This window comes from Microvirga rosea (assembly GCF_020595095.1).
GTDB lineage: Bacteria > Pseudomonadota > Alphaproteobacteria > Rhizobiales > Beijerinckiaceae > Microvirga > Microvirga rosea.
Map to the genome: position 1 here is coordinate 110302 of NZ_JAJDOP010000002.1, position 55876 is coordinate 166177.

Annotated in this window: 55 protein-coding genes and 1 tRNA gene (1 of these 56 cut by a window edge); 21 read left to right on the plus strand and 35 right to left on the minus strand. The window is 62.2% G+C overall.

Annotated elements, in window-relative coordinates; all coding sequences use genetic code 11:
- Positions 1–157 precede the first annotated feature (157 nt).
- From hppD to LJD17_RS04830, 3 genes are all read right to left on the minus strand, one after another.
- Positions 158–1273 (minus strand): 4-hydroxyphenylpyruvate dioxygenase, encoded by a 1116-nt coding sequence (gene hppD, locus LJD17_RS04820; RefSeq protein WP_227383027.1) that lies wholly within the window; start codon positions 1271–1273, stop codon positions 158–160.
- 81 nt (positions 1274–1354) lie between these two features.
- On the minus strand, positions 1355–1981 hold the full coding sequence (maiA, locus tag LJD17_RS04825) for a maleylacetoacetate isomerase (protein WP_227383028.1): 627 nt from the start codon (positions 1979–1981) through the stop codon (positions 1355–1357).
- A complete protein-coding gene (locus LJD17_RS04830; RefSeq protein WP_227383029.1) occupies positions 1978–2478 on the minus strand; it encodes a MarR family winged helix-turn-helix transcriptional regulator in 501 nt (166 codons plus the stop codon). The genes maiA and LJD17_RS04830 overlap by 4 nt, the downstream gene beginning before the upstream one ends.
- Before the next feature lie 115 nt (positions 2479–2593).
- Here LJD17_RS04830 and hmgA point away from each other — a divergent pair, with 115 nt between their 5' ends.
- Positions 2594–3961 carry a homogentisate 1,2-dioxygenase gene (gene hmgA, locus LJD17_RS04835; RefSeq protein ID WP_227383030.1) on the plus strand — a complete coding sequence of 456 codons (1368 nt, stop codon included), beginning with the start codon at positions 2594–2596 and terminating at the stop codon, positions 3959–3961.
- 5 nt (positions 3962–3966) lie between these two features.
- Here hmgA and LJD17_RS04840 read toward each other — a convergent pair whose 3' ends face one another.
- Both LJD17_RS04840 and LJD17_RS04845 read right to left on the minus strand, forming a co-directional pair.
- On the minus strand, positions 3967–4932 hold the full coding sequence (locus LJD17_RS04840) for an endonuclease/exonuclease/phosphatase family protein (protein WP_227383031.1): 966 nt from the start codon (positions 4930–4932) through the stop codon (positions 3967–3969).
- A 36-nt stretch (positions 4933–4968) separates the two neighbouring features.
- A complete protein-coding gene (locus tag LJD17_RS04845) occupies positions 4969–6057 on the minus strand; it encodes a TRAP transporter substrate-binding protein (protein WP_227383647.1) in 1089 nt (362 codons plus the stop codon).
- A 79-nt stretch (positions 6058–6136) separates the two neighbouring features.
- Between LJD17_RS04845 and LJD17_RS04850 the strand changes: the two genes are divergently transcribed.
- The 3 genes from LJD17_RS04850 (at position 6137) to LJD17_RS04860 (ending at position 8396) form a co-directional block, all read left to right on the plus strand.
- Complete coding sequence (locus LJD17_RS04850) at positions 6137–7156, plus strand: fumarylacetoacetate hydrolase family protein (protein WP_227383032.1); 1020 nt, start codon at positions 6137–6139, stop codon at positions 7154–7156.
- A complete protein-coding gene (locus LJD17_RS04855; protein WP_227383033.1) occupies positions 7153–7521 on the plus strand; it encodes a VOC family protein in 369 nt (122 codons plus the stop codon). Before LJD17_RS04850 ends, LJD17_RS04855 begins: the two co-directional genes overlap by 4 nt.
- 92 nt (positions 7522–7613) lie before the next feature.
- Positions 7614–8396: a tellurite resistance TerB family protein gene (locus LJD17_RS04860; protein WP_227383034.1), complete on the plus strand. Its 783-nt coding sequence runs from the start codon at positions 7614–7616 to the stop codon at positions 8394–8396.
- Positions 8397–8423: 27 nt separating this feature from the next.
- Here the strand turns inward: LJD17_RS04860 and LJD17_RS04865 are convergent, their stop codons facing one another.
- The gene (locus tag LJD17_RS04865; RefSeq protein WP_227383035.1) at positions 8424–10232 is read right to left on the minus strand and encodes an ABC-F family ATP-binding cassette domain-containing protein; all 1809 of its coding nucleotides are present in this window, start codon (positions 10230–10232) and stop codon (positions 8424–8426) included.
- A gap of 118 nt (positions 10233–10350) precedes the next feature.
- On the opposite strand from LJD17_RS04865, the gene LJD17_RS04870 reads away from it, so the two are divergent.
- Positions 10351–12390, plus strand: coding sequence for a sensor histidine kinase (locus LJD17_RS04870; protein WP_227383036.1), 2040 nt, complete (start codon positions 10351–10353; stop codon positions 12388–12390).
- Here LJD17_RS04870 and LJD17_RS04875 read toward each other — a convergent pair whose 3' ends face one another.
- Positions 12391–13818, minus strand: coding sequence for a coniferyl aldehyde dehydrogenase (locus LJD17_RS04875; RefSeq protein ID WP_227383037.1), 1428 nt, complete (start codon positions 13816–13818; stop codon positions 12391–12393).
- Between the two features lie 176 nt (positions 13819–13994).
- Between LJD17_RS04875 and LJD17_RS04880 the strand changes: the two genes are divergently transcribed.
- The 6 genes from LJD17_RS04880 to LJD17_RS04905 all read left to right on the plus strand — a co-directional run bounded on the left by LJD17_RS04880 (position 13995) and on the right by LJD17_RS04905 (position 21368).
- Entirely contained in the window at positions 13995–15608 is a 1614-nt protein-coding gene (locus LJD17_RS04880; RefSeq protein WP_227383038.1) for an ABC transporter ATP-binding protein, read from the plus strand.
- 13 nt (positions 15609–15621) lie between these two features.
- Positions 15622–17094: an aldehyde dehydrogenase family protein gene (locus LJD17_RS04885; protein ID WP_406600762.1), complete on the plus strand. Its 1473-nt coding sequence runs from the start codon at positions 15622–15624 to the stop codon at positions 17092–17094.
- Between the two features lie 30 nt (positions 17095–17124).
- A complete protein-coding gene (locus LJD17_RS04890) occupies positions 17125–17874 on the plus strand; it encodes an SDR family oxidoreductase (protein WP_227383039.1) in 750 nt (249 codons plus the stop codon).
- Positions 17875–18004: 130 nt separating this feature from the next.
- Positions 18005–19486, plus strand: a complete 1482-nt coding sequence (locus LJD17_RS04895; RefSeq protein ID WP_227383040.1) for an ABC transporter substrate-binding protein — start codon at positions 18005–18007, stop codon at positions 19484–19486.
- 95 nt (positions 19487–19581) lie between these two features.
- The gene (locus LJD17_RS04900; protein ID WP_227383041.1) at positions 19582–20529 is read left to right on the plus strand and encodes an ABC transporter permease; all 948 of its coding nucleotides are present in this window, start codon (positions 19582–19584) and stop codon (positions 20527–20529) included.
- Positions 20526–21368 carry an ABC transporter permease gene (locus LJD17_RS04905; protein ID WP_227383042.1) on the plus strand — a complete coding sequence of 281 codons (843 nt, stop codon included), beginning with the start codon at positions 20526–20528 and terminating at the stop codon, positions 21366–21368. Before LJD17_RS04900 ends, LJD17_RS04905 begins: the two co-directional genes overlap by 4 nt.
- A gap of 10 nt (positions 21369–21378) precedes the next feature.
- On the opposite strand, the gene LJD17_RS04910 is transcribed toward LJD17_RS04905, so the two are convergent.
- The gene (locus LJD17_RS04910) at positions 21379–22389 is read right to left on the minus strand and encodes an LLM class flavin-dependent oxidoreductase (RefSeq protein WP_227383043.1); all 1011 of its coding nucleotides are present in this window, start codon (positions 22387–22389) and stop codon (positions 21379–21381) included.
- 248 nt (positions 22390–22637) lie between these two features.
- On the opposite strand from LJD17_RS04910, the gene LJD17_RS04915 reads away from it, so the two are divergent.
- Positions 22638–23405 (plus strand): prolipoprotein diacylglyceryl transferase, encoded by a 768-nt coding sequence (locus LJD17_RS04915; RefSeq protein ID WP_227383044.1) that lies wholly within the window; start codon positions 22638–22640, stop codon positions 23403–23405.
- A 45-nt stretch (positions 23406–23450) separates the two neighbouring features.
- On the opposite strand, the gene LJD17_RS04920 is transcribed toward LJD17_RS04915, so the two are convergent.
- Both LJD17_RS04920 and LJD17_RS04925 read right to left on the minus strand, forming a co-directional pair.
- Positions 23451–24800, minus strand: coding sequence for an amidase (locus LJD17_RS04920; RefSeq protein WP_264478290.1), 1350 nt, complete (start codon positions 24798–24800; stop codon positions 23451–23453).
- Positions 24801–24988: 188 nt separating this feature from the next.
- The gene (locus tag LJD17_RS04925; RefSeq protein WP_227383046.1) at positions 24989–25648 is read right to left on the minus strand and encodes a TetR/AcrR family transcriptional regulator; all 660 of its coding nucleotides are present in this window, start codon (positions 25646–25648) and stop codon (positions 24989–24991) included.
- A 79-nt stretch (positions 25649–25727) separates the two neighbouring features.
- Here LJD17_RS04925 and LJD17_RS04930 point away from each other — a divergent pair, with 79 nt between their 5' ends.
- Entirely contained in the window at positions 25728–26363 is a 636-nt protein-coding gene (locus tag LJD17_RS04930; protein WP_227383047.1) for a glutathione S-transferase N-terminal domain-containing protein, read from the plus strand.
- Positions 26364–26404: 41 nt separating this feature from the next.
- On the opposite strand, the gene pobA is transcribed toward LJD17_RS04930, so the two are convergent.
- Positions 26405–27574 (minus strand): 4-hydroxybenzoate 3-monooxygenase, encoded by a 1170-nt coding sequence (pobA, locus tag LJD17_RS04935; protein WP_227383048.1) that lies wholly within the window; start codon positions 27572–27574, stop codon positions 26405–26407.
- A gap of 134 nt (positions 27575–27708) precedes the next feature.
- On the opposite strand from pobA, the gene LJD17_RS04940 reads away from it, so the two are divergent.
- Both LJD17_RS04940 and LJD17_RS04945 read left to right on the plus strand, forming a co-directional pair.
- Positions 27709–28590 carry a helix-turn-helix domain-containing protein gene (locus LJD17_RS04940; RefSeq protein ID WP_227383049.1) on the plus strand — a complete coding sequence of 294 codons (882 nt, stop codon included), beginning with the start codon at positions 27709–27711 and terminating at the stop codon, positions 28588–28590.
- A gap of 42 nt (positions 28591–28632) precedes the next feature.
- The gene (locus LJD17_RS04945; protein ID WP_227383050.1) at positions 28633–28797 is read left to right on the plus strand and encodes a hypothetical protein; all 165 of its coding nucleotides are present in this window, start codon (positions 28633–28635) and stop codon (positions 28795–28797) included.
- Between the two features lie 4 nt (positions 28798–28801).
- Here LJD17_RS04945 and LJD17_RS04950 read toward each other — a convergent pair whose 3' ends face one another.
- The 13 genes from LJD17_RS04950 to LJD17_RS05010 form a co-directional block, all read right to left on the minus strand.
- The gene (locus LJD17_RS04950) at positions 28802–29863 is read right to left on the minus strand and encodes a 3-carboxy-cis,cis-muconate cycloisomerase (RefSeq protein WP_227383051.1); all 1062 of its coding nucleotides are present in this window, start codon (positions 29861–29863) and stop codon (positions 28802–28804) included.
- Between the two features lie 9 nt (positions 29864–29872).
- Entirely contained in the window at positions 29873–31078 is a 1206-nt protein-coding gene (gene pcaF / locus LJD17_RS04955) for a 3-oxoadipyl-CoA thiolase (protein ID WP_227383052.1), read from the minus strand.
- 3 nt (positions 31079–31081) lie between these two features.
- Entirely contained in the window at positions 31082–31867 is a 786-nt protein-coding gene (locus LJD17_RS04960; RefSeq protein ID WP_227383053.1) for a CoA-transferase subunit beta, read from the minus strand.
- Between the two features lie 4 nt (positions 31868–31871).
- Positions 31872–32717: a CoA transferase subunit A gene (locus LJD17_RS04965; protein WP_227383054.1), complete on the minus strand. Its 846-nt coding sequence runs from the start codon at positions 32715–32717 to the stop codon at positions 31872–31874.
- Between the two features lie 19 nt (positions 32718–32736).
- Entirely contained in the window at positions 32737–33363 is a 627-nt protein-coding gene (gene pcaG / locus LJD17_RS04970; protein WP_227383055.1) for a protocatechuate 3,4-dioxygenase subunit alpha, read from the minus strand.
- The gene (gene pcaH, locus LJD17_RS04975) at positions 33363–34088 is read right to left on the minus strand and encodes a protocatechuate 3,4-dioxygenase subunit beta (RefSeq protein WP_264478273.1); all 726 of its coding nucleotides are present in this window, start codon (positions 34086–34088) and stop codon (positions 33363–33365) included. Before pcaH ends, pcaG begins: the two co-directional genes overlap by 1 nt.
- A gap of 54 nt (positions 34089–34142) precedes the next feature.
- A complete protein-coding gene (pcaC, locus tag LJD17_RS04980; protein WP_264478291.1) occupies positions 34143–34499 on the minus strand; it encodes a 4-carboxymuconolactone decarboxylase in 357 nt (118 codons plus the stop codon).
- Between the two features lie 22 nt (positions 34500–34521).
- Positions 34522–35316, minus strand: a complete 795-nt coding sequence (gene pcaD / locus LJD17_RS04985) for a 3-oxoadipate enol-lactonase (protein WP_227383058.1) — start codon at positions 35314–35316, stop codon at positions 34522–34524.
- A gap of 8 nt (positions 35317–35324) precedes the next feature.
- Positions 35325–36041: an ABC transporter ATP-binding protein gene (locus tag LJD17_RS04990; RefSeq protein ID WP_227383059.1), complete on the minus strand. Its 717-nt coding sequence runs from the start codon at positions 36039–36041 to the stop codon at positions 35325–35327.
- Positions 36022–36786 carry an ABC transporter ATP-binding protein gene (locus LJD17_RS04995; RefSeq protein ID WP_227383060.1) on the minus strand — a complete coding sequence of 255 codons (765 nt, stop codon included), beginning with the start codon at positions 36784–36786 and terminating at the stop codon, positions 36022–36024. The genes LJD17_RS04990 and LJD17_RS04995 overlap by 20 nt, the downstream gene beginning before the upstream one ends.
- The gene (locus tag LJD17_RS05000) at positions 36783–37796 is read right to left on the minus strand and encodes a branched-chain amino acid ABC transporter permease (protein ID WP_406600763.1); all 1014 of its coding nucleotides are present in this window, start codon (positions 37794–37796) and stop codon (positions 36783–36785) included. The genes LJD17_RS04995 and LJD17_RS05000 overlap by 4 nt, the downstream gene beginning before the upstream one ends.
- Before the next feature lies 1 nt (position 37797).
- Positions 37798–38661, minus strand: a complete 864-nt coding sequence (locus LJD17_RS05005; RefSeq protein WP_227383061.1) for a branched-chain amino acid ABC transporter permease — start codon at positions 38659–38661, stop codon at positions 37798–37800.
- A gap of 79 nt (positions 38662–38740) precedes the next feature.
- Positions 38741–39919: an ABC transporter substrate-binding protein gene (locus LJD17_RS05010; protein WP_227383062.1), complete on the minus strand. Its 1179-nt coding sequence runs from the start codon at positions 39917–39919 to the stop codon at positions 38741–38743.
- 193 nt (positions 39920–40112) lie between these two features.
- Here LJD17_RS05010 and LJD17_RS05015 point away from each other — a divergent pair, with 193 nt between their 5' ends.
- Positions 40113–40880 carry an IclR family transcriptional regulator domain-containing protein gene (locus LJD17_RS05015; RefSeq protein ID WP_227383063.1) on the plus strand — a complete coding sequence of 256 codons (768 nt, stop codon included), beginning with the start codon at positions 40113–40115 and terminating at the stop codon, positions 40878–40880.
- 70 nt (positions 40881–40950) lie between these two features.
- On the opposite strand, the gene LJD17_RS05020 is transcribed toward LJD17_RS05015, so the two are convergent.
- The 5 genes from LJD17_RS05020 to LJD17_RS05040 all read right to left on the minus strand — a co-directional run bounded on the left by LJD17_RS05020 (position 40951) and on the right by LJD17_RS05040 (position 46363).
- On the minus strand, positions 40951–41703 hold the full coding sequence (locus LJD17_RS05020) for a glycerophosphodiester phosphodiesterase family protein (protein WP_227383064.1): 753 nt from the start codon (positions 41701–41703) through the stop codon (positions 40951–40953).
- An 11-nt stretch (positions 41704–41714) separates the two neighbouring features.
- Positions 41715–42635 (minus strand): ABC transporter permease subunit, encoded by a 921-nt coding sequence (locus LJD17_RS05025; protein ID WP_227383065.1) that lies wholly within the window; start codon positions 42633–42635, stop codon positions 41715–41717.
- Positions 42636–42637: 2 nt separating this feature from the next.
- Positions 42638–43549 carry an ABC transporter permease subunit gene (locus tag LJD17_RS05030; RefSeq protein WP_406600764.1) on the minus strand — a complete coding sequence of 304 codons (912 nt, stop codon included), beginning with the start codon at positions 43547–43549 and terminating at the stop codon, positions 42638–42640.
- Positions 43550–43622: 73 nt separating this feature from the next.
- The gene (locus tag LJD17_RS05035; protein ID WP_227383066.1) at positions 43623–44945 is read right to left on the minus strand and encodes an extracellular solute-binding protein; all 1323 of its coding nucleotides are present in this window, start codon (positions 44943–44945) and stop codon (positions 43623–43625) included.
- Positions 44946–44980: 35 nt separating this feature from the next.
- A complete protein-coding gene (locus tag LJD17_RS05040; protein ID WP_227383067.1) occupies positions 44981–46363 on the minus strand; it encodes a sn-glycerol-1-phosphate dehydrogenase in 1383 nt (460 codons plus the stop codon).
- Between the two features lie 195 nt (positions 46364–46558).
- On the opposite strand from LJD17_RS05040, the gene LJD17_RS05045 reads away from it, so the two are divergent.
- Complete coding sequence (locus tag LJD17_RS05045) at positions 46559–47515, plus strand: sugar-binding transcriptional regulator (RefSeq protein ID WP_227383068.1); 957 nt, start codon at positions 46559–46561, stop codon at positions 47513–47515.
- Positions 47516–47536: 21 nt separating this feature from the next.
- On the opposite strand, the gene LJD17_RS05050 is transcribed toward LJD17_RS05045, so the two are convergent.
- Positions 47537–48037 (minus strand): invasion associated locus B family protein, encoded by a 501-nt coding sequence (locus LJD17_RS05050; RefSeq protein WP_227383069.1) that lies wholly within the window; start codon positions 48035–48037, stop codon positions 47537–47539.
- A 193-nt stretch (positions 48038–48230) separates the two neighbouring features.
- Here LJD17_RS05050 and LJD17_RS05055 point away from each other — a divergent pair, with 193 nt between their 5' ends.
- From LJD17_RS05055 to LJD17_RS05065, 3 genes are all read left to right on the plus strand, one after another.
- Positions 48231–48647 (plus strand): hypothetical protein, encoded by a 417-nt coding sequence (locus LJD17_RS05055; RefSeq protein ID WP_227383070.1) that lies wholly within the window; start codon positions 48231–48233, stop codon positions 48645–48647.
- A gap of 123 nt (positions 48648–48770) precedes the next feature.
- Positions 48771–49742 (plus strand): ABC transporter ATP-binding protein, encoded by a 972-nt coding sequence (locus tag LJD17_RS05060; RefSeq protein WP_227383071.1) that lies wholly within the window; start codon positions 48771–48773, stop codon positions 49740–49742.
- Positions 49739–50500, plus strand: a complete 762-nt coding sequence (locus LJD17_RS05065) for an ABC transporter permease (RefSeq protein ID WP_227383072.1) — start codon at positions 49739–49741, stop codon at positions 50498–50500. Before LJD17_RS05060 ends, LJD17_RS05065 begins: the two co-directional genes overlap by 4 nt.
- A gap of 102 nt (positions 50501–50602) precedes the next feature.
- On the opposite strand, the gene LJD17_RS05070 is transcribed toward LJD17_RS05065, so the two are convergent.
- From LJD17_RS05070 to LJD17_RS05080, 3 genes are all read right to left on the minus strand, one after another.
- Complete coding sequence (locus LJD17_RS05070; protein ID WP_227383073.1) at positions 50603–50995, minus strand: GFA family protein; 393 nt, start codon at positions 50993–50995, stop codon at positions 50603–50605.
- Between the two features lie 370 nt (positions 50996–51365).
- Positions 51366–53228, minus strand: coding sequence for a hypothetical protein (locus LJD17_RS05075; protein WP_227383074.1), 1863 nt, complete (start codon positions 53226–53228; stop codon positions 51366–51368).
- 713 nt (positions 53229–53941) lie between these two features.
- Positions 53942–54032, minus strand: a tRNA-Ser gene (locus LJD17_RS05080).
- A 226-nt stretch (positions 54033–54258) separates the two neighbouring features.
- On the opposite strand from LJD17_RS05080, the gene LJD17_RS05085 reads away from it, so the two are divergent.
- A complete protein-coding gene (locus tag LJD17_RS05085; protein WP_227383075.1) occupies positions 54259–54519 on the plus strand; it encodes a hypothetical protein in 261 nt (86 codons plus the stop codon).
- Here LJD17_RS05085 and LJD17_RS05090 read toward each other — a convergent pair.
- Together LJD17_RS05090 and gstA are read right to left on the minus strand one after the other, a co-directional pair.
- Complete coding sequence (locus LJD17_RS05090) at positions 54516–55307, minus strand: glycosyltransferase family 2 protein (protein WP_227383076.1); 792 nt, start codon at positions 55305–55307, stop codon at positions 54516–54518. The two genes, LJD17_RS05085 and LJD17_RS05090, sit on opposite strands and share 4 nt — an antisense overlap.
- A gap of 97 nt (positions 55308–55404) precedes the next feature.
- A protein-coding gene (gstA, locus tag LJD17_RS05095) for a glutathione transferase GstA (protein WP_227383077.1) crosses the window boundary here: on the minus strand, positions 55405–55876 show its 3' portion. Its footprint extends 140 nt past the window's final position; the window shows 472 of its 612 coding nt (coding positions 141–612); its start codon lies off the right edge, out of view; it ends in the stop codon at positions 55405–55407.

Consider the following 55876-nt stretch of genomic DNA (forward strand, 5'->3'; position numbering starts at 1 on the left):
CCTCGGCGCTGAGAATCCGGGTCGTCGGGGTCAAGTTGGAAGCTGCCCAGCCTGTGGATGAAACGCTTCCGCACCGCCGGGCCAGGATGCCCTTCGAACGAGAAAAAGGCCGGGACATGCCGGCCTTTTTCGAATCGATTCCGTCTCGAAGGGGCGTTCAAGCGACCTTCGGCTTGAGAACCCCGCGGCGGATCTGATCCTCCTCGATCGACTCGAAGAGCGCCTTGAAGTTGCCCTCGCCGAATCCGTCGTCGCCCTTGCGCTGAATGAACTCGAAGAAAATCGGCCCGATGGCGGTTTTACCGAAGCGCTGAAGCAGGACCTTCGTGAAGCCCCCTTCGACCACCCCTTCACCGTCGATCAGGATGCCGTTCTTCTTCAGGCGCTCGATCGGCTCCTCGTGGCTGGGCAGTCGCTTGTCGATGCGGGAATAATAGATTTCGTTCGGGGCCGGCATGAAATCGACGCCCTGCTCCAGGAGCTTTTCGATGGACTCATAGAGGTCATGGGAGCCCAGGGCGACGTGCTGGATGCCCTCGCCCTTGTATTCCTGCAGATATTCCTCGATCTGCCCGCTCTCTCCGGCATCCTCGTTGATGGGGATGCGGATCTTCCCGTCCGGGCTCGTCATGGCGCGGGAATGGAGGCCGGTCAGCTTTCCTTCGATGTCGAAGTAGCGAATCTGCCGGAAGTTGAAGAGCTTCTCATAGAACCCGGCCCACTCGCTCAGGCGGCCGCGATAAACGTTATGAGTCAGGTGGTCGAGGTAATAAAGGCCGACGCCTTGCGGCTTCGGGTCCTTCTCGCCGATCCATTCGAAATCGACATCGTAGATGGAGCCCTTCGCCCCGTACCGATCCACCAGATAGATCTGCAGCCCTCCGATTCCCTCGATGGCGGGAATCTCGAGTTCGTTCGGGCCGGCCTGTGTCTGGACCGGCTTTGCCCCGAGGGAGAGAGCCCGGTCATAGGCATATTTCGCATCGACGACCCGGAAGGCCATCGCCGGGGCGCTGGGTCCGTGCTGGCTGGCGAAGCGCTCGGCGAAGGAGCCCGGTTGGGCATTGACGATGAAGTTGATGTCGCCCTGCCGATAAAGCACCACTTTCTTCGAGCGGTGCTTCGCCACGAGGGAGAATCCCATCATTTTGAAGAGGCGGTCGAGCTCTTCCGGATTCGGATGGCAGAACTCGACGAACTCGAAGCCGTCCGTCCCCATCGGGTTATCGGCCGAAATGGCCGGGGGCGGGGCATCATGCGGAAACGGACCCATAGCTTTCCTCCTTCAATGGCCCGGCCGATGGCCGAGCCGGCAGTTGCAACGACGCCGCGCCTTGAGACGAGGCGCAGAGTTTCAGGCCGCGTCCGGCTGGTTAGCCGGCGCGGCTTCTCGAAAGGCGGCGTGGCGAGCGCAGGCCTCGTCCACGGCCCGGATCTTCGGGTAGTCGTCGAGCGCAATATTGAAGCGCCGCGCATTGAAGACCTGGGGCACGAGATAAAGATCCGCCAAGGTGATCCGGGTGCCGAACGCATAGGGTCCAGGCTCGATCAGCTTCTCGACGGCCTCGAATCCTTCGCTGACCCAATGGCGATACCAATCGTCGGCGGCGGCCTGGTCATGGCCAAGGCGGTTCTTGAGGTAGGCCAGGGTCCCGGAATTGTTGAGCGGGTGAATATCGCAGGCAATGATGCTCGAAACGGCTCGGACCCGCGCGCGCTGCATGGCCCCGACCGGCAGAAGTGGCGGCTCGGGGTAAACCTCGTCGAGATATTCCAGCAGGGCGGTCGATTGTGTCAGCACCGTCTCGCCCAGATCGAGCGCGGGAACACGACCTTGGGGGTTGATCCGCCGGTAATCCTCCGCCTTCTGCTCCCCTTTCAGAAGGTTAATGGGCACCGCTTCGTAGCGGACGCCTTTCAAGTTGAGGGCGATTCGAACCCGATAGGCCGCCGAGGAGCGAAAATAGGTGTAGAGCTTCACGCCTCGACCTCCCCTTCCGGCGCAAGGGCTCGGGCGCGTGTGGTCAGCCGGTCGATCAGGGCGGCGAGAAGGGCCTGCTCCTGGGGGGTGAGCACGGACATGACCTTGCTCTCGAACCCGAGGGCCTCCGGAACAAGCGACTCATAGATCCGCCGCCCCTCCTCCGTCAGGGCCAGCAGCTCCTCCCGCCGGTCGTCCTTGTTGGGCTGCCGTCGAATCAGCCCGCGCTGTTCGAGGGCCGATACGGCCCGGGACACGGTCGATTTATGCATGACTCCGTGCGCCGCGATGTCCCTCGCCGTACCGACATCGTACTGGCCGAGGGTCGCGACGACCCGCCAGGCGGGGATCGAGAGCCCGAAGCGGTCCGCATAGATCTGGGCCAGCGCAGTCGACGTAAGGCTCGCCAGGACGTTGAGGCGGTAAGGCAAAAACCTCTCAAGGACGAGCTGGGGCTCGAACGATTCCTTGGTGGCGATGGATCCCGATGCCGTCATTGACACAATCCGTTGCTCATGCAACCAATAGGCCATAATAGTTGCAATGGCAACCACCTTTCTGGATTTCCGGAACGCCGAGGCTTGTCCGGCGGCACCCCTGGAGGAAAGAGCGATGAACGTTCAGAACGTCTCCGGTTTCCACTCTCCCGATCAGCGCCGCAGCGCCATCGTCCCGGGCTATATGTCCGGCTTCGGGAACTCCTTCGAGACCGAGGCTCTCGAAGGGGCCCTCCCGGTCGGGCGCAACTCCCCGCAGAAAATCAACTACGGTCTTTATGCGGAGCAGTTGTCTGGCTCGCCGTTCACGGCCCCGCAAGCGACCAATCAGCGTTCCTGGCTTTATCGCATCCGCCCGTCCGTGAAGCATTCCGGCCGCTACGTGAAAGTGGACAAGGGCCTGATGCGCACCGCTCCCGCAGCCCGCGAGGAAAGCGATCTTCCTCTCGGGCAACTGCGCTGGGATCCGCTGCCGCTTCCGACGCACGACGCGACATTCATCACCGGCCTTGCGACCATTACGACTGCGGGCGATTCCGACACGCAGGTCGGCATGGCGGCCCACGTGCTTCTCGTCACCCGGTCCATGGAGAACGAGTATTTCTTCAATGCGGACGGCGAGTACCTGATCGTCGCGCAGGAGAACCTGCTGCGCTTCCGGACCGAATTCGGGATCATCGACATCGAGCCCGGCGAGATCGCCGTGATTCCACGCGGCGTCATCTTCAGGATGGAACTGCCTTCAGGCCCGGCCCGCGCCTATGTGTGCGAGAATTACGGTGGCGCCTTCACCCTGCCCGATCGCGGGCCGATCGGCGCCAACTGCCTCGCCAACCCGCGCGACTTCCTCACCCCTGTGGCCGCCTACGAGGACAAGGAAGAGCCGTCCTTCCTTTACGTAAAATGGGGCGGCGAGCTGTATCGCACCGAGATCGGCCAGTCGCCCCTCGATGTGGTGGCGTGGCATGGCAACTACGCGCCGTACAAATACGATCTGAGACATTTCTCGCCGGTCGGCGCCATCATGTTCGACCACCCGGACCCGTCGATCTTCACGGTTCTGACGGCTCCGTCCGAAACACCCGGCACGGCGAACGTCGATTTCGTGATCTTCCCGGAACGCTGGGCCGTGGCGGAGAACACGTTCCGGCCGCCCTGGTACCATCGGAACCTGATGTCGGAATTCATGGGCCTCGTCTACGGCGTGTACGACGCAAAACCCGAGGGCTTCGTGCCGGGCGGCATGTCCCTGCACAACCAGATGCTTCCCCATGGTCCCGATACGACCGCGTTCGAACATGCCAGCAACGTGGAGCTGAAACCCGTCAAACTCGAAGGCACCCTGGCATTCATGTTCGAGACCCGCTTCCCGCAGCGCGTGACGAAATTCGCGGCGGACTCGGCAGCCTTGCAGGACAATTACATCGATTGCTGGCGGGATTTGAAAAAACACTTCGATCCGAACCAGCGGGAACCGAAGTAGGCGGCTCAGCGAGCCTTGAAGGCAAGTTCGGCGATGAGCGGCAAATGATCCGATCCAAGGTCTTCAGCGGTTCGAATGCGGACGACCTGAAGGCCGGCACCGATCAGGATGTGATCGATCGGGAGCCCGAACAGAGGGGAGCTGGAATTCCATGTGCCTGAAATCCCCCTCGACCTGGTCGTGTCGTAAAGGCCCGTTTGATCGACGAATGACCGAAACGTGTTGGACCAGGGGGTCATGTTGAGATCTCCCATGACGAGGACGGCATCGTCCGGGGCGGCGAGAATGTGCCGTGCGGCAATCGCGAGCTGGCTCTGCTGGCGCCTTGCACCCTCGTCAAAGGGTTGGTCCGCATGAAGTCCGATAAAGGTCAGACATCGCATCGCCGTGTCCGGGTCGCACAAACGGGCCGCCAGAACCGACCGAAACCGCGCAACGCTGCGATCAACCGACCATGTGAGCGGCTTCCAGCGGCTGATGAACACGACATCCAGCGGAATGCCTTCATGTTCGGCGACACGGTAAGGGTACCGCTCTTCAAGCTTCTGGAGGAAATCAGCACCCGACGGCGCCTCCTCCAGCAGAATGACGTCCGGCCCCTCCCTGTCGATCAAACGCCGAAGGGCAGCAAGATCGGTGTTCGTGCCATGCATGTTGAACGTCATGACACGAATGCGATCGTGCGCATCGGCGCCGCGGTTGCCCTCGGCCTGCGCCCCCGACACGTAAGGTGCCAGGGGTACGGCGTTAACGACCGTCAGGACAAGACTCAGCACCAGGGCAATCCTGGACCGCAGCACGATCGCCACGGCGGAGCAAACCATGCCGAAGACGACGAGCTGGGGCCGGAAATGCGACAGAAGATCCAGTCGCCACGACCAAGCGCCGAGGAAGCTTCCGACCGTCGCGACAAAAAGAAGTGCTGCCAGTGCGCCCGGCAGCACCATCCGACCCTGTTGAGCGAACCTCACGGCGCCCTGCTCTGGTCCGGCATCGTCTTTTCGAGGCTATGCTCGTCCGCGCGTGCGGATCATGAAGGTGTCGAACGCGTATTCGTTGAGCTGCCACCAGGGCAACACATCGTTGCGGTACGCCACCATCGAATCATAGCCTTTCTTGAAGTCCGGATTCTTGGCGGACAGTTCGGCATAGAGTTCGTTCGCGGCCTTCAGCGACGCCTCCATGATGGGCTGGGAGAAGGTGCGCAGTTCCGCGCCGTTCGCCACCATCCGGCGCAGGGCCGGGCCGTTCACGGCATCGTACTTGCCGAGCATCCAGTTGTTCGCGGCTTCCGAGGCTTGGGCCATGATGGCCTGGTAGTTCTTCGGCAGCTCGTCCCACTTCTTCTGGTTGATCACGAGGTGCAGCATCGCGCCGCCCTCCCACCAGCCGGGGGCATAGTAGTACTTGGCGACCTTGAGGAAGCCCAGCTTCTCGTCGTCATAGGGGCCGACGAATTCCGCGGCGTCGAGGGTGCCGCGCTCCAAGGCCGGATAAACGTCGCCCGGCGCGATCTGCTGCGGCACGACGCCGAGCTTTGCGAGAACCATGCCGCCCAGCCCGCCGACGCGGAACTTGAGGCCCTTGAGATCATCGACGGAATTGATCTCCTTACGGAAGAAGCCGCCCATCTGCGCGCCGGAATTCCCGCATACCAGGGACGTGACGTCGTAGCGGGCCAGAACCTCGTTGATGATTTCCTTGCCGCCCCCGAAGTGCCACCAGGCCTGCTGCTGCCGGGCGTTGAGGCTGAAGGGCAGCCCCGTCCCGAGGCCGAGCGCGGGTTCCTTGCCGATGTAATAGTAGACGGGTGTATGGGCGCATTCGACCGACCCGTTCTGGACCGCATCGAGAGCCTGGAGGCCGCCGACGATTTCGCCCGGCCCGAAAACCTGGATCTGGAATTTGTTGTCCGTCGCCTCCGCCATGTATTTGGCGAAGGTCTGTGCGGTTCCGAAGATCGTATCGAGGGACTTGGGGAAGCTCGACGTCAGGCGCCAGCGGATTTCCGGCGCGGATTGTGCAATCGCAGGCGCCGCCACCGTTCCGGCTGCGGCCGCAAGTCCGGCCCCCGCCAGAAAGGTTCGTCTTTTCATGTTGATCGTCGTCATAGGCGTTTCCCTGCAATTCGTTTCGTTGCAACCTGAGTGAAGCATAACAACCCGGTCGGTGGCTATGAAGCTTTCTTCCCTTAAACAAGGCCGTGACGGCCGCCTCGTCGTGGTCTCGAAGGACCTCACCCGCGCAACGGACGCTTTTTTCATCGTTCCGACGTTGCAGCAAGCCCTTGATGATTGGGAAAGGTTTGGCCCACGGCTGCAGGACCTGTCGGAGCAGCTGGAACACGGCTCCGTGCCGTCGATCCGGTTTCATGAACACGATTGCGATTCGCCCCTTCCCCGTGCTTACCAATGGGCGGACGGATCCGCCTATGTGAACCACGTCGAACTCGTTCGGAAAGCGCGCGGCGCCGAAATGCCCGCTTCCTTCTGGACCGACCCACTCATGTATCAGGGCGGCTCCGACACTTTTCTCGGCCCCCGCGATCCCATCGTCGCCATGGACGAGGCTCACGGCATCGACTTCGAGGCCGAAATCGCGGTGATTACCGGCGATGTCCCCATGGGCGCCTCGCGCGATGAAGCCGCGCGAGCGATCCGCCTCATCATGCTGGTCAACGACGTATCGTTGCGTAATCTTATCCCGGCGGAGCTGGCCAAGGGGTTTGGCTTCTTCCAGGCAAAACCATCCTCCGCCTTCTCGCCTATTGCCGTCACTCCCGACGAACTCGGCGAGGCGTGGGATGGCGGCAAGATCCATCTGCCCCTTTTCTCGAGCGTCAACGGCCAGCCCTTCGGAAAACCGAATGCGGGCATCGACATGACGTTCGATTTTCCCACCTTGATCGCCCATGCGGCGAAAACGCGACCGCTCGGAGCCGGGACGATCATCGGCTCCGGCACCGTTTCGAACAAGGACGAGGGCGGCGGCCCCGGCCGTCCGGCGGCGGAAGGCGGGGTCGGTTATTCCTGCATCGCCGAACAGCGCACCATCGAGACCATTGTCAGCGGGCAGCCCAAGACACCGTTCCTCCGTTTCGGCGACACGGTCCGCATCGAGATGAAGGACCGGCACGGTCATTCGATTTTCGGAGCCATCGAGCAGACGGTGACGGCTCTGGAGCCGGCGACGTGATCCATCGCCTCGACCATGTCCAGCTGGCCATTCCGGCGGGCATGGAGGATGCGAGCCGGCAGTTCTACATTGGTCTGCTGGGCATGGAGGAAATCGACAAGCCCGCTGCTCTCGCCGCCCGCGGCGGACTTTGGCTGCGGGCCGGGAACGACGTGCAGATCCATCTTGGTGTGGAGACCGGTTTCCAACCGGCCCGGAAGGCGCATCCGGGCTTCGTCGTTCATGATGTGGATCGTTTGGCCGAAGCGCTGATCGCGGCCGGCCATCGCGTCGAGTGGGATGATGCTCTGCCCGGAATTCGCCGCTTCTACGTGGCAGATCCCTCCGGCAACAGGCTCGAATTCATGAGCGAAGGCATGCGCTGATCAAAGCCGGGGCATCAGCCGCGCCTCCCCGTGGAACCGTTTCGGGCATGTTGTCTTGTCACTTGGCATGCCGGCGCAAGGGGAGAACGAACATGAATCTGGGCAGCCTTCTCGAAGGTCTTCTGAACAATCAGGGGAATGCACGCGGTCAATCGCCTCTCGGAACAGGATCCCCCGGGCAAGGAGGCGGGCAAGGAGGCTTCGGCAACCTTCCCGGCAATTTCGGTGATCTGTCATCCCGTATTCCCGGCGGCATGGGTGGTCTCGCAGGCGGCGCACTTCTGTCACTGATCCTGGGGTCCAAGACGGGCCGATCAGCGGGCGGGTCGCTCCTGAAGGCCGGTGGCCTCGCCGTTCTGTCGGCCGTCGCCATGAAGGCTTACCAGGACTGGCAGAACCGGCAGGCCCCTGGAACCAGCACGGGTCCGGAAAATCTGCCGCAGCAGATTCCATCGGGCAGCGGCTTCCATATCGGCGAGGAAAAGGACAGCAGCGGGCGCGAGTTCGGTGTCGCCCTCATCCAGGCCATGATCTCGGCGGCGAAATCGGATGGGCATCTCGACGGCCAGGAAAGCGCCCGGATCCAGGAGCAGATCCAGAAACTGGGCCTTGGGGCCGAGGAGAAGGGTTTCCTCATGGATGTGATGGGAAAGCCGGCGGATGCGGCCGCCGTCGCACGGCTGGCCGGAACGCAGGCGCAGGCCTCGGAACTCTATGTGGCATCCTTGCTCGCCATCGGTGACGCGGACACCCCCGAGGAGAAGGCCTATCTCCAGCAATTGACGGCCCAGATGCAGCTTCCGCCGGACCTCGTGGCACACCTGGATGCCCAAGTCTCCGCCCTGCGGCTGGGATCGGCACAGGGCGTCGCCTGATCGGACGTTGCCGGGGGGATAGGAAACCTATCCCTCCAGCTCTTCCCGCAGCATCTCCAGCTCAAGCCAGCGCTCCTCGGCCGCGCTGAGTTCCCCTTGAAGGCTTGCGAGAGCATCCATCGCTTTCTGGAAGCGGGCCGGATCGCGCCCGTAGAGATCCGGATCGGCCAGGATCTCCTGAACCTTGGCGATTTTCGCCTCAAGCTCCTCCATACGCTTCGGAAGCGTCTTGAGGTCGTGCTGTTCGTTGAAATTCAGCTTGCGCTTGGGCGAAGCCCCCTGCCCCACTGGCAGCGGCTTCTCGGCCTTCGGCTTCAGATCCTTTTCCACGACACGCGCCTGCACGCCTTCCCCGCGCTGCGCGACCATGTCCGTATAGCCGCCCGCGTACTCGATCCAGCGCCCCGTCCCTTCCGCAACGAGAACGGAACTCACGGTTCTGTCGAGGAAGTCGCGATCATGGCTGACCAGGATGACCGTGCCCGAATAGTCGGTGATCATCTCCTGGAGCAGGTCCAGGGTTTCGAGATCGAGATCGTTGGTCGGTTCGTCCAGCACCAACAGGTTCGAGGGCTGAGCCAGGGCACGGGCCAGCATGAGGCGATTGCGCTCACCGCCGGAGAGGACGCCGACCGAGGTGCGGGCCTGTTCGGGCGAGAACAGAAAGTCCTTCATGTAGCCGATGACGTGCTTCGTCTGGCCGCCGATCGTCACCGTGTCGCCGCGCCCGCCGGTGAGGGTTTCCGCGACGGTCGCGTTCGGGTCGAGGCTCGCCCGTCGTTGATCGAGGGTCACCATCTGGAGGTTGGCTCCCAGGCGAACTTTTCCCTCGTCCGGCGGAATTACACCGGTCAGGAGGTTGATCAGAGTGGTCTTCCCCGCCCCGTTCGGGCCTACGATGCCGAGCCGGTCTCCGCGAAGGACCCGGATCGACAGATCGGAGACGATCGGGCGCTCCCCATAGGATTTGGAGATCTTCTCCCCTTCCACGACGAGGGTGCCGGATTGCTCGGCCTCGGCGAGGGTCATGGAAATGGTCCCGACCGCTCGCTTCTGCTCCCGGCGCTGCTGGCGCAGGGCATAAAGATTGCCGAGCCTTCGGACATTGCGCTTCCGACGGGCCGTGACGCCGTAGCGCAGCCAATCGGCCTCGGCGACCAGCTTCCGGTCGAGCTTGTGGCGCTCCTGCTCCTCCTGCTCGAGGACCTCGTCGCGCCAAGCCTCGAAGGAGGCGAAGCCGCGATCCATCCGGCGGGTCAATCCTCGATCGAGCCAGACGGTCGCCTGAGAAAGATTTTCCAGAAAGCGCCGGTCGTGGCTGATCAGGACAAGAGCCGACCGGATGGTCTTCAGCTCGCTTTCCAGCCATTCGATGATCGGCAGGTCGAGATGGTTCGTCGGCTCGTCCAGCAGGAGAATGTCGGGAGACGGAGCGAGAACCTGGGCCAGGGCGGCACGCCTCGCCTCGCCGCCGGACAGCTGGCCAGGCCGCTCGTCGCCCGAGAGCCCCAGTTGCTCAAGGAGATAGCGGGCACGGTACGGATCGTCGCTCGGGCTCAAACCTGCTTCCACGAAGGCGAGCGTCGTCTCGTACGCGCTCAGGTCGGGCTCCTGCGCCAGATAACGGATCGTAGCGCCCGGCTGGACGAAGCGCTGCCCCCGGTCGGCCTCTATGAGCCCCGCGGCGATTTTGAGCAAAGTGGATTTCCCGGAGCCGTTGCGGCCGACGAGGCACGCCCTCTCGCCGGGAGCCACCGAGAGTTCCGCGCTCTCGATCAGCGGCGTGCCGCCGAAAGTGAGAGCGATGTTCTGAAGGGTAAGAAGGGGAGGAGCCATCTACGCTCCGTGACACCTCACAGCGGCAGATGCAAGATGAGAGGCGCCTAAACAGCTGCGCGGGGTGGACGCTTCGGGATCTTTGTGGTCCCCTTGTGTCGAGAAGCTGGACCTGTGCATGACTCTGACGAGGCGATTGCTCCTTCTGGCATTGATTTCTGTTCTGCCGGCGATCGTAATCTGGACGTACACGGAGGTTTCTCTACGCCGTGCCCGCGAGGCTGAAATCAGCGATCTCGTGCTTCGTCAGGCGAAGCTCGCCGGTTCCGAGCTGGAGCGTGTGTTCGATGGTATCCATAGTCTCCTGATCGCGGTCGACGAGACGAACCTGATCCGCCGGTTCGACAAGCCCGCCTGCGACATCTATCTCGCGGCCCTGCAACGAAAGGTCCCACATCTTCTGGCTTTCGCTGCCCTCGATCTGGAAGGGAACGTCCGGTGTCAGGATGCGCAGGTCGGCACTCAGCGGACCTTCGAAGACCGCAGCTATTTCAAGGATGTCCTCGCCGGCCGCCGGTTCGCGATCGGCCAATATGAGGCTGAATTCCCAGAAGGCGGGCTTGGGCCTCATCCCGTCCTGCCCCTGGCGCTCCCCATTCCGAATGAAAACGGGCAACTCGGCGGTGTCCTCGTCACGGCTCTCGACCTGAACTGGCTCGGCCAGAATCTCAAGCTTCGCGCCTTGCCGGAAGGCGGCTCCCTGACAATCGCCGATTCAGCGGGGACGATCATCGCCCGCGAACCGTCCCATGCCACCTTTCTCGGGACCAAACTCCCCGAGAACTTCATGGAGCAGGTCAAGCGCGGCGGCACGGAGGCGATAGAGACGGTAACCCAGGACGATATCAAGCAGATCGTCGGTTTTGCGAGGGTCAAGGCTCCGCCACGGGACATGTATGTCGCACTGGGGCTGCCCTGGAAGGCTGCCTTCGAGGCGATCAACCGGGCGGCCAAGCGCGGTTTCGTCCTGATCGCCGCTGCCCTTCTGCTCGCCATGTCCCTGTCTTCGCTGACGAGCCGCGCCTTCATCACCAAGTCTTTCGAGGCCATGACCGACGCGGTTCGCGCCTGGCGACGAGGCAACTATCACGCCAGGATCAATCCCCGGGGGGCACCCGCCGAGCTGCGCATTCTGGCGCAGGCCTTCAACGATCTGATGGATGACGTCGCGGAGCGCCAGAAGGCACTCCAGACCAGCGAGGAACAGGCTCGCCTCGCTCTGGAAGCGGGCCATATGGGAACATGGTGGTACGATCACGCGACCGGCGTCGGAGGCCTCTCGGCACAAGCTGCCGCGCTGCTCGGGCTCCCAGCCCACAAAACGAGCCTCACGGTTCCCGAATGGCAGGACACCGTTCATCCGGAGGATGCCGAAAGCGTCCTCAAGAAGATGAGGGCTGCGGTTCGTGGGGATGGCCACTACGAGGACGAGTACCGCATTCAACTGCCGGATAGCGAAATGCGGTGGCTGAGCGCGAAGGGGCGTGTGTTCTTCGACGCTGAAGATCGGCCGATCACTTTTGTCGGAATCTTTCACGACATTACGGAACGCAAGAGGGCTGAAAGCCAGCAGCGTTTCCTGCTCGGGGAATTGAACCACCGCGTCAAAAACACCCTCGCGACGGTGCAGTCCATTGCGAGCCAGACCATCCGATCCGCGCCGGATCTGTCGAACTTCAAGGCATCTTTCGAAGGCCGCCTGATGGCGTTGTCGAAAACGCACGACATCCTGACGCGGAGCTCCTGGCGCGAAGCCAACCTCCGGGACATCGCCGAGCAGGAACTTGAACCCTATCGCAAAAAGGGTGATGAACGCGTGCTTCTCGAAGGACCCCGGGTGAGGCTTTCGGCCCGCTATGCCATCAATTTCGGCCTGGTGCTCCACGAGCTCGTGACGAATGCGGTCAAATATGGAGCGCTTTCCAGCTCTTCGGGGATCGTCGAACTGAAATGGTCCGTCAGCGTGGACGAGCGAAACCGGTCGATGCTCCGCTTCTCCTGGAAGGAAACCGGAGGGCCTCCAACGGAAATTCCCAGGCGCCAAGGCTTTGGCTCACGCCTCATCAAGCGCAGCATCGAGGGGGAGATGGCCGGTCGCATGACAATCGACTTCGAGCGGTCAGGGATCGTCTACGAATTCCTGATCCCCTTGGACTGATCATCGCAGGACAAGGCCGAGAAGACGTTCCACCATCCGGCCGTAGGGCGGCTTTGTCAGGCCGCTGCCGTTGAAGCGAGCCTGGTGAAAGACGGACTTTGCATGACTGAAAGTCCTGAAGCCGGCCTCTCCGTGATAGGTCCCCATGCCGCTCGCACCGACGCCGCCGAACGGAAGTTCTTCCTGAACGCAGTGAAGCAATGTGTCGTTGACCGCGACGCCACCCGATACCGTTCGTGCGAGAGTCCGGTCGACGATCGTCCTGTCGTGGCTGAAAAGATAAAGCGCCAGCGGTCGAGGACGCGCATTGATGAAGGCGTACGCCTCCTCCAACGTATCGTAGGCGACGATCGGAAGAACCGGACCGAAGATCTCCTCCTGCATGACTGCCGCTTCTTCCGGCACGGAGGAAAGCAGCACGGGAGCCATTTTACCGGCGTGCCGCTCGATCGCGCCTCCAGTCGAATAGATCTCTCGCAGTATCGCACCGCGGGTGCATGCATCGTCCACAAGCTGCGTCAGTCGCTTGAGGTGCCGCTCGTTGATGATGGCCGTGTAATCGGGATTGTCTGCGATGGTCGGATAAAGACGTAGCGCGGCCGTGGCGAAAGCGTCGATGAAGGCCGCCTCGAGATGACGGGGAACGAGTGCGTAATCCGGCGCGATGCAGGTTTGGCCGGCATTGAAGAGTTTCCCGACCGCGATGCGCTCGGCCGCCCTCTCGACGGGAAAGTCAGGCGCAACGATGGCCGGCGATTTTCCGCCCAGCTCCAGCGTGACCGGCACGAGATTGTCGGCCGCCGCGCGCATGACCTGCCGCCCCACGGACGTGGAGCCCGTAAACAACAGGTGATCGAAGGCAAGGCCGGCGAATGCTCTTGCAACATCGGCGCCTCCTTGCACCACACGTACTTCATCCGGGTCGAAGACCTCTTCGACGATGCTGGCGATCAGAGCGGCCGTGGACGGCGTGAACTCCGACGGTTTGATCATCACCCGGTTTCCGGCTGCGATCGCGCCTATGAGAGGGCCGAGAGTCAGCTGAACCGGATAGTTCCAAGGACCGATGATCCCGACAACTCCCAGCGGCTGATGGATCACCTCGCCGGAAGCGGGCCGAAACATCATGCTGATGGGCCGCCGTCGCGGCTTGATCCACTTGCGCAGGTGGCGGCGCGCATGGCGCAGCCCTGAAACGACGGGAAAAAGATCCGCGAGCCTGGTCTCGTGAACCGAGCGATGTCCGAAATCTGTCCGGACTGCCTCCGCCATATCGTCGCTACGCCGCAGAAGCGCTTTTGCCAGTTCGTCGAGGACTTCCATGCGCCGCGCGACGGAAAGCGGTCCCTTTTCCTGCGAAGCGTGACGGAGCGACGTGAAGCTTCGGAACAAGGTTTCGTCGCCGACCGGGATGGCAAGGCTCTGCAAAACTGGGCAAACTCCGTCGTTGGAACCCGAGAATATGGCGGAGCCGCGATATTCCTCAATGGAGGAAGGTCCACCGGCTTCGACAGAACCATGGATTGACGGGACGGATCATATGGCGAGGATGGGCGAACCGGCCCGCACCCCTGCCCGCCGGCAAGTTTCAAAAAGGAATGAGAATGATGCTGAAAGGCTCTCCGGTTCTGTCGATCGAGAACCTTTCCATCGGGCTGCCCCGGCTCGCCGACCGGCAATATGCCATCCAGAACCTCTCCCTTTCCATCGGGCAGGGTGAAACCCTCTGCGTCGTCGGCGAGTCCGGCTCGGGCAAATCGATGACCGCCATGGCCACCATCGGGCTGCTGCCGAACGGCGTGCAGGTCCTCTCGGGTTCCATCAGGCTGGCCGGAACCGACATCCTGTCGTTGAACGAGGCAGGATGGTGCGATCTCCGGGGACGCGAGGTCGGAACGGTCTTTCAGGAACCGATGACCTCTCTCAACCCGGTCATGCGCATCACGGACCAGATTGCCGAGACCTTTCGGGCTCACGGGCTTCTCAGCCAGGCCGAGCGCGAGAAGCGGACGCTGGAGCTTCTGACCGAGGTCAACCTTCCTCAGCCGGAACTCATTGCCCGCGCTTATCCGCACGAGCTTTCAGGAGGCCAGCGCCAGAGGGTCATGATCGCGATGGCTTTGGCGCTGGAGCCCAAGCTGCTCATCACCGACGAGCCGACGACCGCCCTCGACGTCACGACCCAGGCGCAGGTTCTCCGGCTGATCGACAATCTCCGGCGCAAGAAAGGAACGGCGGTTCTGTTCATCACGCACGATTTCGGCGTCGTGGCGGAAATCGCCGACCGGGTGGCCGTGCTGCAGCAGGGGCAGCTGGTCGAGCAAGGACCGGTGGAGGACGTTCTCAGGCGCCCCCAGCACCCCTACACGCAACGCCTGCTCGCGGCGGTGCCGTCGCTCACCCCTCCTCCGGCCAAGCCGCTGCAGGGGAGCCCGATCCTCCTGAAGGTCGAGTCCCTGACGAAGACCTATGGCGGGCGAGGCTTTTTCAAGAAAAACCGCAAAGTTCAGGCCGCGGACGCGGTGAGCTTCGATATCAGGCGCGGTGAAACCTTGGGACTCGTCGGAGAATCCGGTTCAGGAAAATCCACGGTCGGGCGCTGCGTCCTGCGGCTGATAGAACCGGACCAGGGCCGGATCGGAATCGGCGAGCTCCCGTTCAGCGATCTGTCGCAACGGGAGCTGCGTCCCCACCGCCGCAAGATCCAGATCGTTTTCCAGGATCCCTTCACGTCCCTGAACCCACGGCGCACCGTCGGCCATATCATTTCCGAAGGGCCCATCATGCAGGGCGAGAAGCCGGAGGAGGCTCTTGCCCGCACCCGCGCCCTCCTCGCAACCGTCGGATTGCCCGAGCAGGCCGCGGATCGGTATCCGCACGAATTCTCGGGCGGACAGCGTCAAAGGATCGGGATCGCCCGGGCGCTCGCCATGCGCCCCGACGTCCTGGTCGCCGATGAAGCCGTCTCGGCCCTCGACGTGTCGGTGCAGGCGGACATCCTGACGCTGATCCGCAACCTGCAGAAGGAATTGGGGCTCGCCATTCTGTTCATCACCCACGATCTGAGGGTGGCGGCGCAGATCTGCGATCGCGTGGCAGTCATGCAAAAAGGCCGGATTGTGGAATTGGCGGAAACCGCGCAACTCTTCGCCGCACCCCAGAATCCCTATACACGCCAGCTCCTGGCCGCCGTGCCGGGCATGCAGAGAATGACTTGAGGAGGAAGCCGACGTGAACGATCAGGTCAGCACGACAATCGCACCGGACATGGTGCACCGCCATCTTATCGGAGGTCGGTCGGTTCCGGCCTCGAACGGCGAGATGCTGGACGTTTTCTCCCCTGTTGACGGCCGGGTCTTCGCCCGCATCGCATCCGGCACGAAGCAGGATATCGACGACGCCGTCCGCGCCGCCAGAACCGCTTTTGAGGGAGAATGGTCGCGGCTGACGGCCACCGAGCGCGGCCGTCTTCTCATCAAGCTCGCCGCCGCCGTCGAGGCCGACGCGGACGCCCTTGCGGCCCTGGAAAGCCGCGACAACGGCAAGCCCCTGCGCCAGGCGAGAGCGGACGCGGTGGCCCTCGCCCGCTATCTCGAGTTCTACGGCAGCGCCGCGGACAAGCTGCACGGCGACGTCATTCCCTATCTGACGACGCATTTCATCGGCGTCGAGCGCGTTCCCCACGGCGTGACCGGTCACATCGTGCCCTGGAACTATCCGATGCAGATTTTCGGCCGGTCGGTCGGCGCTGCGCTCGCGGCCGGCAACGCAACTGTCGTGAAGCCCGCGGAGGATGCATCCCTCACGATCCTGCACGTCGCCGCCATCGCACAGAAGGTCGGCTTTCCGGACGGGGCGCTCAACGTGGTCACGGGCCTCGGGCGAACGGCCGGCTCCGCCCTCTCCGCTCACCCGGGGATCGATTTCCTGTCCTTCACGGGCAGCCCCGAAACGGGAACGGCCGTCCAGACGGCGGCGGCCCAGAATCATGTGGGCGTCACCCTCGAGCTGGGCGGAAAATCCGCGCAGGTCGTGTTCGATGACGCCGATCTCGAACGGGCGCTCCCGACCCTCGTCAACGCCATCATCCAGAACGGCGGGCAGACCTGCTCTGCCGGCAGCCGGCTGCTGATCCAGCGCGGGATCTTCGACAAGGTGGTGACTGCGGTCTCGGAGCGTTTCCAGACCCTGAAGGCCGGACGCCCCGACCGCGATCCCGACCTCGGCCCGATGATCAACCAGGCGCAGCAGCGCCGCGTCCAGACCTATCTGGAGCGCGGCCAGGGCGAGGGCCTGAGCATCGCGGCGTCCGGCACCATCGCGGCGGACGTTCCGGAGGGCGGCTACTACGTGGCGCCCGCATTTTTCGCGCCTGTCCCCCATCAGAGCATCCTCTCCCAGGAGGAGGTCTTCGGCCCGGTTCTCGTCGCCACGCCGTTCGAGGACGAGGCCGAGGCGGTCCGGCTCGCCAACGGCACCGCCTATGGGCTCGTTGCCGGTGTCTGGACCCGGGACGCCATGCGCTCGACCCGGGTCGGCCGCGCCATGCGGGCGGGTCAGGTTTTCGTGAATTGCTACGGTGCGGGGGGAGGCATCGAACTGCCGTTCGGCGGTTTCGGGCGCTCGGGCCACGGCCGTGAAAAGGGCTTCGAGGGACTTGTGGAATTTACGACCACCCGGACTCTCGTTATCGCGCACGGATAAGTCCGGCATCAGCACATCAGGGGAAGAATCATGAAACGCCTTGAAGGCAAGGTGGCGCTCGTCACGGGCGCCGGCTCCGGCTTCGGCTTGGGCATTGCGGAAAAGTTCGCCGCGGAAGGCGCGAAAGTCGCCATCGTCGACATCAAGGAAGAGGCCGCCAAGGCAGCCGCCCATCAGGTCGGAGCCTCCGCTCTGGGTCTTGCGGCGGACGTGTCGAAGACGGCGGATGTGAAGGCGGCCGTTCAGAAAACGGTCGATGCGTTCGGCCGGCTCGATATCGTCGTCAACAACGCGGGGATCAGCCATCGGAACAGGCCGATGCTGGAAGTGGACGAGGAGGAGTTCGACCGGGTCTTCGCGGTCAACGTCAAATCGATCTACCTCTTCGCCCAGGCGGCCGTCCCGGTCATGCGCGGCCAGGGTGGCGGCGTGTTCATCAATGTCGGTTCGACGGCGGGCATCCGCCCTCGCCCGGGGCTGACCTGGTACAACGGCACCAAGGGCGCCGTTCACCTCATCAGCAAATCGATGGCCGTGGAGCTTGCGCCTGACCGGATTCGCGTCTGCGCGCTTGCTCCCGTCGCGGGCGAGACGCCGCTTCTGGCCACTTTCATGGGCGAAGACACGCCGCAGAAGCGTGAGCAATTCATCAACTCGATTCCCCTGGGCCGGTTCTCCAAGCCCGAGGACATCGCCAATGCGGCCCTTTATCTTGCCTCCGACGAGGCCAGCATGATCACCGGCGTCGTTCTCGAAGTCGACGGCGGACGTTGCATTTAAGCCGATTCCAGCCATTCCGGGCCGCCTTCGGTCCGGAATGGCCACAAGACATCTTCCATCCGGCAATCGAGTGCGTCTAAGCTGCCTCACCCGAGCTTGCTCGTCATTACACCGGATGGGACATCGTCACATGTCGAAGCGCTTTCTGGCCGCCGCCCTCATCATCTCCGCCAGCTTCAGCCCGGCGCTTGCGGCGAAGACCTCTCTGGTAATCGGCATGCCCATCGAGCCGCCGGGACTCGATCCGACCGTGGCGGCACCTGTGGCGATCCGCGAGGTCACCTGGGCGAACCTCTACGAAGGGCTGGTGAGAATCGACCAGGACGGCAAGGTGCAGCCTCTTCTGGCGAAGCGTTGGGACATCTCGCCTGACGGCCTGACCTATACGTTCCATCTTCAATCGGGCGTGAAGTTTCACGACGGCTCGACCTTCGATTCCGCCGACGTGAAATTCGCCTTCGACCGGGCGCGCGCGCCGACCTCCACCAACGCGCAGAAGCAGATTTTCGCTCCCATCGCGTCCGTCGAGACGCCGGATCCGGCCACGGTGGTGATCAGGCTGAAGGAAACCTCCGGCAACTTTCTCTACTATCTCGGCTGGGGCGATGCGGTGATCGTCGCCCCCGAGACTGCGGAGAACAATAAAGCCAGCCCTGTCGGCACCGGCCCCTTCAAGTTCAAGTCCTGGACCCGGGGCGATCGTGTCGAGCTCGTGCGCAATCCGGATTACTGGCAGACGGACAAGACCAAGCTTGAGACCGTGACGTTCCGGTTCATCAACGATCCGCAGGCGCAAGTGGCGGCGCTGAAGGCGGGCGACCTCGACGCATTCCCGAATTTGAGCGCACCTGAGCTGTTCAGCGAGTTGAAGAAGGACGCGCGCTTCACAGCGGTCGCCGGCAACACCGAGGGCGAGATCGTGGCCGGCATGAACAATGCGAAAAAGCCGTTCGACGATGCGCGTGTCCGCCGCGCGCTCATGCATGCGGTCGACAGGAAAGCCCTCGTCGAAGGCGCATATTCCGGCTACGGACAACCGATCGGGAGCTTCTTCTCCCCCAACCATCCGGCCTTCGTCGATATGACGGCCGTCATTCCTTACGACCCCGAGAAGGCCAAGGCGCTGCTTGCCGAAGCGGGTTACGGAAACGGCCTGTCGATCACGATCAAGGCACCGCAGATGGCCTACGCGAGCCGTTCGGCGGAACTCCTTGCCGCCATGTTCGCGGAGGTCGGCGTCGATCTGAAGATCATCCCGACCGAGTTTCCGGCGAAATGGATCGAAGAAGTCTTCAAGAACAAGGATTACGACGTCACCATCGTGGCTCACACGGAGCCGCTCGACATCGATATTTTCGCGCGGGACAACTATTACTTCAATTACAAGAACGACAAGTTCAAGGCCTTAATCGCCGAAGCAGGCAAAACGACCGGCGAGAATGCGCGGTTTGCCAAATACGCGGAGGCGCAAAAGATCCTGGCAGAAGACGTTCCGGCACTTTTCCTGTTCCAGCTCCCCAAGCTCGGGGTGTGGAATGCGAAGCTGAAAGGCCTCTGGGAGAACTCGCCGGTTCCGGCAAACGACGTCACCGACGTATCGTGGACGGATTGACCCGCATCCCTTCGGGGCATTTCGAAGAAGGGGCGTTCCGGAACGCCCCTTCTCGCCCCGGACATGTCCTCCCATCCGCCGGATGAATTGACTTCATGTTGCGTCTGATCCTCTCCCGCCTGCTCTCGCTCGCCTTGACGCTGGTGGCGGTCTCGCTGGCGATTTTCCTGATCCTCGAGGTTCTGCCGGGCGATCCTGCGGCCATCATGCTCGGGACTGCTGCGCGGGAGGACACGCTGGCGGCCCTCAGGCATGAGCTCGGCCTCGATCAACCTGCCCTGGTGCGCTACTTTCATTGGATCGGCGGGCTTCTCCACGGCGATCTCGGCCAGTCCATCACCTACAAGATGCCTGTCTCCACCCTGGTGACGGAGCGGATGGCGGTCACGTTTCCTTTGAGCCTCATGGCCATTCTGATCTCAACGACTCTCGCGCTTCCTCTCGGGGTGACGGCCGCCGCGCGCCGGGATGGGCCGGTGGATCGCGCGGTTTTGGCGTTCAGCTCGCTTGGCGTCGCCGTCCCGAACTTCTGGATCGGTATCCTGTTCATCCTGTTCTTCGCCACATGGCTCGGCTGGTTTCCCGCAGGAGGCTTTCCCGGATGGAGCGGCAGCTTCTGGGTCGCCCTCAAGGCGCTCGTGCTGCCCGCCGTCGCGCTGGCATTGCCTCAGGCGGCGGTGCTGACCCGCGTGACACGCTCTGCGACTCTCGAGGTGATCGGCGCGGATTTCGTCCGCACGGCGAGAGCGAAGGGTGTCGACAAGGGCGCGACCCTTCGCCGTCATGTGGTGCCGAATGCGCTGATCCCCGTGACGACGATCCTGGGACTTCAGTTGTCTTTCTTCTTCGGCGGCGCGATTCTCGTCGAGAACGTCTTCAACCTGCCGGGCCTCGGGCGCCTCGCCTATCAGGCTCTCAACCAACGTGATCTGGTCGTGATCAAGGATATTGTCCTGATCTTCTCCGGACTCGTCATCGTCATCAACTTTCTGGTCGATATCGGCTACGCGATCCTCGATCCCCGTCTGAGGAGCCGTGCATGAGACTGACGCCACGTCTCCGGTTGAACCCGGCGCTCCTCATCGGCGGCATCCTGACCGCGATCTTCATCGGCACCGCCCTCCTGTCTCTCGTCTGGACCCCCGAACCACCGACCCGGGTCCGCATCGCCATGCGTCTTAAGGCTCCGTTGGAGGCCGGCCTTCTCGGAACCGATCATTTCGGACGGGACGTCGCCTCGCTGCTGATGGCCGGGGCGTGGAATTCACTGGCGATCGCATGGCCCGCCGTCCTGCTGGGAGCCGCCATCGGCATCGCCATCGGATGCGCGGCGGCAGCCTGGAAAGGAGCCGCCGACGAGATTGCCATGCGCGTGTCCGACGTGGTGTTCGCGTTTCCGGCCGTGCTCTCCGCCATCATGATCGGCGCCCTGCTCGGCTCCGGCCCGACGGCCGCGATCCTGGCCATCGCCGTGTTCAACATTCCGGTCTTCGCCCGCGTCACCCGCGGCGTCGCCTTGCAGATCTGGACGCTCGACTATATCGCGGCCGCTCGTTCCTTGGGAAAACCGCCGCTGCGCATCACTCTGGAGGATGTTCTCCCCAACATCGCCGGGGCCCTCATCGTGCAGGTCACGATCCAGCTCGCGCTTGCGATCCTGACTGAAGCAGGTCTGAGCTATCTCGGGCTCGGCGTGCGCCCGCCCAATCCCAGCTGGGGCCGCATGCTCAGCGACGCTCAGACATACCTGTCACAAGCCCCTCACCTTGCCATCGCGCCCGGTCTCGCCATCGCCCTGTCGGTTCTTGGGCTGAACCTGCTTGGCGACGGCCTGCGCGATGCGATCGACCCGACCCTGAGGAGCCGCACGGAGCCGGTTTAAGCAAAGGCTCTCATTGCGCGGCCGCGGGCTTGCGGCTCATGTCCTGGTGCACATCGGCGAGGATCTCATAGGAGCGCAGGCGCTTGCGGTGATCATAGATCGCGGACGCGACGATGAGCTCGTCCGCTCCCGTTTGCGCCACGAAGTCTTCGAGCCCCCGCCGCACGGTCGCGGCCGATCCCACGACCGAGCAGGACAGCATGTTCATGGCCTGCGCTTTCTCGGCGGGCGTCCAATAGCTCTCGATATCGTCGATCGGCGGCCGCAACTTGCCGCGTGCTCCCCGAAACAGGTTGGTGAACTGCTGCTGGGGCGAGGTGAAAAGATAGCGCGCCTCCTCATCGGTCTCCGCAGCGATGACGTTGAGGCCGACCATCGCATAAGGCTTGTCCAGCTGCTTGGAGGGCTGGAAGCGCTCGCGGTAGACATGGAGGGCCTGCATCAAGGCATTCGGCGCGAAATGCGACGCAAAGGCATAAGGCAGCCCGAGCATGGCGGCGAGCTGGGCCCCAAAAAGGCTCGATCCGAGAATCCAGATCGGCACATTGGTGTCCGTTCCAGGCACAGCCTGAACGGCCTGTCCATCCTGCAAGGGTCCGAGCAACGCCTGCAGCTCGAGCACGTCCTGAGGAAAAGTGTCGGCGCTCGTCGGATCGCGCCGGAGCGCCCGCAAGGTCAGCTGATCCGTGCCGGGCGCGCGCCCGACGCCGAGGTCGATCCGCCCGGGAAAGAGCGACTCCAGGGTTCCGAACTGTTCCGCGATGATCATCGGAGCATGGTTCGGCAGCATGATGCCGCCCGCCCCGACCCGGATCGTCCGGGTGCCGCCGGCCACATGGGCGATGACGATACTGGTCGCGGCACTGGCAATGCCCACCATGTTGTGATGCTCCGCCAGCCAGTAGCGTCGATACCCCCATCGCTCCGCGTGCTGAGCCAGATCCAGGGTGTTGCGCAAAGCATCCGACGGGCTGGATCCTTCGGGAACCGGAGCGAGGTCGAGAACGGAAATGGGGGGCATAACGGCAGACTTTCGTAAGGAGCTTGCGCAAGGGAAGATCCCATGCGGACCCTATCAGATCAGGTTGGAACGGACCGGTTACAAGGCGGCCGGGGCCAATTCGTGAGAGCACATTTTCCCAACATGCGATAAGGTTCCGGATCGTCCCCCATCAGGTGCGACCTCGTCGAGGGAACAAGGTTTCCGTTACGTCATATGGTGGCCATAATCATTAACTGAGTTTTAACCATCGCAAGGACCCGATGGTAATGAACAAGAACATATGGACGAGCCTTGGAATGACGGTGTTGGCCCTGCCGCTCATGTACGGGGGTGCGGAGGCGCGGAAAGTTTCCTATGAAATCAATGGGAAACGCTACACCTACGAGTCGACGGACCCTCAACAGGTCGAGTCGGCTCGCAAGAGAATTGATGCCGCCAACGCGGCGGATGCAGCCAAGGCGAAGGCGGAAGCCGAGAAGGCATCCATGCCCGCAGTCTCGGTCTTCGGGTCTCAGGCACAGACCGAAGCCGCGAAGGCCAAGGCTCATCTCGACCAGATCTTGGCGGAACCGGACGCCGCCGACGCCGAGAAAAAACAAGGCTCCGCATCCTCTTCGAGACGAGAAGCGCGATCCCAGAAGCCTTCCGAGGAACAGGCCCGCGCCCCAGAGAAGGAACACGAGAAGCCCGAGAAACGCCGAACTGCCGCAAAAAGCGATGAGAAGCAGCCACCGGCTCAACCGGCGGCGATCACCACGACCCCGGCCGCCGAGGCCCCGACAGGGTCCAAGCCGAAGGTGAAGTCAGTGTCCTTCGACGTGGAATCCGGGATCAAGACCACCATCATGTCCGATGGGACCATCCAGGAAGAACCGTTCGACACCGCCATGCTCGAAAAGCTCGCCTCCGAACAGGACAGCTCCGGAAGCCTGACGGAATTCGTCAAACAGATCCGCAAGGTCTCTCTCCCCGAAGACACGACCGGCTCAACGACGAGAGCCGATGCCCTGAACGCTCCTGCGGCGCCGCACTAAAGCCAGCCTCGGGTTTGGAAGACGATGACCGGACAAGGCCCGAGCTCAAAGCTTGGGCCAGGGCCTCTGCTCGCCCCGCATTTGCTCCCACGCGTGGCTGAGACGGATCACGCCCAGGTCGTCGAAGCGTCGGCCGATGATCTGCAGGCCGATGGGAAGACCCGCTGCCGTGAAGCCGGCGTTCACGGAGGCTGCGGGTTGATCGGACATGTTGAAGGCGACCGTGTAGCCGATGTGCTCGAACGGCTCCTCCGGGTCGTGGACAGGCGAGGCCAGTTCCGCGTGGTACGCGACAACCGGCGCCACCGGCGAGATCACGAAGTCGAAATCCTTTGTGGCGGCGACGGCGGCGTGACGCATCACCATCATCTGGTTCATGCCTGAATAGACTTGTGCGCCGCTCAGGGACTTTCCGCCTTCCGCCCAGGCCAGGATGTAAGGCAGGACGGAAGCGCGCTGCTTCTCATCCAACGCGCCGATGTCCATCCAGGCCCGCTGACGCCAGAAATCGTCGAGGCCATCCAGCATCTCACGGGTGATGAACGCGGGCACCTGCTCCACGACAGCCCCCGCGTCGGCAAGTGCTTTTGCGGCATTTTCAATGCAGGCACGAACCTCCGGATCGAGGGCCATGCCCACGCCGGCGTCCATCATGAGGCCGATCCTGAGGCCCCTCACGTCCATCTCCAGATCGAGCCACGGGAACTCCTGGAAGGGAAGGCTCATGGTGTCCCGCACATCGGGGCGGACGAGGCTTCTCATCATCAGGGCAGCGTCGCGTACCGTGCGCGTCATGGGCCCGGCGACGCGGCCGTAATAAGGTGGGTCGATCGGAATTCGACCGAAGCTGGGCTTCAATCCGAAAACACCGCACCACCCTGCCGGCAGGCGGATCGACCCGCCGATGTCCGTGCCGATGTGAAAGGGGCCGTAGCCGGCCGCCGCGGCAGCACCGGCGCCCGCCGAACTCCCGCCGGGATTCTTGGTGAGATCCCACGGATTGCGGGCAAGGGGATGGAAGCTCGAGAGCCCCGAGGAGAGCATCCCGTAATCCGGCATCGTCGTCTTGGCGAGAATAACGACGCCATCTTCGCGCAGCCGCGCCGCCGGAGGCGCATCTTCGCTGGCGGGGACAAGTTCTCTCGCGGCCGTCCCGAGGGGCACCGGTGTCCCCCGCGTGGCGATGTTCTCCTTGATCGTGCCGGGAACGCCATCCAAGGGAAGCGCCACCCCACGCATCCAGCGATCTTCCGAAGCCTTCGCGTCCCATCTCGCACTCTCGGGATCGAAGGCGTACAGGGCCTGAAGCTTGGGCTCGTAAGCCTCGATCCGTGCGATCACGGCCTCGACGACGTCGATGGGAGAAAGCTCCTTGTCGGCAAAAGCGGCGAGCATCTCGGTCGCGGTCCAATCCGCAGGATCCGCTGACCGTCCTGAAGATGCAGGATGTGAAATCGATGACGCGCTCAACTGTCCGTTCTCCCCGATCCGTTCCGGATTCGTCAAAGACGCATGCTGCGTCATCGCCTCCCGGGCGTAAACCGGTTTCGGCACGATTGAGGGAACCGGTCGGCGCAGGACAGCTATGCGGTAGAAGATGGGGATGTACGGCCCAGAGAAAATCCACAAATCAAGCCCACGGCCTTTCGAGCAAGCCTCCGCAATTCCGCCCGCGCCGTCCCCATGCGAGCCCTGATTGCAATCGTGTGGAGCGTGGACGATGCCACCATCGCCAACGTCTCGATATCCGCATCGGGCGACAATTCTCCCGCCACCTGGGCGGCCCGCATCCGGTCTTCAAAAGCCTTGTCGAGAATTCGAAGACCGCCCGAGAAGGCGGCCCGGATCTCGGGATGCAGGACCGCTTCGGTCGTGGCGGTACCGATGGCGAAACAGCCCCGTGCAGGTCCCTCCCCGGAAAAATAGAGGGACAGGGACCCGTCATAGACACTCATGAGTTCCTCGCGCAGGGGACGTTTGCCCGCAAGGGCCTCCCGCATCGCCTCGAAGCCCTGGCTCCAATAATGCGCCAGCGCCTTCACATAAAGATCGTGCTTGTCACCGAAGGCCGCGTAGAGGCTCGGACGGTTCATGCCCGTGGCGCTTGCGATGTCGTCGAGCGAGGTGCCCGAATACCCGGCGCTCCAGAAGGCCTCCATCGCTCGGTGAAGCGCAGTCTCCGGATCGTATGCCCGGGGCCTGCCGCGCCTCTTGCGCTCAGCATCCTGCCTTTTTTGTACCATTTCGAAAGAAATTCCTTGACGCATCAACTTGTCGCAATAATTTATGCGAACCAGTAAATAATTCAACGGAAGAGCCGCCATGGATCTTTATTTCTCGCCCCTCGCCTGCTCGATGGCATCCCGCATCGCACTCTATGAAGCCGGTGCGCCGGCACGGTTCCGCGAGGTGGATTCCTTGAGCAAGTTCACCCTCGACGGGGAAGACTACATGACCGTCAATCCGCTCGGCCTGGTTCCCGCCATCAGAACCGACGATGGAGAGGTTCTCACGGAGAATGCCGCGATCCTTCAGTACATCGCCGACCGCTTTCCGGACGCCGGATTGGCCCCGAGAGACGGCATGGCCCGTTCACGCCTCCATCAGTGGCTTTGCTTTATCGGGACCGAAATTCACAAGGCGCTCTTCGTGCCGCTCTTCGACCGGAACATGCCGGAAGACGTGAAGACACAGACTCTGCTCAAGGGCGACACCCGCCTCGCCTATCTGAACGATCACTTGGCCGGACGCGAATTTCTTCTCGACGATTTCAGTGTCGCGGATGCCTATCTGGTGACGGTGCTGAACTGGAAGATTGCCACGCCCGTCGACCTGGAAAAATGGCCGGCTGTTCAGGACTACTACAGCCGCTTGACGAAACGGCCCAGCATCGCTCGCGCTCTAAAGGAGGAAGCTGCCCTTTATGCGCTTGAACAGGCTCGCCACAAGGCGGCTTGAAATCGGAATGCCGGCCCGCTCGCTTGCCTTGCGCCGGCTCCTCACAAGGGCAAGCCGGTGTAGTTTTCCGCAAGCGAGCGAGCGCCGATCTCGGAGCCGACAAGGTAGTCGAACTCGGCCCGTTGCATGCGTCGTCCGAACGGATCCGTATCCGGGAATGTGTGGAGGATGGATGTCATCCACCAGGAGAAACGCTCCGCCTTCCACACGCGCTTCAGGACCCTCTCGGAATAATGGTTCACGCCGGCCTCGGATTTCTCGCCATAGAATTCTCCAAGCGCGTCGGCGAGACAGCCGACATCGTTGAGCGCGAGATTCAGCCCTTTCGCGCCCGTCGGCGGAACGATGTGGGCGGCATCCCCGGCGAGGAACAGGCGGCCGAACCGAAGCGGTTCCGCTACGAAGCTTCGCAGGGGCGCAATCGACTTTTCGATGGACGGCCCCGTCGACAGATTGCCCGCGGTCTCCGGATCGACCCGCCGCCGCAACTCATCCCAGAACCGGTCGTCCGGCCATGCCTCCACGGCCTCGTTCGCCGGCACCTGCACATAGTAGCGGCTGCGCGTCGGAGACCGCATGGAGCATAGGGCGAAACCGCGGGCATGATGCGCGTAGATCAGCTCGTCAGATACGGGAGGACGGTCGACCAGGATACCCAGCCATCCGAACGGATAGATGCGCTCGAACGTTTGAAGAGCATCGGCCGGGACACTGGCGCGCGACACGCCATGGTAGCCGTCACATCCGGCAATGTAGTCGCAGACGATCTCCTGCTCGATCCCATCCTTTACATAACGCACCGTCGGATGGTCGCCGTCGAAGCCGTGGAGCGAGACATTGTCCGCTTCATAGATCGTCTTTGCTCCCGAGAGCTCACGGGCATGCATGAGATCGCGCGTCACCTCCGTCTGGCCGTAGACCATGACCGTGCGGCCAATGAGCTTCCGGAAGTCGAAGCGATGCTTGTCACCATCGAAGCAGAACTCCACTCCGTCATGAACGAGGCCTTCCGCATGCATCCGCGCACCGACGCCAGCCTTGTCCAGAAGTCCGACGCTGCCCTGCTCCAACACTCCGGCCCTGATCCTGCCGAGAACGTAGTCCTGGCTTCGCCTTTCCAGAATGACGGTGTCGATCCCCTCCTTTTCAAGGAGGCCGCCGAGAAGCAGCCCTGCCGGGCCGGCACCGATGATAGCCACCTGGGTACGCATGGGCGATTTCCTCCAACGGCACCTCAGTCAGCGTCCGATCGGAGAAAAATGGCCTGACGGGTGCCCTCGCGCCAATGGACAAAACCCGCATTGGATAGGACAATTCGAACATTGGACCGGCAAACTGGGGTTCTATGAGCACGATCCCGACCTATGCGCTGTATGGCGAGTATAAAGGCGATACGAGCGCTGACTGGATCCATGGCGAGACAATTCAATTCCGCAGTCGCTTGCACAATTTTGTGATCGAGCCGCATCGCCACGAGCGCCTCTTTCAAATCCTTCATCTGACGAACGGGCATGCAGAGTTCATCCATGACGGCCAGCCGAAGGCCCTGCAGGCCCCGTGCATCGTCACCCTTCCGTCCATGGTCGTCCATGGCTACCGGTTCACGTCGGACGTGGAAGGAATGGTCCTCACCTTGTTCGAGGATCGTCTGAAATCGATCCTCGCGGCGGAGCCTGACGCCTTGGAGACGTTCCGGTCCGTCCAGGTCGTCTCGCTGGCGCACCAGCCGGAGGCAGCCAATGCGCTGACGCATCACATTGCGGCAATCGGCGGAGAGTTGAGGGATCGTGCCTCCGGCCGCCAGACTGCCATCGAGGCTCATCTGGCGCTATCTCTTGTGTTTCTTCACCGGACCCACATATCCGGCCACAGCGTGCCGCGTGATGCCAACGACCGAGCCCTCCAGCATGTCATGCGTTTCCGTCACCTGGTCGAGCAGGACTTCCGCAGCCACAGACCCGTGTCGTTTTATGCGCAGCGCCTCGGACTGACGTCGACCCATCTCAACCGTCTTTGCCGCGACCATCTGGGCGAAACGGCGCTTGGGATCATCCATCAGCGTATCGTTCTCGAAGCAAGGCGCTATCTGACATTCACATCCTTGAGCGCAAAGGAGGTGGCCCTTGCCCTTGCGTTCGAGGACCCGGCGTACTTCACGCGCTTCTTCAAGCGCCGGACCGGGCTGACGCCCCTGGAATTTCGCGCGACGCGCCAGCACGCGCCATGAACCTCTCCTCGTTCTTCGCGTTGCATCGAAAAGGAGCGATCGATGGCAGGTAAGCGTAAAAATCCCGGCGATGAGGACGTTCCAGGCACGAAGCAGACGGCCGACAACATTTGTCCTCGCTGCGGCGGCAAAGGAAAACTGGACGGTGAGGTATGCCCGTCCTGCCAGGGAAGCGGCACCGTCGTGGCCATCGTCGGCGACGCCTGAGCGCTCAAGGGCGCGACGGCGAAAAGTTCATGCCTTCGGCCAACGCTTGGGCCTTGGACAGAGCAGCTCCTAAAGTGACCACCATCTGCGGGAGAACGATCCATTCCAGGGTCCATGCGGCACCGGACCGCTCGTTCTCATGGATCATCGCCTGATGCAGGATCCCGAGCATTCCTGCGTTGAAGCGGGCAAGAGCGATAAGCACCTCCGCCTGAACCGGGTTCGACTTGTGCGCCATGGCGGAAGATCCTCCTCCCGACGGCAGCGAAACCTCGGCAAGTTCATTTTGGGCCATCAGGACAAGGTCTTGGCCGAATTTCCCGAGAATGCCCGACACCAGCGATAGCCAAGACGCAAATTCGCCAATCCTGTCCCGTTGCGAATGCCAGGAGGCTGCGCACGTGAGATCGAGCCGTCTGGCCATGGCCGCGGCCACCGCGTCGCCGTGGCCCTTGAGCTCGGCCCTCGTTCCGATCGGCCCGCCCAGCTGGATCACCAGGAGGTGTGGAAGCAGCTCGTCCAGAGCCTCGGCCTGACGCTGCAAGGGCCGAAGCCAGGTGTCGATTTTATCGGCGGTCTCGAAGGGCAAGGCGCGCTGCATTCGCGTATGCGCCATAAGCGACACCCGCCCCTCCCGATCCTTGAGATCGCGGAGCGCATCGATCACACCCTTGAGCCGGCCAGCGAAGATTTCGACGGCTTGCTTCAAGCGGAGGATCAAGGCGGTATCGAGGATATCCTGGCTGGTCGCGCCAAGGTGGACGGCCTGATCGTGCGGCTTTTCGACAGCACGGCGCAGCTGCTTCACCAGTTCGGGCACCACCACGCCGTCCCGCGCCAGCCCCTTCGCCAACCCCTGCCAGTCCGGCGCGAAGCCATGGCATGCCTCGGTGACGCGGCTTGCCGCCGCCTCACTGATGAGGCCGACCTCAGCCTGCGCCTGTGCGAGGGCAGCTTCCGTTTTCAGTATCGCGGCAAGCTCCGCATCGTTCGAGAAAAGCGTGCCGATCTCATCATCTCCGACGAGGGTCTGCAGGATAGGAAACGGAAGCGGAGAGGCTGTCATCGTCTGAACCTAGACTGCCTCCAGTGCGACCGAGATTCCCTGGCCGACGCCGATGCACATGGTGGCAAGGGCCCGCTTCTTGCCGGTCAGCTTCAGCTCCAGCGCAGCGGTCCCGGCAATCCGGGCGCCGGACATTCCGAGCGGATGTCCAAGCGCGATCGCTCCTCCGTTCGGGTTCACGTGCTCGGCATCCTCCGGAACGCCGAGTTCGCGCAACACGGCGATCCCTTGGCTGGCAAAAGCCTCGTTCAGCTCGACGACATCGAAATCTTGAGGCGTCAGCCCGAGACGTGCGCAAAGCTTCTTCGTGGCGGGAGCAGGCCCGATCCCCATGATCCGTGGCGGCACACCTGCCGTTGCGCCGCCGACGACACGGGCGATAGGCTCAAGGCCATACTTGCGCACAGCCGCTTCCGACGCGACGATCAACGCAGCAGCCCCGTCGTTCACGCCCGAAGCATTGCCGGCCGTGACCGTGCCGTTGCGACGGAATGGGGTGGAAAGCTTCGCGAGCGCCTCGAGGGTGGTGTCCCCGCGCGGGTGCTCGTCCCGACCGACGAGGATCGGATCGCCTTTCCGCTGCGGAATCGACACCGGCACGATCTCCTTGTCGAGGCGTCCGTTGGCCTGGGCTGCGGCCGCCTTCTTTTGCGACCGGACGGCGAAAGCGTCTTGGTCCTCGCGCGACACGCGGAAGTCTTCCGCGACGTTCTCCCCGGTCTCGGGCATCGAGTCGATGCCGTATTGCTCCTTCATGAGAGGGTTGATGAAGCGCCAACCGATGGTGGTGTCATGGACTTCGTTGGAGCGGGAAAACGCAGCCTCGGCCTTGGGCATGACAAACGGGGCCCGCGACATGGACTCGACTCCTCCGGCGATCATCAGCTCGGCTTCTCCGGCTCTGATGGCGCGGGCCGCGGCGATCACCGCATCCATGCCCGACCCGCAGAGCCGGTTGATGGTCGTGCCCGATACAGCGGTCGGAAGTCCGGCCAGCAGCAGGGCCATGCGGGCCACGTTGCGGTTGTCCTCCCCCGCCTGATTGGCACAGCCGTAGATCACGTCATCGACAGCCTCGAAATCCACTGCTGGAAATCGCTCGATCAGAGCTCTCAACGGAACAGCGGCGAGGTCGTCCGTCCGCACGGACGACAGAGAGCCGCCGTAGCGGCCGATGGGTGTCCTCACATAGGCGCAGATGAAGGCCTCGGGCATTTCTCACACTCCTCTTTTGCCGCCGTGGGCCTGCTCGGTCCGAGCCTGGAGATCCCGCAGGGTCGTCAATTCCAGCTCCGTGGGCGCAGGCGTCTCGTCCATATCCTGGGCAAAGCGCACCTTCCAGCCGCAGGTTTCCTGCACCTGCTCGCGGGTCACGCCGGGATGAAGCGAAACGACCGTGAACTCCTTCGTCTCCGGATCGGGCTTCCAAAGAGCCAGGTCGGTGATGAGCAGCGTTGGCCCCTTGGTGTCGATTCCAAGGCGCTTGCGATGATCACCGCCTTCTCCATGGCCGAAGGACGTGTAGAAGTCGATTTTTTCCACCATGCCACGGGTCGCCTGCTTCATGGTGATGAACACTTCCTTGCAAGAAGTGGCGATCTCAGGGGCGCCCCCGCCGCCCGGCAAACGGACCTTCGGATGATGATAGTCGCCGATCACGGTGGTGTTGATGTTACCGAAGCGGTCGAGCTGCGCCGCGCCGAGGAAGCCGATCGAGATGCGCCCGCCTTGCAGCCAATAGCGAAACATCTCCGGTACGGACACGGTGGTGAGGGCGGTCTCGCACAGTTCGCCGTCTCCGATGGAAAGAGGCAGCACCTCCGGCGCCGTCCCGATCGTTCCGCTTTCATAGATCAGGGTGATGTCGGGAGCATGCGTCAGCCGCGCCACGTTGCAGGCAGCGGAGGGCGCACCGATGCCCACGAAGCAAACGTCATCGTTGGACAGGGCACGCGAGGCCGCAATCGTCATCATCTCATTGGGGGTGAAATCCCGCATGGCCATTCTCTCAAAGCCCCTTCACACGAGCGGCGAACACGTCCGGCCCGACATCCAGCACGTTCTTTTGCATCCATTGCGTGAAAAGATCGCGGTCTGCGGAAATTTTGTCCCATTCCAGATAGGACGCGTTGTCCCGGCTGTAATATCCATGGGTGTAGGACGGGTGCGCACCACCGGGCACTTCCACCACGGCCGTCACGGTCCAGTGCGGGAGGACGCAGAGATTGGGATGCAGATCGTCGAAATCCTCGACGATCTCCTCAACCGTCACGATGGCGCGCTTTGCGGCGAGCACCGCTTCCTTCTGCACGCCGACAATTCCCTCGATCAGGATATCGCCCCGTCGGCTCGCCCTTTGCGCATGGATGAAGGTGACATCGGGACGATGGGCCGGCACCGCCGCCAATTCCTCCCCGGTAAAGGGACAGACGACGTTTTTGATGGCCGGGTTCACGTCCTTCAAGCCGGCACCGCGATAGCCGCGGAAGACGGCGCAAGGCAATCCCGCCGCGCCGGCTTCATAGGCATTGGCCATCGCCGCATGGCTATGCTCGACGGTCTCGATGGCGCGGGGCCATTTGTTTTCGATCGCGTCCCGCATGCGACGCAGGAGGCCGACGCCCGGATTGCCCGCATAGGAAAACACGACCTTTCTGGCGAGCCCCATGCCGATGAGCTGATCGTAGATGATGTCCGGCGTCATGCGGATCAGCGTCAGGTCCTTGATGCCTTGACGAATGACCTCGTGAGCGGCCGCATGGGGAATGAGGTGCGTGAACCCTTCGAAGGCAACGGTATCTCCGTCCCGCAGATTCTCGGCAACCGCCTCCTTCAGGCTTTGAAACTTGGCCATGATACGCTTTCGATAAAAATCAGATGTCGAAGAAGACGGTTTCATTTTCGCCCTGGAGGCGAATGTCGAAGGTGTAGGTCGGCAGGCCGTTTTCCTCCGTGCGCGGAGCGACCAGGGTCGAGAGGCGGATCTTGTGCTCGATTCTGGCTAGCACCGGACATTCCGCGTTCGCGGCCTCCTCGTCGCCGAAATACATGCGGGTATGGAGCCCCGTATTGATTCCGCGCGCGACGATCCAGAACGTGATGTGAGGTGCCATTGCGCGGCCGTCGCGGAATGGCACCCGTCCCGGCTTGATGGTCTCGAACCGAAACTCGCCCGTTGCTCCGTCCACGGGCTGCCGTCCCCAGCCCACGAAATGCGGATCCGCCCGGCCGCGACGCTCCTGCGGGCTGTTATAGAGCCCCTTCGCATCGGCTTGCCAGATCTCGATGAGAGCATCCTTCAAGGGCGTTCCGCTTCCGTCGAAGATCCGTCCCTTGACGATGATGCGTTCCCCTTTGGTGTCCGGGCTGACCAGCACAAGACCGAGATCGTCCTTCCAGACGCCCGTGATCTCGACCCAATTCGGGGTCGTGCCGATGTGGACATAAGGTCCGGCCGTCTGCGACGGCGATTCCTTCAGGTGGCCGAGCTTCTGAACCATCAGTTCCCCTCCATCCGGTTCTCGAAAAGCGTCGACCGGCGGCCGCGCAGAACGATATCGAACTTGTACGCGAGAGCATCCATGTGGATCGTGTTGTTGCGGTCGAGGGCGGCAATCAGCTGCTCGACCGCCGCCTTGTCCGGAATGGTGGACACGATCGGACATTGCCAAATCATCGGATCGCCCTCGAAGTACATCTGCGTGATCAGGCGCTGGGCAAAGGCGTGGCCGAAGACTGAAAAATGGATGTGCGCGGGACGCCAGTCGTTCACGCCGTTCGGCCACGGATACGCGCCGGGCTTGATGGTCCGAAACGAATAGCGGCCCTCCTGATCGGTGATCGCACGTCCGCAACCGCCGAAATTCGGATCGATGGCCGCCAGATAGGTTTCCTTCTTGTGGCGATAACGGCCGCCGGCATTGGCTTGCCAGAACTCCAGGAGAGCGCCGGGAACGGGGCGGGCGTTCTCGTCCAGGACGCGGCCATAGACGATGATCCGTTGCCCGATGGGATCGCCGGTCTTCGCATAGTTGCGGATCAGGTCGTTATCCAGGGGCCCGATGACGTCATGCCCGAAGACAGGCCCGGTCATCTCGGAAATCGTGTTCTCAAGCGAAAGAAGCGGATACCGAGGCGAGCGCAGAACGGACGTTTTGTACTGAGGCGTCAAAGCCGGAGGATGCCAGCTTCGGTCACGCTGAAAGAATGATCCGTGATCGGACATCTCATGTCTCCTTCGTGCCACGCACGAAACGCGCGGGCTCGCTTCCGGCCCGCATTAGGAACCCTGATCCATGTCGGCGAACGCTTTCTTGACGATCTTGAAAGCATGGTTTGCCGCCGGAACCCCGGCATAGACCGCCACGTGCAGCAGAGCCTCGCGAATGTCTTCCCTGGTCGCGCCGGTATTGCGGGTCGCCCGCACGTGCATTGCGACTTCCTCGTCATGGCCGAGGGCCGCCAGAAGCGCGATGGTGACGATGGAACGCTCACGCTTCGTGAATTGAGAGCGCGACCACACCGATCCCCAAGCGCCTTCCGTAATGAAGGCCTGGAAGTCGGCATCGAATTCCGTCGTCTGAGCGACCGCCCTGTCCACGTGCGCATCGCCCAGAACCTGACGCCGGACCGCCATCCCGGCCTTGTAACGTTCGCTCTCAGACAAGCCTCGCCTCCTTGAGATGCATCTCGATCAGCATCGCCAGCTCGTAGGGGCGCTCGATGCATGGAATATGCCCTGCCCCTGCAATGATCTGGAAATCCGCTCCGGGGATCAGCGCAGCGGTTCGCCCCACGAGGTCTGCCGGCGTCGAGCCGTCCTGATCGCCCGCCAGGCACAAGGTCGGAGCCGCGATCCTGCCGGCATCGGCCGTAAGGTCGGCATCCCGAATGCCTGCGCATGTCCCCGCATATCCCTCCCGCGGGGTGCGAAGGAGCATGTTGCGCCAACCCGCAAACTCATCGGCATGGCTCTTACGGAACGCGGGCGTGAACCAACGCGCCAGGACGCCCTCTACGACCGCCTCCAATCCGTGCTGCTCAACGGCCGCGATGCGCTCGGCCCAGGTCTCCGGCGTTCCGATCTTTGCAGCCGTGCAGCAGAGAACGAGAGCCGTGACCCGCGCCGGTTCCCGTACGGCCATCCGCTGGGCGATCATGCCGCCGACGGACAGGCCGACGATGGCGGCCTGCCGTATGCGAAGGATGTCCAAAAGCGCGATCAGATCATCGACATGGTCGTCGATCGTGTAGGGCCCAGGCGGCGCGTCGGACAATCCATGTCCCCGCTTGTCATAGACGACGACCCGAAACCGGTCGAGAAAGGCTGACGCGACATCCTGCCAGATGCGAAAGTCGCTGCCCAGGGAGTTGCTGAAGACGAGGGTCGGGCCATCCGAGCGGCCAAGAACCCGATGATGAAGAACGATGCCGTTCGCACGTGTGAAAGCCATGGCTGCGCTCAATGAAGGGAACCGACGCCGATATACTGCTCGACGAGATCTTGATCAGATCGCAGAGCCTCGCTTGTGCCCTGCCAGACAATTCGCCCCCGTTCCAGGATCAGGACGGCATCGGCGAAATCGAGTGCGCTCTCGATGCGTTGCTCAACGAGAAGGATCGTCATCTCCCCCGTGGATGCGAGGCGCGTGAGCGCAGCCATCAACTCATCACAGATGACGGGAGCCAAACCCTCGAGGGGTTCATCGAGGAGCAGCACGGATGGACGTCCGAGGATCGTGCGAGCCGTGGAGAGCATCTGCTGCTCCCCTCCGGATAGTTGCCAGCCGAGATTGCGGCGCCGTTCATGCAGTCGAGGAAACATCTCGTACGCTTCGGCAATCGCGCTGCGCGGCCGGTTTTTCAAGCCCGCGAACAGGTTTTCTTCGACTGTCAGCGAACGGAAGATATCACGGGTCTGAGGAACGAGGCCGAGCCCTCGCATCGCCCGGTCGCAGCTCTTCAGACTGGCCACGTCCGTGCCATCGAGCCGGATCTCGCCCCCGTAGCGTTTGGTCAGGCCCATGAGGCTTGAGAGAAGCGTCGTTTTCCCCATGCCGTTCCGCCCGAGGATGGACAGGCGTCCGCCGGCCGGAACCGTGAAGGACACGTTCTCCAGGACCACCGTCGGGCCGTAACCCGCACTCAATTCACGGATCTCAAGCGACTCTGCGGGCATGGGCGTAATTTCCAAGATAGGCTTCGCGGACCTTCTCGTTGGCTGCGACGTCGGATGGCAGCCCCTCGAAGATGATCTCGCCCGCCGCCAGAACGACAACCCGCCTGGCGAACCGGAAAACCAGGTCCATGTCGTGTTCGATCATCAAGACGGCGAGGCTCGGCGGCAGATGCTCCAGAGCCTGCTCGATCCGGGGCGTCTCCGTGGACGGAACGCCCGCCGCAGGCTCGTCGAGAAGCAAGACCTTCGGCTTCAACGCGAGGGCGATGGCGATTTCAAGCAGCCGCTGCTGCCCATAGGCGATCTCGCCCACTTTCCGGCGCGCGACGTCGAGAAGGCCGAGCGTCCGCAGCAGGGATTCCACCTCCGCCGAAACCTCCGCATCGCCGCGAAATCGCCCGATGATCCGCGTTGCTCGGCCCAGCCGCTGCAGCACGGTCAGGGTGACGTGCTCTTCCGGCGTCAGATCCGAGAAGAGCCGTGTGACCTGAAAGGTGCGCACGAGCCCTTTGCGAACCCGGCGGACGGCCCCAAGCCCCGTCACATCTTCTCCGTTGAGGACCACGCGCCCTGAACTTGGCCTCAACTGGCCTGTCACCAGGTTGACGAAAGTCGTCTTGCCTGCGCCGTTCGGCCCGATGAGAGCGAGCCGGTCGCCGGCATTCATCGCAAGATCGATCTCACGGCTGACCGCGAGCCCACCGAAAGACTTCGACAAGCCTTCGACCCGGAACAGTTCGCTCATGGCTGCTCTCCGTTGCGTCCCCGGAGCCTCGGCCTCAGCCTGCTCACAAGACCGCCCAGACCGCCGGGCGCGACGAGCACGACGGCAATCAGCAATGCGCCGACCATGGTCATCCAGTGGAAGGGGTTGATCGCCGAGACCACATGCTCGAAGCCCATGAAGATCACCGTTCCGATCAGTGCCCCATAGAGGCTGCCAAGCCCTCCAAGGACCAGCATGACCAAGGAATTGGCGGAGAGCTCGAAGCTCACGCTGTCGAGCCCGACGACTTGGGTCGAAATAGCCGCCAGGGCGCCGCCCATTCCGGCAACCGCTCCTGAAATGACGAACATCTTCAGCAGGACGGGAAAGACGAACGCACCCATGGAGCGGATGCGGACCGGATCCTCCTTGATGCCACGGCAGAGCACGCCGAAGGGCGAGGCAACCACGAACTTCAGGGCAATGAACACCAGGACCAGCAAGCCGAGGCCGAAAAGATAAGCCGTCCGGCCCCACAGGTCGAACTCGAAGGTTCCGAAAAGCGGGCTTGGACTGAACCCGGCCAAACCGTCGCTGCCGCCCGTATAGGCGGATGCCTTGTTGGCGGCCTCGTGAGCCAGTTGCACGATGGCGATGGAGAGCACAAGTTGCGCAAGGCCGTGCGCGCGCAGCATGATCGTTCCCATCACGAGACCGGCACACGCGCCCGCAACGGCTCCGATGGCGATCAGCGTCATCGGCTCGGTTACACCGCGCAGGCAAGCCATGCCGGCCGCATAGGCGCCTGCGCCAAAAAGGGTCGCCTGCCCGAGGGACGCAACGCCGCAATATCCCACCAGAAGATCGAGCGACAGAACCAGGAGCGCAATCGCGATGACGCGCGTGAGCAATGCAAGGTTATCGGGAAAGAGCCAATATCCCGCAGCGCCCGCCGCTAGGATGAGGACAAGGCCGGCTCCATCGCGCACGAGATGACCAGCGGCCTTCGGGGGTGACGCGACCGGTCGGGATTTGGCGATCACCTGCACGCTACTGGGCCCTTCCAAGGAAGCCGCGCGGGAAAACGCACACAATGGCAATCACGGCGGCATAGAAGAAGAAATTACCGAAATCGGGCATCAGGTAGCGGCCCGTTGTATCGATGGCTCCGAGCACAAGGCAGGCAAGAAGTGCGCCCGGAATGGAGCCTGCTCCTCCAACGGACACGACCACCAGAAACGTCACCATATAGCGAAGGGCGTAATAGGGCTCGATGGGCAGGAATTCGGCGGCCACCACGCCTCCGAATGCCGCCAAGCCCATGGCGATGGCGAAGCTGATCGCATAGACGACCTGGGTCTTGATCCCGAGCGCGTCCGCCATTCCGGCATTGTCGACCGTGGCGCGCAGCTTGATGCCGAATGCGGTCTTCTCGATCAGAAACCACAAACCTCCCGCGACGATGACCCCACAGGCCATGACGAAAAGACGATGCCCTGCGACGGTGCGGAATCCGAGGTCAACCGGTGTCGAGAGAGCAGCAGGCAGGGGAATGGTCTTCAGGGTGGGGCCGAAGAAGAAGTTGGTGATCCCGATCACGCAGAACGTGATGCCGATCGTCATGAGAACCTGGGTCAGCTGGGGACTGCCGTAGATCCGGCGATACAGCAAACGCTCGAGCGGAATGGAAATCGCGATCGTCCCAAGAATGGCGAGCAGGATCGCCACCGCATATCCCGTTCCGAGCTCGCGCTGCGCATAGGACGCGATGTAGCCGGCGATCATCGCGAAAGCCCCATGCGCCAGATTGATCACCCGCATCAAGCCCATCGTCAACGAAAGGCCGATGCAGATGATGAAGAGCGCCATTCCATAAGCGAAAGCATCGATCGCGATGCTGAAAACCGTCTGCATGAACAATCCCGGTCGGCAACGACGAAACAGAGGCCAAGGGCGCCGTGTCTCGCCGCGCCCTCGACCCGATCAGGCAGGATTATGGGGTCGCGAGCCCTGGATCCTTCTGGTTCGGAAAAGTCTGGATTTCCTTGTTGTAGGTCTTCCCGTTCGCGTCCTTTGCAACCTCGCGGAGGTAGATGTTTTCCGTGATGTGACGGGTTTCGGCGTCGATACTCACCGGGCCGCGCGGGCTGGTCCAGGCAAGTCCCTTGACGGCATCGACGGCTTTCTTCGCATCCTGCTTGCCGTCCGTTGCCTCGATCATCTTGTAAATGACGTGCATGCCGTCATAGGCACCGACGGCCGGGAAGGAGAGCTGGTCGGCCCCTCCGACGGCCTTCGTGGCCGCCTCGACGAAGCGCTTGTTTTCGGGAGAATCGTGCGAGACGGCATAATGGAAGGTCGTCAGAAGACCGAGTGCGCCGTCACCGAGGGCCGGAAGATCCGATTCCTGCGTCAGGTCGCCGGGCGCAAGGAACTTGATACCGGCCTGCTTGAGGCCCGTCTCGTTGTAAGCCTTCACGAAGCCCAGAGTGGTCGGGCCGGAGGGGAGAAACGCGAAAACCGCGTCGGCCTTCGAGTCACGCACACGCTGCATGATCGGGCTGAAGTCATTGGTGTTGAGCGGCATTCTCAGCGACTCCACCACCTGTCCGCCGGCGGCCTCGAAGGCCTTCTTGAAGGCCACTTCCGCGTCGATACCGGGGCCGTAGTCGCTGACCGCCGTAATGACCTTCTTGATTCCCCGCTCGATGGCGATCTTACCGAGAGGCGTCGTCGTCTGAGCCGTCGTGAACGAGGTCCGCACCACGAGCGGCGACTGAGTCATGATGGCTGACGTCGCGGCGTTGAAGATCACGAGGGGCGTATTGGCCTGCGTCAGGAGCGGCGTGATCGCCATGGCATCCGGCGTGAAGTAAACCCCGCCGAGGTACTGGACCTTGTCCTTGACGATGAGCTCCTGGGCCAAAGCCCGGGATTGCTGCGGATTGGCGGCGGGCAGATCCCGGTAGATCACCTCGATGTCGTGACCTTTCACCGACTTGCCGTTGAGGGCCATATAGGCCTCGACGCCAGCCTGGAAATTCTTGCCCTGGAGAGCGAACGGCCCGGAGAACGGCCCGATGATCCCCACCTTGATCGTATCTGCCGCGGCCGCGACCGTTCCGGCGAGAAGCGCGCCGATGGCCGCGCAGAGAAGCTTCCTTCCAGACATTCCAATCTCCTCCCAGGAGCCGCCTTGGCCTCATTGAACAGGGCCCGCGGTCTCACATTAGCCGATGGTCTCATGCTTCGTGCGCATTGCGAACATTGAAAACCATATCGAACATGAAGTACATCTTCTCGAACAGTGTCAAGGCTACCAAAGTCCACACCGCCGGCAAACGCCGGGCATGCAGAGGGTCATCATGGAGTCCGGAGCGACGGAGGATCGGGATTTCGTTGCCAGCCTGGAGAAAGGGCTTGCGGTCATCGAAGCCTTTGACGCCGATCGTCCGCGCATGACCCTGACGGATGTGGCCAATCGCACCGGAATTACCCGGGCCGCCGCACGCCGCTACCTGAAAACGCTCACAAGGCTCAATTACGCGGATTTCGACGGGCGGTATTTCAGCCTCTCTCCCCGCATCCTCCGCCTTGGCTATGCCTATATGGCCTCTTCGTCCCTCGCAACGCGGGTTCAGCCGTTTCTCGAGAGAATTTCCGCCCAAACCGGAGAATCGAGTTCGGCCGCCATTCTCGATGGCGACGATATCGTCTACATCGCCCGCTCGGCCACGCAGCGCATCATGTCCGTGAACCTCGGTGTCGGAACCCGCCTGCCCGCCTATTGCACCTCGCTTGGCCGGGCCATCCTCGCCTATCAGCCGGACGAAGCGCTCGAGGCCTATCTCAAACGGGTTCGCCTGGAGCCGAGAACGCCGAGGACCCTCACGAAGAAGCAGGAACTGCGCGCCGCGCTGGAAACCGTGCGTCAGGAGGGCTGCGCCGTCATCAACGAAGAACTGGAGCTCGGCCTGCGCTCGATTGCGGTACCGCTTTTCCAGGCAAACGGGACCGTTCGCGTCGCGTTGAATATCGGAACCCAGGCCGTGCGGGTTCCGGCCGACGAGATGAAGACGAGGTTTCTTCCCCCCCTTTTGGAGGCGACCGAAACGCTGCGCCGGATCCTTTAGGCTTTTCTCCGGAACCGGATCGGCGTCACAGCAGGAAAACCTTCGCTTTTCGGGATCGGGCGACGACCTTTCAGACCGGCACTTCGGCGAGGCGACGCCGTAGCTCAAGAGCCAGATCCGGCCGATCCGTCGTGATCTGGCGGATCGGCTGGTCGAGCCAGTGGGCAAGATCCTGCTCTTCGTTCGGAACCCAGGCCCCAAGGCGCTCCGTTCCGATTGCCGACAGGAACCGATCCAGGGTGTGAATGAGCAGCGCCTTCTCGACAGCGATGTAGCAACCACGAATTCCGGCAAAACGCGCAATGGCCCGGTCGAGGCCGCCGAGCATCTCCGCGGAGCGTCTGTCCAGGGATGCGAGCACCGCGATAGCGGGATCAAGTCCCCTCACCTGCTCCAAAACCTCCGGGGCGAAACAAGTCAGAAGCGATCGGCCCTGGAGCTCATGACGATGGACGGCTTCGAGAACCCCGGCCTCGAGGCCTTCATAAGGATTCCCGATCACATCGGTCTTGATCTCGATGTGAAGCTCCAGATCGCTCCGGCCGAGCACCTCGAGCACCTCGTCGAGGCTGGGAATTGTCTCGTCGCTGTCGCGCAGGGAAATCCCTTGAAGGTCCGCGAGAGTCTTCTCCCCGACGGGGCCGGACCCGTGGGTCGTCCGCTCGAGGGTCGGATCGTGAATGACGACAAGCTTGTTGTCTCGCGTCCGGTGAACGTCGAACTCGACCCCTTCGACGCCGAGGGCAATCAGCTTGCGAAAGCCCTCGAGGCTGTTTTCGGGCCACAGGTTTCTGGCGCCGCGATGACCGATGATCTTGACCATGAAAGGAGACCCTATTTGCTGCTGTCCACGAGGCCGCGGACGAACCAGCGCTGCATGATGAGAACGACAAGGACCGGCGGCAACATCGTCAGCAGCGCGCCGCTCATGGCGACGTTCCAGGCCGGCTCCGTATCCGAGCGCGGAATGAGGTTTTTGACGCCGATCACGGCTGTGGCCATGTCCTTGTCCGTGGTGAACAGAAGGGGCCAGAGATACTGATTCCATCCATAGAGAAACAGGATGATCGACAGGGCGATGATGTTCGAGCGGGACAGCGGCAGCAAGATCGTCCAGAAGAAGCGCATCGCGGAGGCCCCATCGAGGCGTGCTGCCTCCAGCAGCTCCTCCGGAACGGTGAGAAAGAACTGACGGAACAGGAATGTCGCGGATGCGGACGCAATCAGGGGAAGGATCAATCCCTGGTAGGTGTTCAGCATGTTCCATTCGAGGGAGATCTCGACGCGATATCCGGTCAGCGCCTCCCAGAGACCTGAGAGGTTGAGCCCGTCGACCACCCACTGGATCGGCAGGGCGGCATTCGCGACCGACTCGTATGTCGGCACGATGCGGACCTCCACCGGCAGCATCAGGGACATGAAGATCAGCCAGAAGGCAAGGAGCCGGAAGCGGAAGCGGAAATAGGTGATCGCGAAGGCCGACAGGAGCGAGATCGCGACCTTTCCGACCGTGATGCCAACCGACACGATCAACGAATTCACCAGCAGTCGGCCGAAACTCACCTTGCTCCAGGCCGTTGCCAGATTTTCGAGAAAGTGGCCGCCGGGCAGCAGGGGCATGGGAACCTGCTGCACCTCCTGCATGGTGAGAGAGCCGGCGACAAACGCGAAGTAGAGCGGCATGCAAACCAGCACGATGCCGCCGATCAGGAGCAAGTGGCAGATGATGGTGAGGAGAGGTGAACGTTCGACCATGATCAGATGCTGTAATTTACTTTTCGCTCGACATATTTGAACTGCAGCAGCGTCAGCAGCAGCGCGAAGCTCATGAGCAGCACCGATTGCGCCGCCGACGAGCCGAGGTCGAGATTGACGAAGCCGTCTTGAAAGACCTTGTAGACCAGGATGTTGGTGGCTCCCGCAGGGCCGCCATGCGTCACCGCGTCGATGATCGCAAACGTCTCGAAGAAACCGTAGACGAAATTCATCGTTGCGAGGAAGAAAAGCGTCGGCCCGAGGAGCGGCAACGCAATCTGGAAGAACCGCTTCACCGGCCCGGCCCCGTCGACCGCCGCCGCTTCCATGAGAGATTTCGGAACGGCCAGGAGGCCCGCGACGAGGAAGATATAATCATAGCAGATATGCTTCCAGGATGCCGCCAGGATCACCAGCAGCATCGCATCACTGCCGTTGCGGTTCGGATCCCAGGCGAAACCAAGGGATTTGATGAAGAACGCAATTGGACCGACCGCCGGATTGAACAGGAACGCCCACATGACGCCGGCGATAACGGGCGCGATCGCGTAGGGCAGAAGAATGACGCCCTTGTAGGCGGACTGGAAGCGCACCACCCGATCGGTCGCGAAGGCAAGGATCAGCGCGACGACGATCGTCACCACGTTTTGGCCCAAGGTGAACCAGATCGTCACCCAAACCGAATTGCGGTAGCTCTCGCTCGCGAAAAGCGCGGTGAAGTTATCGAACCAGACGAAATGAACCGTGGCGCCGAACGGATCCGCAAGCAGGAATGCCTGGGCCAGAGCCCGGAGGGACGGAATGAAGAAGAAGAACAGGAGAATGAGAAGCTGCGGCAGAAGCAGGAGGGTCGGCAATCCGGCCGTCCTGAAATGGGCATGCTTCAGGCCTGGTTCGTGAGGAGGTACGACCACAAGTGAGACTCCACGGGACGAAAAAAATAAAGCGGCACGGGAGGGAGGAAGAACCCCGCGCCGCCTCGTCCGATCAGTACTTGCCTTTGTTAAGACGCTCGTACTGGCGCAGGATTTCGTTGCCCCGCTTTACGGCATCGTCCATGGCCTGCTGCGCGTCCTTCTTTCCGGCGAAGAGCGCTTCGACCTCTTCCCGCTGGGCGAACATGGACTGCGTGAAGTTGCCGAAGTGGAATCCGAGGGAATTCTCCGTCGGCGTACCGCGGTTGAGCTGCTGGATGGCGATCTCTCGGGTCGGGCTTTCCTTGTAATAGCCTTGAGACTTGGCAAGTTCATAAGCCTTGTTGGTCAAGGGCACATAGCCGGTAGCCTTGTGCCACCAAAGCTGCGTCTCGGGTTTTGCCAGGAAGTCGAAGAAGGCGGCGATCGCCTTTTCCTCTTCCGGCTTATGTCCCTTGATCACCCACAGGGCTGCCCCGCCGATCGTGCTGTTCTTTGGCTGGCGGCCCTCCTCCCAGGGAAGGAACGTCGCGCTCCAGCTGATCTTGGAGTTCCGCTCGATTCCGCTATGCGCCGCTGTCGAGGCGAAATAGGTCGCGCAGGTGCCGGAGGTGAAGAGCTGCTCCGGGCTGAAGCCCTGACCGGCAATCTGGAGGATGCCGTCGTCGAGCCAGCGCTTCAGGCGGGCAACCTGCGGAACCACGAGGGTCTTGTTATAGACGAACTCGGTATCGAGACCGTTATAGCCGTTCGCCTTGGTCGCGTAGGGCTGATCGTTGATGGCGCTGTAGTTCTCGATCATGCTCCAATGATAGTCGGTCGCAAGCGCCGTACCGCACCCCGAGGCTCCCGACTTCTTGACGGCATAAAGCTGCTTTTCGAACTCGCCCCAGGTTTCGGCCGGCTTGTCGAAGCCCGCTTTCTTGAACTGATCCTGATTGTAATACAGGATGGGAGAGGACGAATTGAAGGGCATGGCGGCAAGCCTGCCCTTGTATGCGTAGAACCCGGCAACCGGTTTGATGAAGTCGTTCCAATCGACCTTGTGGCCGGTCTTGTCCATCAGATCCTGGACTGGGACGATGGCGTCCGAGAGCAGCATCGTCATGAAGCCGCGCTCGTAAATCTGCACGATATGGGGCGGGCGCTTGGCGCGGTAGGCGGCGATCGTGCTGTTGATCACCTCGTCATAATTGCCTTTGTTGACCGCAACGACTTTATATTGGTCGTTGGACTCATTGAATTTCTTGACAAGCTCGTCGACCCGCTCGCCGTTGACGCCGTTCATGGCGTGCCACCATTGAACCTCGACGGGTTGCGCCACTGCCGCATGGCTCGACAGCCCGAGCGCGATGGCGCCTGCTGCAACATAGGCCCTTAATGAAACTGCGTTCACAGGTGATCCTCCCTTTCGATTATCGTTCGTTACGTTCATGCCGATGCGACACGTTGCCCATCGGCATGCGAGCGCCGTCCCCAAAAACCATCCGAGGCGAAGAGGGCGGCGATTCCCTTGTCCAGCCACCCCAGCTCATCAAGAAGATCGAGCAGGGTATAACGGCGGCGGATCAGACGGGCGCGTCGGTAATCTGCCGCAAATTTCGTCAGCGAAACCCCAAGATCCTGCGGATGTGCCGGAGCGCCCGCCTTCTTGAGCCAAGCCTCCATCGTTGCCGCGGGAACGCAGGCTTGGCGCAGTTCGTCGCGCAGCGCCGGCCAACGCTTCGCCAAAATCGAAAGGCGTTCTTGACGATAGGCGGCCCTCTGCCCCTTTATCGCCATCTCGGTGCGGGCGCTGTCCGCCAAGTGCCCTTCCGGGAATCCTGCGGCGATCTCCGCCTCGATCCGCTCGGGCGAGGATGCAGCGTCGATGGTCTGCCTTAGGGTATCCTGGGTGATGTCCTGGGCGAGAAACCACTCGTAGAGGGCCAGGATTCCGACGGTTCCGATGGCCACGCAGGCACCATGAGCGGCGGGTTCGCCCTCGAACGTCAGGCGCTCCATTTCCCAAACGTGCGAGATGAGATGCTCGGCTCCGCTGGCCGGCCGGGAATTGCCATGGGCCTGCATGGCAAAACCTGAGATCAACAACCCATTGACCAGAGCCCCCGTGGCGACAGGATCGCCCGCGGCAATCGCTGCCGGCTGCCCGAGCCATTCTCGGACATTGTCCTGCACCATGCCGAAAGGCTCTGCGTTGATCGGTTCCTCCCCCAGGGCATCGGCCAACTTCCAATCGGCCCCGGCAACAACCTTGCCGGCGAGATCGCCATAACCCCATCCGGCCATGCGCCTCGGAGCCCGGGCGACGATATCGAGATCCGCCACCACGGAAATCGGCGGCGCGCAATCGAGCGTGCGCTTGAAACCATCATCCAGCAGCGCCGCGCCCGAGGCTGCGTAGCCGTCCATCGAAGCCGCCGTGGCGACGCAGACATAAGGAGTTGCGGCGACCTGAGCCGCGTATTTGGTCAGGTCGTTGATGACGCCGGATCCCACCGAGATGGGAATGCCGCCGCGCTCCCGTACGATCGCCGCGATCTCCCGCGCCGTTTTCGCATGAGGCTTCACACGCGGCTTTTCTCCAAGAACGATCGGGTCCGCGGTCAGATGGCCGGCGTCACGAAGAACGGACATCGCATGACGTCCCGCCGCCTCCATCGTGTTGTCGTCCGCCACCACGATCAATGGTTTCCCCTTGAAATCCCGGACGCTCTCCGGCAGCGCATCCAGGGCATCCGGCGCCACAAAGACGCTACGGGTTACCGCCGCTTTCTGGATTGCCCGGTCGAGTGCACGTGCCTGATCGGCCATCACTTCCTCACTGGAGAATACATTTGAATAATTTGTATTACATTTGTATGACACTGGCAACGGATCTCTGCCTTCGGCTTTCGGATAAGCCGCAAGGCTCCTAACCCGGGGCATGGCGGGACCTTGGCCGGCTTGTGGATTGGAGGCAGGTGTGACAATGGCGTTTGGTAACAGCGTTTCTTGAAAGCTCCGGCCATGAACCAATCCGACGAGCAAATCGAAGCCCGGGTCGCCTGGCTTTATTTCATGGAGGGGCTGACTCAGGCGGACATTGCCGAGAAGCTCGGCATGACGCGTTTGCGGGTCAACCGTATGCTGGTGGAAGCCCGCACCAGCGGACTTGTCAGCATTACGCTGAATTCGCGCTTCTCAAGCTGTACCGCCTTGGAGCAGAAGCTCGTCAGGGACCTCGGGCTCAAGGCGGCCATCATCATTCCGACGCCGCAAGATCCGGCCCTGATTCCGGTCCTGATCGGACAGGCAACAGGCGAATATCTGTCCCACCACCTGTCGGAGACCAACGTCAAGGGCCTTGGACTTGGCTGGGGTGCAACCCTTCGTGAGACCATCCGGAACATGCGAACCGGGCGGTATCCGGATCTGTGCGTCAACTCGATGATGGGCGGGCTGACCCATGGCCTGGAACTCAACACCTTTGAAACCGCCAGCGGCCTTGCCAACCGGTTGAACGCGCAGTGCCAGTATCTTGCGGCCCCGATCTATGCGGGCAGTCCGGAATCGCGGGACATCATCCTGGCGCAGGACGTGTTCCGCGAGGCTTTCGAGCGTATCAGCGCCAACGACATCGCCATACTCAGTATCGGCGACCTTTCCGAGCGCTCGCTACTCGTGCGTTACGGCCTTCCGCGTGACGTCTCCACCGATGAGCTGCGTGAGCATGGCGCGGTCGGAGATATCCTGGGCCAGTTCTACGACGCGAACGGGAGCGTGATCGACCACCCGCTCAACCGCCGCGCCATCGCGCTGCCGCTGGATGGGTTGAGCCGGATTCCCACGGTCGTGCTCGCGTCCGGCGGCGAGAACAAGACCCTTGCGGTCGCCGGAGCCCTGCGGGCCAAGCGCGCATCGGTTCTCGTCTGCGATGAAGATACGGCGCGCAAGGCTTACGATCTCGTTCGCGGCGGAGCATGATCCGCGCTTTGCGATCCACCGTCAGCGGCAAGCACGCGCGGCTCTTTGAAGGGCGGAGGAGACGCCTTTGAGGGAGAATGTGTAGGTGGTCTGATTGCCGCGTCGCGACTTGGCCTCCACGGTCATCACACTGCCTTTCCGAAGCGCCTCCATGAACTCCCTTTCCCGCTCCTCGCGGCGAAGCCATGCATAGTGCCCTCGCGGCAACATGGTGAATTCGGTCCCATCCACTGAAACCCGGATGGCTTCCGGGGCGAAATCATAGCCCGCGCTCAAGCTGGCCTCTGTCCCGTTGGCGCTACGCCGATTGTGCCGAATAGCAAAATTCACGCGCCCATGATCAAGGTTCTCAGGTTTCATCGTGTCCGCGTCTGAATAGATATAACAGACCTTCGTGTTATTCTCGTATGAAGACCAGGCGCTCCAGTTCTGGAAGGCGCCTAAAGGCTTGATATCTTGAGCCAATGCGCTGGAACAGGACAGGATGACGAACGCCAATGCTGACGCAATGAACCCCTTCATTCAGAAACTACTCACTTTTACGGTGTGAAAGACGCGCGAACCTTTCAGCCGGAAGTTACTGAAAGGTTAAGAATGCACCGTGCTCTCGCGAGCGTGAACGGACCGTTCCATCGCGGCGCCAACGAACCGTGACGCTCAGTGCCCGAAAGTCACCACACTCGGCCACTAGCCCATCGGCAACAGGAGATTACGAATGGCTGGATTGACCGAACTCGCTCCCATGGCAGCGGCCCTTTTCCTGGGCTTCTGCTTGCTCTGGCTGCTATGGCGGGCCTTCCGCCGCCTGACCGGCGGATCCCCGGCGGAGCGGCGCGAGCCGGCCCTGCATGAGACAGCCGTTCCGGCGCAGCCCGAGCCGGCGCCGGTGCGCCGCGAGCCCACCCTTGCCCCGCAGCATGCCGCCCCCGTGGTGCCGGATGCCGCCGATATCCTGGCGCTCAAGGCCAGCATCGATGCGCTGACCAAGCAGATTGCCTCCCTCGAGCAGCGCCTGATCCCGGCAAATTCCAATATTCCGACCGCCGAGAAATCCGCCCCAGCCGCTCCGAGAACGCCGTCCCTCGACGTCCTGGCAGAGGTTCCCCTGGTCGTTCCGGAGCGTCGGCGCTGATCCCTTCTTCACCGAGGCTTGATGAATGGCGCCAGCGGTCGTAAACCCCTGACCCCGCCGCCTCCAGGAGAATCGGCGGGCGTTTGACGTCACTCCATTCCGTGCCGAAGGGACAGGTGGCTCATGAAGCCGCTCGACGACAGGCAGGCGCCCCGGCCTGCTGCCAGCCAAAGCACCGTGATCTCGGTGTCTCAACTCAGCAAGATCTACGCATCGGGCTTTCAGGCCCTGCGTAACGTCAATCTCGATATCCGCCGTCAGGAGATCTTCGCCCTCCTCGGCCCGAACGGCGCGGGAAAGACGACCCTGATCAGCACGATTTGCGGCATCGTCAGTCCAAGCTCGGGCCGCGTGAGCGTGGACGGCCACGATATCGTCCGTGATTACCGCGCGGCCCGCACCCGGATCGGCCTGGTTCCGCAGGAACTCTCCACGGACGCGTTCGAGAGCGTGTGGGACACGGTGAAGTTCAGCCGTGGCCTGTTCGGGAAGGGTCCCAACCCGGCCTATATCGAGAAAATCCTCAAGGATCTGTCCCTCTGGGACAAGCGCGACACGAAGATCCGCGCCCTCTCGGGGGGCATGAAACGTCGCGTGATGATCGCGAAAGCGCTGTCGCACGAACCCGAGATTCTCTTTCTCGACGAGCCGACAGCCGGCGTCGATGTCGAATTGCGGCGCGACATGTGGGACATGGTCCGCCGCCTGCGGGAGAACGGGGTCACCATCATCCTGACGACCCACTACATCGAAGAGGCCGAGGAGATGGCCGACCGGGTCGGCGTGATCCGCAAGGGCGAGATCATCCTTGTGGAGGACAAGGCGGCGCTCATGCGCAAGCTGGGGAAAAAGCAGCTGACGCTTCACCTGCAGGTGCCATTGCAAACGCTGCCGCCGGACCTGCGCATTCCACAGCTCGATCTCTCGGCGGATGGGACGGAGCTGGTCTACACCTTCGATGCCCAGAGCGACCAGACCGGCATTGGGGAATTGCTGCGGCGTCTGACGGAACACGGCATCGATTTCAAAGATCTGAACACATCGCAAAGCTCGCTCGAAGAGATCTTCGTCAGCTTGGTGGGGAACCACGCATGAACATTCACGCGATCAAGGCCATTTACGTCTTCGAAATGGCGCGCATGTTCCGTACTCTTCTCCAGAGCATCGCCTCCCCGGTGATTTCCACATCCCTGTATTTCATCGTTTTCGGCTCCGCCATCGGTGGGCGCATGGCCGAGATCGATGGGGTCAGCTATGGGGCCTTCATCGTGCCGGGACTGATCATGCTGTCGATCCTGACGACGAGCATTTCAAACGCATCGTTCGGCATCTACATGCCGAAATTCAGCGGCACGATCTACGAGGTTCTGTCCGCCCCGATCTCGGCGATCGAGATCGTGATCGGCTATGTGGGCGCCGCGGCGACGAAGTCGATCATTCTCGGGCTGATCATCCTCGTGACGGCACGCCTGTTCGTGTCGTTTTCCATCGCCCATCCCCTCACGATGCTGGGCTTCCTCGTCCTTACGTCGGTGACCTTCAGCCTTTTCGGTTTCATTATCGGAATCTGGGCCGACGGCTTCGAGAAGCTGCAACTCGTTCCGATGATGATCGTCACGCCTTTGACATTCCTCGGCGGCAGCTTTTATTCCATCAACATGCTCCCGCCGTTCTGGCAGAAGGTCACTCTCTTCAATCCGGTCGTGTATCTCGTCAGCGGCTTCCGCTGGAGCTTTTACGGCGTCTCGGATGTGGCTGTCGGCATCAGTCTCGGCATGACCTTCGTGTTCATGGCGCTGTGCCTCGTGATCGTCTCGATCATGTTCCGGACGGGCTATCGGCTGAAGGCCTGATCGCAAGTCTCACGTCCCTGGCGCCAGCGGCAGGAACGATTGGCGGAAACGTCGGATTGCACGACAGGCAACCTTTTTCGCCGTCGTGCTCTTTCGTCTCGCCTACTCTTCGGCGCGACTCGTGGCGTCGCGATCGCGTTCGTACCGTTTCGTGAGTGGAAACGGCGGCAGCCATGCCTCGCGTCGGATAGTCCAGAGTTCGTATGTCGGCATCAATTGGTCCGGGGCGTCCAGGGATCCCAGGCTCACTTCGATTTCGTCCGCGGTGCGCGCGAAAACGGACGAACCGCAACGGGGACAGAAAAACCGCCCGGCATAGTCACGCGTCTCACCGTCGATGGTTACGGCATCCTGAGGGAATATCGCCGAAGCGTGAAAAAGAGCCCCGTGATGTTTGCGGCAGTCGAGGCAATGACAAAGGCCGACCCGGTATGGACGCCCCGACGCCACAATCCGGACATTGCCGCACAAGCAACCACCGGTGAATCGGTCCATGCCGCATCTCCTCTCGAATCAGGGGGCCGAAGAGCCTCAGGGGCGGGCGCCGCTTGTCCATTTAGAGCGGAGTTATCCTTGCACCAGCCATCCGCCCTACAGGGATCTTCCTTGGCGAGCCCTGATTTTACAAGGAAGCTGGCCACTCCGGCTCTCTCTTCGTCCGATGTTTCGAAGCTATCGGTACGATCAGGTCCCTGGCCTGAAGACGCCCCGGATAACGCGCACACGCTCGGTTAAGCATCGACCGGGACCTCCGCGTCAATACGAGCGCGCGAAAGCTACTGCCGTTGCATCGGTCGTCATATCGGTCGTCATGCTGCCCACGACGCGGAAATGAGGGAGACTCCTTCGGCGGGCCCTGAAGAGCTTACATCCCGACGGTGTAACCTGCAGCTTTCAGTCGATCGCCGCGCCACGCCCAAGCCTGAACGAAGCCCCGATAGGATACAACGAAGTCGGGTGGGATCTGGGGGATATTAGAAAGCTGCAGCAGACCAAGACGGCTTGCGACATAGTAGTCGTTCGCAGTCATTTTTCCGTCTTGCCCCACTTGGAACGTTGCCTCGATTTTGATGTCCTTGGAGCCAGGCAGCCAGCGGCCGTGATAACTGAAGGGCCGCAAAACAACTTTGCTACAGCCTTCGCCGAATGCATTCGCTTCGTTTCGTGAGCAAGCATCCTCCAGTTGTTTGCCGATGAGCATGACTTCTTCACCCCAACCCATCCATGAGGGATTGAGGCCGCCGGACTGTGCCGACGCCGCGTCTGTGTAGTTCAGCCAAATCGGCCGAAAGGACGCGAAGGTTGGACGGAACGGCGTTGCCTCGAGCGCCGCGCCGGCCAGGACCACCGCCGAAGCTGCAAATGCGAGAGCGGCGGACAAGCGCGCGGTCCAGGCATGGTGCACAGCGAGAAGAAGCAGTGCGAACCCCAGCAGCGCAACGTTGAAATAGCGATGAGCTACCGGCACATTGAAGACTGCAGCAGCGACGATCATCAGTAACATGAACGGCAAAGCGGCCAAGATCACGGGCGGGATCTTGGAGCGCCAATGGCCAGCAAACAGGGCCGCGACGCCGACGATGGTCGTTGCCACGATTGCGGTCGGAAGACTAGCGAGCGTAATGGCCGCGGAATAGAGTCCGTGACGCGTGAAATGCTCCAGCAACGTCGCCGCCTCGAAGTGGATCACGGCCCCGTTAAGGGGAAAGTAGCGGCCGACGATTTCCGGATTTCCTGGGTGGAACGGGGCCCACCAAGCATGAACGGTCGTGAGCCCAACGAGGCCGCACCCGAAGAGAGCAACGAGGGCCAACAACACGGCAACCTGCCAGCTCCGAGCCGAGCCAAGACGGCAAAGGACCGGCCAGACGAGACGTGCAAAAGCCCCTGCAAGCAGTATCGAGACGAGGCCGACGCCGAACGGCGATGCCTTGTCGGTGATGAAACTCGTGCTACCGCTCAGGAACCGGATTGGTACCCAGGTCCAACTTGCCAGGGCATCGCTCCAGCTCATCCAAAAGCCGGGCGGCAAGGGCGCGTCGGCGAGAAGCGCATATGTCAGCATGGACCCGATAGAGACGACGACCGAGGCCAGGATGCCTCCCGCCGCGAACCGAAGCCCCTGGATCGCACGGCGCGCGGGTGGTTCGCATGCCGGATCGCCGCCAGCCATTGCCGCACCGGCGACGATGATGAGCACCAGGATCGGTGACGCGCTGAGCTTTTCCTGAGCCGCCAGTGTGGCGATGACCACCGCGACAGCCGGAAATAATCCCTCGCGCAGCGCCCTGGCGGCGGCCAACGCCGCGGCGATCGATAGCACAACCGAGAGCAGGTCATAGTTGACCGTTTTCAAAGCGAGATTAGTGGTCGGCAGCAGGAGAAGCACGCCTGCCATAAAGATCGCAGCCGCTACAGGCTCCCGCTCCGGACGCAGGAGATTGACGGTCTGGCGCGCAACGGCGAGCAACAATACCGCACCAAACCCGAACCAGACGGCTTTGAGCAGCATTGCAACCGCAACCGGTGACGCCCCGAAGCCTTGTGCCAAGCGCGCCACCGGCACGAGGATCAAGAGACCGGAATGGAAAGCCCCCAATTTCCATTGGCTGGTGCCGCGATCGGCCGGGGACGCGATCTGGTCTACGAAGACCTGGTCGTCAATCGTAAGGTATTGCGTGGTCTGGGCAGTGACCAGGAAGAGGACCACACCGTAGAGGCCCGCCATGACGAGCGCGCGCGACCGCTCGGCCGGGTCCGTGAGAGCGAAAGCTGGGCGAACGACGAATAAAATAACAACAAGAACAACTACCAACTCAAGCAAATTGATCGACAGATACGGCGCAAACAAAGCGGACCTTCCTTTTAGGAAACCGGCAGATGAAAAGGCCTGTATCCGCAACCCGACCAAGTCACAAGGTCACGCAGGTATCGCCGTGACCTTTCTTGCGGCCGGGATCGCAGCGTTCCTTGTCCGACAAGCCCGGAGGTCGACCGTGAGCTCCCGAGAGCGCTCAGGTCCGCCACGAGCAGCCAAGCTGAATATTGGGCGGCGGATACCCGTGCGCCTTGGCATCGATCTGTTTCGCGCATGTGATCGGCTCAAGATCCCGCCGATGTCGCCCGACTGTCCGGAGTCGACACGGCACGCCACAGGCCGGATCCATCCCGAGCGGGACTATTTACCAGGGGTCGCTGGTTACGCGGTGATGCAGCACGGGATAGCCTGCGCACCGTTGTTCGGCCGACCGGAGCGAGAATTCGTGGGTATCGCAGCCGAAACTCCATTGCAGGTCGAACTTGGCGGCCTTTGAGCAGCGACACGGGGGAAGACGGCCTGGGCTGCCGACTTGTCAGGCGTTTTCTGACGGATTGGGCAGCAGAGAGACAAGCACAGGCCCTTAAGAGCCTTGGAAAAATAAGCATTCTTTTGAAGCAGAATGGCGGAGACGGAGGGATTCGAACCCTCGATACCCTTTTGGGGTATGCTCATTTAGCAAACGAGTGCCTTCAGCCTCTCGGCCACGTCTCCAGCGACAGGAAAAAGAATCTTTTTCGGATCCCCCGTCGGCGGCGCATATGGCGCGATAATGGGGGGTTCGTCAAGCCAATCCGCAAGGGAAATCGGCGCGAGTCAGACAGGGATCGCCAATGCCGAGCTTGGCGATGGTCACGTGCTTTGGGTGTGCGCGGCTGCACGCCCGGGGCGACCAAATCTTCCTATTTTCCGGAGAGACGATCAAAAGGGATTCATCCTCGTGGATTCGGACCAGGATACTCGCCGCCAAGCCCGCGCGGAGCGTTCGAGCGGCGCATTGTTCGACATCAGGGAGCGATTTCTTCGGGAAACGCCGACAGGAACGGCGGACAGGCTGCTGATCGCCACGATGCTGACCTTGGCGGGCCTCTGGATCGGTCTCTTTTCCTGGCTTGGTTCCTACGCTTTCGAACTTTCCGAGAGATCGGCGGAACGCAGCGCCGCCAAGCCGCCTTCCCTTCTGGTCGGGAAGTCCGACTAATCCTGATCGGACCGGGAGCCCTTCAGGCCATTCAGACGCCGCTTCTCATAATGCTTGGCCAGGCGCAGGTGGCGGGAAATGGCGTAGTTCATTGCCGTCAGGAAACCGTAGGTGCCGCGCAGGGCATGGCGGCGACCGATATAGGCCTTGATGAAGGCTGCCGGCAGTTCGAAGAAAACCCGCCATGTGGGGATCGACACACCCCGGATCTCCAGGTCGACCGCCTGCTGGTCCGAGTAGCGGTTGAGCTTGGCCAATTGATCGCCCAGGGAGCGCACCGACCAATGGTGGATGACGCTCCTGAGCTTTCCGACCTTCGTCCCGGGATTGAGATCCACCCGATCATGGACCAGCGAGGGCGAATAGCGCCCCCAATCCTTGCGATAGAGGCGAACGGGATAAAGGGTGTAGGCCAGGGGGTGCGGAGCCTTTTCGCCGGGGAAAATCTCGGCAATGCCGATGCGATAGGCCTGCTTTGGGGGCTCGCCATGGGCGAAGAGCGCCCGAATCTCGGCGGCGAGCCTGGGAGGCACCACCTCGTCGGCATCCACATTCAGCAGCCACTCGTAACGGCACTGGTCCTCGCCAAAACGCTTCTGGGGACCATAGCCGGGCCAGGGATTGAAGATGACCCGCGCGCCGAGCTCCTCCGCCACGGCCTGCGTCCCGTCCGTTGAGCCGGAATCGACGACGATCAGGTCATCCGTCAGTTCGCGGACGGCCCGAATGGTATCGCCGATGCGATCAGCCTCGTTCTTGGCAATGATGAAAACGGAAACAGGGAGCATGTGAGAAGGAGCCGAATGTGCGGGCTGCCTAGCGGCAGGCGCTCCTTCTTGCAAGGGTTTTACGTCCCGCAATCGCGGCCCGGGCGTTTTTGACTCTCTAGGCGGGTTTCAGCAGACCCTCGTCCTGCATCGCCTTCCTGACCTTCGGCCGGTGCTCGATACGGGTCAGATAGGCGCTCAGATGAACGTAGGGCGAGAGATCTATCTTGTGGAAACGGCACCAGTTGAGGATCGCGAAGGCATAGGCGTCGGCGACCGTGAAGCCTTCCCCCATGAGGTAAGATCGATCTTCGAGCGTTGCGTCCAGGAAGCTGAAACGCCGGTGCAGTTGGGCGAGCGCCGCCTTGCGCACGTCCTCCGAGACGGGCCTCCAGAGGGGGCCGAAGCCCTTGTGCAGCTCGCTCGCCACGAAGGCGAGCCATTCCTGCACGCGGCGGCGATCCAGCGAACCGTAGGGCGGCAGCAATCCCGAGGCCGGGGCCTGGTCCGCCAGAAACTCGATGACGACAGGACCTTCCGTGAGAAGCTCGCCGGTGTCGAGCAGAAGCGCCGGAACATAACCCTTTGGA

Coding starts and splice junctions, on each gene's coding strand:
- hppD (WP_227383027.1), bottom strand. CDS start 1,273: ATGGGTCCGTTTCCGCATGATGCCCCGCCCCCGGCCATTTCGGCCGAT.
- LJD17_RS04830 (WP_227383029.1), bottom strand. CDS start 2,478: ATGACGGCATCGGGATCCATCGCCACCAAGGAATCGTTCGAGCCCCAG.
- hmgA (WP_227383030.1), top strand. CDS start 2,594: ATGAACGTTCAGAACGTCTCCGGTTTCCACTCTCCCGATCAGCGCCGC.
- LJD17_RS04845 (WP_227383647.1), bottom strand. CDS start 6,057: ATGAAAAGACGAACCTTTCTGGCGGGGGCCGGACTTGCGGCCGCAGCC.
- LJD17_RS04850 (WP_227383032.1), top strand. CDS start 6,137: ATGAAGCTTTCTTCCCTTAAACAAGGCCGTGACGGCCGCCTCGTCGTG.
- LJD17_RS04860 (WP_227383034.1), top strand. CDS start 7,614: ATGAATCTGGGCAGCCTTCTCGAAGGTCTTCTGAACAATCAGGGGAAT.
- LJD17_RS04865 (WP_227383035.1), bottom strand. CDS start 10,232: ATGGCTCCTCCCCTTCTTACCCTTCAGAACATCGCTCTCACTTTCGGC.
- LJD17_RS04870 (WP_227383036.1), top strand. CDS start 10,351: ATGACTCTGACGAGGCGATTGCTCCTTCTGGCATTGATTTCTGTTCTG.
- LJD17_RS04880 (WP_227383038.1), top strand. CDS start 13,995: ATGATGCTGAAAGGCTCTCCGGTTCTGTCGATCGAGAACCTTTCCATC.
- LJD17_RS04890 (WP_227383039.1), top strand. CDS start 17,125: ATGAAACGCCTTGAAGGCAAGGTGGCGCTCGTCACGGGCGCCGGCTCC.
- LJD17_RS04895 (WP_227383040.1), top strand. CDS start 18,005: ATGTCGAAGCGCTTTCTGGCCGCCGCCCTCATCATCTCCGCCAGCTTC.
- LJD17_RS04900 (WP_227383041.1), top strand. CDS start 19,582: ATGTTGCGTCTGATCCTCTCCCGCCTGCTCTCGCTCGCCTTGACGCTG.
- LJD17_RS04905 (WP_227383042.1), top strand. CDS start 20,526: ATGAGACTGACGCCACGTCTCCGGTTGAACCCGGCGCTCCTCATCGGC.
- LJD17_RS04910 (WP_227383043.1), bottom strand. CDS start 22,389: ATGCCCCCCATTTCCGTTCTCGACCTCGCTCCGGTTCCCGAAGGATCC.
- LJD17_RS04915 (WP_227383044.1), top strand. CDS start 22,638: ATGAACAAGAACATATGGACGAGCCTTGGAATGACGGTGTTGGCCCTG.
- LJD17_RS04920 (WP_264478290.1), bottom strand. CDS start 24,800: ATGCTCGCCGCTTTTGCCGACAAGGAGCTTTCTCCCATCGACGTCGTC.
- LJD17_RS04925 (WP_227383046.1), bottom strand. CDS start 25,648: ATGGTACAAAAAAGGCAGGATGCTGAGCGCAAGAGGCGCGGCAGGCCC.
- LJD17_RS04930 (WP_227383047.1), top strand. CDS start 25,728: ATGGATCTTTATTTCTCGCCCCTCGCCTGCTCGATGGCATCCCGCATC.
- pobA (WP_227383048.1), bottom strand. CDS start 27,574: ATGCGTACCCAGGTGGCTATCATCGGTGCCGGCCCGGCAGGGCTGCTT.
- LJD17_RS04940 (WP_227383049.1), top strand. CDS start 27,709: ATGAGCACGATCCCGACCTATGCGCTGTATGGCGAGTATAAAGGCGAT.
- LJD17_RS04945 (WP_227383050.1), top strand. CDS start 28,633: ATGGCAGGTAAGCGTAAAAATCCCGGCGATGAGGACGTTCCAGGCACG.
- LJD17_RS04950 (WP_227383051.1), bottom strand. CDS start 29,863: ATGACAGCCTCTCCGCTTCCGTTTCCTATCCTGCAGACCCTCGTCGGA.
- pcaF (WP_227383052.1), bottom strand. CDS start 31,078: ATGCCCGAGGCCTTCATCTGCGCCTATGTGAGGACACCCATCGGCCGC.
- LJD17_RS04960 (WP_227383053.1), bottom strand. CDS start 31,867: ATGGCCATGCGGGATTTCACCCCCAATGAGATGATGACGATTGCGGCC.
- LJD17_RS04965 (WP_227383054.1), bottom strand. CDS start 32,717: ATGGCCAAGTTTCAAAGCCTGAAGGAGGCGGTTGCCGAGAATCTGCGG.
- pcaG (WP_227383055.1), bottom strand. CDS start 33,363: ATGGTTCAGAAGCTCGGCCACCTGAAGGAATCGCCGTCGCAGACGGCC.
- pcaH (WP_264478273.1), bottom strand. CDS start 34,088: ATGTCCGATCACGGATCATTCTTTCAGCGTGACCGAAGCTGGCATCCT.
- pcaC (WP_264478291.1), bottom strand. CDS start 34,499: ATGGCGGTCCGGCGTCAGGTTCTGGGCGATGCGCACGTGGACAGGGCG.
- pcaD (WP_227383058.1), bottom strand. CDS start 35,316: ATGGCTTTCACACGTGCGAACGGCATCGTTCTTCATCATCGGGTTCTT.
- LJD17_RS04990 (WP_227383059.1), bottom strand. CDS start 36,041: ATGCCCGCAGAGTCGCTTGAGATCCGTGAATTGAGTGCGGGTTACGGC.
- LJD17_RS04995 (WP_227383060.1), bottom strand. CDS start 36,786: ATGAGCGAACTGTTCCGGGTCGAAGGCTTGTCGAAGTCTTTCGGTGGG.
- LJD17_RS05005 (WP_227383061.1), bottom strand. CDS start 38,661: ATGCAGACGGTTTTCAGCATCGCGATCGATGCTTTCGCTTATGGAATG.
- LJD17_RS05010 (WP_227383062.1), bottom strand. CDS start 39,919: ATGTCTGGAAGGAAGCTTCTCTGCGCGGCCATCGGCGCGCTTCTCGCC.
- LJD17_RS05015 (WP_227383063.1), top strand. CDS start 40,113: ATGGAGTCCGGAGCGACGGAGGATCGGGATTTCGTTGCCAGCCTGGAG.
- LJD17_RS05020 (WP_227383064.1), bottom strand. CDS start 41,703: ATGGTCAAGATCATCGGTCATCGCGGCGCCAGAAACCTGTGGCCCGAA.
- LJD17_RS05025 (WP_227383065.1), bottom strand. CDS start 42,635: ATGGTCGAACGTTCACCTCTCCTCACCATCATCTGCCACTTGCTCCTG.
- LJD17_RS05040 (WP_227383067.1), bottom strand. CDS start 46,363: ATGGCCGATCAGGCACGTGCACTCGACCGGGCAATCCAGAAAGCGGCG.
- LJD17_RS05045 (WP_227383068.1), top strand. CDS start 46,559: ATGAACCAATCCGACGAGCAAATCGAAGCCCGGGTCGCCTGGCTTTAT.
- LJD17_RS05050 (WP_227383069.1), bottom strand. CDS start 48,037: ATGAAGGGGTTCATTGCGTCAGCATTGGCGTTCGTCATCCTGTCCTGT.
- LJD17_RS05055 (WP_227383070.1), top strand. CDS start 48,231: ATGGCTGGATTGACCGAACTCGCTCCCATGGCAGCGGCCCTTTTCCTG.
- LJD17_RS05060 (WP_227383071.1), top strand. CDS start 48,771: ATGAAGCCGCTCGACGACAGGCAGGCGCCCCGGCCTGCTGCCAGCCAA.
- LJD17_RS05065 (WP_227383072.1), top strand. CDS start 49,739: ATGAACATTCACGCGATCAAGGCCATTTACGTCTTCGAAATGGCGCGC.
- LJD17_RS05070 (WP_227383073.1), bottom strand. CDS start 50,995: ATGGACCGATTCACCGGTGGTTGCTTGTGCGGCAATGTCCGGATTGTG.
- LJD17_RS05075 (WP_227383074.1), bottom strand. CDS start 53,228: ATGGCGGGCCTCTACGGTGTGGTCCTCTTCCTGGTCACTGCCCAGACC.
- LJD17_RS05090 (WP_227383076.1), bottom strand. CDS start 55,307: ATGCTCCCTGTTTCCGTTTTCATCATTGCCAAGAACGAGGCTGATCGC.